The sequence below is a fragment of the Herbaspirillum sp. B65 genome (assembly GCF_000333555.1).
Taxonomy (GTDB): domain Bacteria; phylum Pseudomonadota; class Gammaproteobacteria; order Burkholderiales; family Burkholderiaceae_D; genus Herbaspirillum; species Herbaspirillum rubrisubalbicans.
On the sequence record NZ_BADI01000468.1, the window covers coordinates 1 to 40,638 of the forward strand.

Consider the following 40,638-nt stretch of genomic DNA (forward strand, 5'->3'; position numbering starts at 1 on the left):
ACCGATGTGATGACCGAGATCACCCACGCCAACCGCGAGCAGAGCAGTGGCATCGAACAGTTCAACGAAGCCATCATCCAGATCGACGACATGACGCAACAGAATGCCGCGCTGGTCGAACAGGCGGCCGCTGCCGCCCGTTCACTGCAGGAGCAGGCGGCGGGTCTGCAGCAGTTGGTGAGCGTGTTCCGCATCGATGCCAGCCAGGCGCGTGTGGCTGCTGCTGCCACTGCTGCTCCTGCACAGCCGGTGGCTGCGCGCGAGTTTGATGTCACGCCGGCCACGCCGGGACTACCGGCCAGTGGCAAGGTGCTGGCGGTGCAGGGCTGACGGCCTCGGGTTATCATCCGGCACTGTCATTGCGCGTCCTCATTGCGCCTGCCTTCCCCTCACACTCAATGCGGTCCAGTGCCGCCAGATGGAGAGCCCGATGAACGATCTTCGTAGCGATCTCGACAGCCTGCTCGGCCAGAGCACCTTGTCCGCCAACGCCGACCGCCGCACTTTCCTCAAGACGGCGCTGGGCACCGGCTTTGCCGCCGCCGTCATGCCGGTCTGCGCGCAGACCATGATCAAGACCGATACCCAGGGCCTGAGCGCAGGCGAAGTCGCCATCGACGTCAACGGCCAGCGCGTGCCGGCCTATCGCGCTCAGCCCGAGGGCAAGACCGGCTTGCCGGTGATCATCGTGGTCTCCGAGATCTTTGGCGTGCACGAACACATCGCCGATATCGCACGGCGTTTCGCCAAGCTGGGTTACCTCGCCATTGCGCCGGACTTCTTCGTGCGCCAGGGCAATCCCATGGCCTATACCTCCATTGCCGAGCTGCAGAAGGAAATCATTTCCAAGGTGCCAGACGCCCAGGTGATGGGCGACATCGATGCCTATGTCAAATGGGCCGGCGAGAACGGCGGCGATCTCCGTCGCCTGGGGATCAATGGTTTCTGCTGGGGTGGCCGCATCGTGTGGCTCTACTGTGCGCACAATCCCAAGGTCAAGGCCGGGGCGGCCTGGTATGGCCGCCTGGTGGGCGAGAACAGCGCCCTGTTCCCGCAGCAGCCCATCGATATCGCACCCACCCTGAAGCCTCCGGTCATCGGCCTGTATGGCGGCAAGGACCAGGGCATTCCGGTGGCTACCGTGGAACAGATGAAGGAGGCGTTGCAGAAGGCCGGCAACCATTCCGAATTCCATGTCTATATGAACTCTGGCCATGCCTTCAATGCCGATTACCGCCCCAGCTATGTCGAGGCCGATGCCAAGGATGCCTGGGCCAAGGTGGTGGCCTTCTTCAAACGGCATGGCGTGGCCTGAGGCAGGCTTCTTATTGGTGCGCCTCTGATGCAGATCAAGGCATGGCGCCCCGATCTGTGGGCGCTACTGGTGCAAGGGATGGAGATTTCCATCCCTTTTTCATTGGCACGCCGTTTGCTAACCAAGAGCTTGAGTAGAAGCGGCTAGCAGTCGGTAACACTTCACACTTACCGTCTTGCGGGGCATTGCTCGTGACACCATCGGAGCCTTCCGATGGTCCCCATCATTTTTTGATCGGACACGAGACCATGCACAATGCCCACGCGCCTTCGCCTGATTGGCTCCTTCCTTTGCTGCCGCAGTTGTCAGCTTCTTCCGTTTTGTCGATTGCGTTGCTCCTGCGAGCTGCTCGGGGGATGCCCGATTGTTGATATTCCGATTGATCTGTGCAAGTTCAACCCACCTGGAGAGGAAGGCGATGAAAAAGCAAACGATGCAACAGCGGACATTCCTGCGGCGCTTCACCGGCGCACTACTGGGCGCGGCAGCCCTGCAGATGGCAGCCCTGGCCCAGGCCGAGGACAAGGTCACGCTGCTGTCGAACTGGTATGCCCAGGCCGAGCATGGCGGCTTCTACCAGGCCGTGGCCAAGGGCATCTACAAGAAGTACGGCATGGAGGTGACCATCAAGATGGGCGGCCCGCAGGTCAACAACATGCAGATCCTGGTGGCCGGGCAGGCCGACTTCAGCATGGGCTATGACTTCACGGTCATGAAGGGGATCGAGCAGGGGCTGCCGTTGGTCACCGTGGGGACCTCCTTCCAGTCCGACCTGCAAGGGATGATGACGCACGATGACGTCACCAGCCTGGCCGGCCTGAAGGACAAGACCATCCTGGTGGCCGGCTCCGGGCAGTCGAGCTGGTGGCCCTGGCTCAAGGCCAAGTATGGCTACACCAATGCGCAATCCAAGGCCTATACCTTCAACCTGCAACCCTTCTTCGCCGACCCCAACATCGCGCAGCAGGCCTATCCCTCCTCTGAACTGTTCCAGGCCGACAAGGCCGGCGTGAAGAGCAAGTTCTTCCTCTTTGCCAGCGCAGGCTATCCGCCCTATGGCACCACCATCGTGACGTTGCAAAAGACGGTGGCGACCAAGCCCGACCTGGTACAGCGTTTCGTCAAGGCCACCGCCGAAGGCTGGAAGAGCTACCTGGAAGACCCGGCCCCGGCCAATGCCCTCATCAAGGCCGACAACAAGAACATGAGCGACGAACAACTGGCCTATGCCGTGGCCAAGCTCAAGGAACTGAAGGTGGTCACCGGGGGCGATGCCGCCAGGCTGGGCATCGGCGTGATGACCGACGAACGCTGGAAGCAGACCTATGACGTGATGGTGGCCACCGGCCTGCTCAAGGCCGGCACCGATTACCACAAGGCCTATACCACCCAGTTCGTCAAGGACATGAAGGTCATGCCCTGAGTCGGTTTTCTCCGGCGAAGGCGACCGTGTTGGCACGCCGGCCGGCGCACGGTGGCGCATACCCGCTACCGTGCAAGCAGAAGGAGCCACATCATGTTGGTCACTCAACAAAAAGTCTTGCGCAAGTTCTGGTACGCACTCATGCCCATCTCGCAACTGAAGGAGGGGCCCCAGCCGTTCACGCTGCTGGGCGAGAAGCTGGTGCTCTGGCTCAAGGAAGATGGCACGCCGGCCGCCTTGCAGGATCGCTGCTGCCATCGCACGGCCAGGCTGTCCAAGGGTTTCGTGGAAAACGGCCATATCGTGTGCGGGTATCACGGTTGGACCTTCAATGGTGAAGGAACTTGCGTGAGGGTGCCGCAGAACGCGGAGGGCGGCGTGCCGTCTGGCGCCTGTGTGAAGTCTTATTACTGCAAGGAGCGCTACGGTTACGTCTGGGTGGCGCTGGAAGAACCGCTGCGCGACATTCCCGATTTCCCGGAAGAGGGCGCGCCGGGTTATCGCCGCATATTCCAGTTCTATGAACGCTGGGAAACCAGCGCACTGCGCATGATGGAAAACTCCTTCGACAATTCCCACTTCAGCTACGTACACCGCGCCACCTTCGGCCTGTATGACCAGCCCAAGCCGGAGAAATACGAGATCGAGGAAACCGACTACGGTTTCGAGGCCGAGACCCGGGTGCCCATCAAGAATGTGCCGGCCAGCTATCGCGTCACCGGCAGCACCGCCGACACCACCGTGCGCCACATGTTCAACCGCTGGTATCTGCCCTTCGTGCGCCGCTTCGGCTGCACCTATCCAGAGAGCGGCCGGCACCACATCATCTACAACTGCGCCACGCCCATCGATGATGGCGCCATTATGCTGTCGCAATGGTTGTATCGCAACGATACCGAAGAGGACTGTACCGAAGCCGAGCTCATTGCCTGGGATGCTCCCATCCTGGTGGAAGATCGCGAGATCCTGGAAGCCACCGATCCCGATGCCTGCATCGACGTGCGCCGCCGCCAGGAATTCCACATGGCCTCGGATCGGCCTGGTCTCATCATGCGGCGCAGATTGCTGCAATTGCTGGAAGAGCACGGCGAATCCGAAGTATTCCGTCTCCATCCCGTTGCATGAACTCGCCAGGAGATCCCATGGACAGAGATGAGCACGCCATGTCGCAGGCAGCGCGATGGGAGCAGAGGGAGCAGGAGGGCGCAGCCGTGCCGGTGCTGTCGGCGCAGCGGGTGGAGAAGACCTATGGCAACGGCACACGGGCGCTCGATGAGGTCCGGCTCGATATCAGGCGTGGCGAATTCGTCTCGCTGCTGGGGCCTTCGGGTTGCGGCAAGAGTACCTTGCTGAAGATGTTCGCCGGGCTGGAAGAGCCGTCCCATGGGCATATCCGCTGGTGGGGCGGTAACCTGGCCACGCTCGGCACGCCCGCGCGCACGCTGGCCATGGTATTCCAGGAAGCCACCCTGATGCCCTGGGCCACGGTGCAGCAGAATGCACGGCTGCCGCTGGACTTGCGCCACGTGCCGCGCGCGCAGGCCGATGCGCGCGTGGCCGAGGCCTTGCAGCGGGTGGGCCTGGAAAAATTCCACCAGGTGCTGCCGCGTGAACTGTCCGGCGGGATGCAGATGCGCGCCTCGATTGCGCGGGCGCTGGCGACTTCACCCAATCTGTTGTTGATGGATGAGCCCTTCGGGGCGCTCGATGAATTCACCCGCAACAAGCTGGATGCCGACCTGCGCGACATCTGGAGCCGGCAAGACCTGACGGTGGTGTTCGTCACCCATAGTATCTACGAGGCGGTGTTTCTGTCTTCGCGCGTGATCGTCATGGCAGCCAGGCCCGGGCGCGTGATTGCGGACGTGGCCATCGATGCGCCGGGGCCGCGCGATGAGGCCTTCCGCATGTCGGCGCCTTTCATGCAGTACTGCAAGACCCTTTCCGATTACCTGACGCTGGCCAACCAGCAGGGAGGCGACCATGCCGCCCAACACTGATCCGCTCATCCGCCGTCCCGGTTTCTGGCGCGTGGTGGCGCCGCTGTCCATCGGCATGGCGCTGCTGTTGCTGTGGCAGCTGGTCTGCACCTGGCTGGATGTGCCGCCCTACCTGGTGCCCACGCCGGTCCTGATCGCCAAGACCCTGGTGGCAGACTGGGGGCTGCTGATGGATTCGCTGCTGGTGACCTTGAAGATCACCTTCCTGGCCTTTGCGCTGGCGGTGCTGCTGGGGGTGGCGATTGCCTTCGTGTTCGTGCAGAGCCGCTTCATCGAGGTCAGCCTGTTTCCCTATGCGATCATCCTGCAGGTCACGCCCATCGTGGCCATCGCGCCGTTGATCATCATCTGGGTCAAGGATACGACGGCTGCGCTGACGGTGTGCGCGACCATCATGGCGCTCTTTCCCATCATCTCCAACACCACGCTGGGCTTGCGTAGCGTCAATCCGGGCTTGCTCAACCTGTTCCGCCTCAACAAGGCCACGCGCTGGCAGACGCTGTGGCGCTTGCGCATTCCCAGTGCCTTGCCTTACTTTTTCGGCGGCTTGCGCATTTCCAGCGGGCTGGCCTTGATTGGTGCGGTGGTGGCCGAGTTCGTGGCCGGTACCGGCGGCACCGGTTCGGGGCTGGCCTACCAGATCCTGCAGGCCGGTTTCCAGTTGAACATCCCGCGGCTGTTTGCGGCCTTGCTGTTGATCACGCTGACCGGCATCCTGCTGTTCTGGCTCATGAGTGCAATCTCGCGTGCGATGCTGGCGGGCTGGCATGAAAGTGAGATGAATTGAGCGAGATGCATTGAACATGAACTTCCCTGGAGTCGATCTGCCATGCCTACCTTCCTGATCAGGAACCTGCAAGCCATCATGACCGGCCTGGCGGGCGCTGCGGCCCGTCATGCCGGCCCCGACCTCCGCGTGCAGGACGGCGTGATCGCCGCCATCGGCAAGCTCGATGCATTGCCCGGCGAAACCGTGCTCGATGCCAGCGATTGCGTGGCCTATCCAGCCTGGGTCAATACCCATCATCACCTGTTCCAGTCGCTATTGAAGGGCGATCCGCTGGGCATCAATGCCACGCTCACGCCCTGGCTGGCGGCCACGCCCTATCGCTATCGCGCCCGCTTCGATGGCGAGCTGTTCCGGCTGGCCGCGCGCATCGGCATGGTCGAGCTCATGCGTTCGGGCTGCGGCACCATTGCCGATCACAACTACCTGTATTACCCCGGGATGCCCTTCGATAGCTCGGCGATCCTGTTCGAGGAAGCCGAGCGCCTGGGCTTGCGCTTCGTGCTGTGCCGGGGCACGGCCACCCGCACGCGGCAACTGGAAGCCGAGTTGCCCAGCGCCTTGCGACCCGAGACGCTGGAAGCTTTCCTGGTCGATATGGGCCGCCTGGCCAAGCGCTTCCACGATCCTGCGGCGGCGTCGATGCGCCGGGTGGTGATGGCGCCCACCACGCCGCTGTATTCGGCCGCGCCCGAGGAATTGCGCGAGATCGCCAGCGCCGCCCGTGCGCTGGGGTTGCGGCTGCATAGCCATCTCTCGGAGACCGTGGGCTACCAGGACAGCGCGCACGCCATGCACGGCTGCCGCCCGGTGGAGTTCTGCGAGCGGGTCGGTTGGCTGGGGCCGGACGTGTGGTTTGCGCATCTGGTCAAGCTGGATGTGGAGGAAATCCGCCTGCTGGGCGCGACCGGCACCGGCATTGCGCATTGTCCGCAGAGCAATGGCCGGCTGGGCAGTGGCATTGCCCCGATACGCGCGCTGGAGGCGGCCGGCGTGCCGGTGTCCATCGGCGTGGACGGCGCGGCGTCCAACGAGGCGGCCGACATGATCTCGGAAACCCACGCCGCCTGGCTGATGCAGCGCGCCCGGCGCGGGCAGGAGGCCAGCCCTGCCTTCCGGGGCGGCAGTTTCGAGGGCGGCGCCGATGCGGCGAGCGTGGAAGACGTGGTGCGTTGGGGCAGCACGGGCGGCGCCCGCGTGCTGGGTCTGGGCGCGCTGGATGGCTTGCAGGTGGGGCAGCAGGCCGATATCGCGCTCTATCGTCTGGATGATCCGCGCTACTTCGGGCTGCATGACCCGGCCATTGGGCCGGTGGTGTCGGGCGGGCGACCTTTCTTGAAGGCAATGTGGGTGGCCGGCCGGGCAGTGGTGCAGGACGACGTCATCCCGGGCGTAGACCTGGCCGAACTGGGGGCGCAGGCGCGGCAGGCGGTCAGAAAGATGCTTGGCGGCAATTAAAATGGTCTCGGATTTGGCATTCCATGGCCGGACTTGAGGGCTATTCCCCATGAGCCACATGGGATGCCGGCCAAAACTGCTAAAATGCCGGGATGATCAAGAGACGTAATTCTCCCTTCAGTTTCTCAGCCGAGGATTTCGATGAATCCATGGAATCCTTTGGCGCTTTCGATCCATTCCACCCCGACTCCCGCGCCCGCAAGGCTGCTGCCACCGATTCCACCGAGTCCAATGAGCGCGCCGAGGACGGCGACGACGCCGGGCAAGCCGCGCCTGCCCCGCTGGAACTGGACCTGACCAATCATTTCCTGATCGCCATGCCGTCCATGCTGGACCCGATCTTTGGCGGCACCGTGGTCTATCTCTGCGAACACAACCATAACGGCGCGCTCGGCGTGGTGATCAACAAGCCCACCGACATGACCATGGATGTGCTGTTCGACCGCATCAACCTCAAGCTGGAGATCCGTCCCGACACGCCTGATGCCATGCCCGAGCTGTATCGGCGCCCGGTCATGTTCGGCGGCCCGGTGCAGGTGGAGCGCGGCTTCGTGCTGCATTCCACCTCGGAAAAATATTCCTCCACGCTGCAGGTCACCGAAGACGTGGCCCTGACCACCTCCAAGGATGTGCTCGAAGCGGTGGCGCATGGCAATGGCCCCGAGCGCGTGCTGGTGACGCTGGGTTGCTCGGGCTGGAGCCCGGGCCAACTGGAAGGCGAGATCGCCCGCAACGGCTGGCTGACGGTCAAGGCCGATCCCGCCATCATCTTCGAATTGCCGGTAGAGCAACGCTTCACGGCAGCACTGGCCTTGCTGGGGATCGACCCGGTGATGCTCTCCGGCGATGCCGGACGGGCTTGAGACGGGAACTGCACTTGGACACCATCCTGGCCTTCGACTTCGGCTTGAAGCGCATCGGCGTGGCCGTGGGCAATACCGGCCTGAAGCAGGCGCAGCCGCTGGCGGTCATCAGCGCACCCACCAACGATGGCAAGTTCGCCGCCATCGCCAGCCTGATCCAGGAGTGGCAGCCGGCGCGTTGCGTGGTCGGCCTGCCCTTGCATCCAGACGGCGCCGAACACGAGATGAGCGCGCGCTGCCGCCGCTTCGCCAACCAGTTGCATGGCCGTTATGGCGTGCAAGTCACGCTGGTGGATGAGCGCTACAGTTCGGCGGTGATCCACCACCAACGCGGCGAGCAGATTGACGACCAGGCCGCCGCCATCATTTTGCAGCAATACTTTGACGACGCACATTCATGAGCACAACACCTTCCCAGCTTGATGCAGAAGCGCTGTACCAGACCCTGGTGCAGCAGATCAAGGCAGGCCTGCAAGGCGCAACGGACGTTGCGCTGGTAGGCATCCATTCCGGCGGGGCCTGGCTGGCCGAGCGCCTGGCCAGCGAGCTGGGCCTGACCGAACGCCTGGGTTTCGTGGACGTTTCCTTCTATCGCGACGACTTTTCCGAGAAGGGCTTGCGCGCCGATGTGAAACCCAGCCAGATTCCCTTCGATGTCGAAGGTGCCACCATCCTGCTGGTCGACGACGTGCTCTATACCGGCCGCACCACGCGCGCGGCCATCAACGAACTGTTCGACTATGGCCGCCCGGCGCGCGTGCTGCTGGCCGCGCTGGTGGACCGTGGCGGGCGCGAGCTGCCCATTGCCGCCGACTTCGTGGCCACTGCGGTCAAGCTGAACAAACAAGAAAACCTGCAACTGCAACGCGCCGATGACGGCCGCTTCTCACTCACGGTGGTCCATGCTTAATCCACAACTGAACAAAAACGGCGAACTGCAACACCTGCTGACCATCGAGGGTTTGCCGCGCGCTATCCTGACGCACATCCTCGATACCGCTTCCTCCTTCGTCAGCATCGGCGACCGCGAAGTCAAGAAGGTACCGCTGATGCGCGGCAAGAGCGTCTTCAACCTGTTCTTCGAGAATTCCACGCGTACCCGCACCACCTTCGAGATCGCCTCCAAGCGCCTCTCGGCGGACGTGATCAATCTGAACATCCAGGCTTCCAGCACCAGCAAGGGCGAGTCGCTGCTGGACACCATCGACAACCTGGCGGCCATGCACGCCGACATGTTCGTGGTGCGCCACGCGCAATCGGGCGCGCCCTTCCTGATCGCCAAGCACCTGATCGATACCAAGCAGTCGCACGTCCACGTGGTCAACGCCGGCGACGGCCGCCACGCGCACCCGACCCAGGGTCTGCTGGACATGTACACCATCCGCCACTACAAGAAGGACTTCACCAACCTGCGCGTGGCCATCGTCGGTGACATCCTGCACAGCCGCGTGGCGCGCTCGGACATCCATGCGCTGACCACCCTGGGGGTGCCCGAAGTGCGCGCCATTGGTCCGCGCACCCTGTTGCCCAGCGGCCTGGAGCAGATGGGCGTGCGCGTCTTCCACAACATGGAAGAGGGCTTGAAGGACGTGGACGTGATCATCATGCTGCGCTTGCAGAACGAACGCATGAGCGGCGCCTTGCTGCCCTCGGCGCAGGAGTTCTTCAAGAGCTACGGCCTGACCCCGGAACGCCTGGCCCTGGCCAAGCCGGACGCCATCGTCATGCACCCTGGCCCGATGAACCGCGGCGTGGAAATCGACTCGGCCGTAGCCGATGGCGCCCAGGCCGTGATCCTGCCGCAGGTGACCTTCGGCATTGCGGTGCGCATGGCGGTCATGAGCATTGTGGCTGGCAACTGAATCCCAGCCTGACGACGACTATCCCCGCGACGTTTTGAACGATCCGTTAAGAAGACAAGAACTGATGAAACTGCATATCAAGAACGGCCGCCTGATCGACCCGGCCAACGGCATCGATGCCCAGCAGGATGTGTATGTGGCCGCCGGCAAGATCGTCGGTGTGGGCCAGGCCCCGGCCGACTTCGTGGCCAACAAGACCATCGACGCCACTGGCCTGATCGTGGCGCCCGGCTTGGTGGACCTGTCGGCCCGCCTGCGCGAGCCCGGCTACGAATACAAGGCCACACTGGAGTCCGAGATGCAGGCCGCCATCCAGGGCGGTGTGACCAGCCTGGTCTGCCCGCCCGATACCGATCCAGTACTGGACGAACCGGGCCTGGTGGAAATGCTCAAGCACCGCGCCCGTTCGCTCAATCAGGCCCACGTCTATCCGCTGGGTGCATTGACCGCTGGCTTGAAAGGTAAAGCACTGACCGAAATGGCCGAGCTGACCGAGGCTGGCTGCATCGGCTTCTCGCAGGCCGAAGAGCCGATCACCGACACCACCGTGCTGCTGTCGGCGCTGCAATATGCCAAGACCTTCAACTACACCGTCTGGCTGCGCCCGCAAGACCCGCACCTGGGCCGCTCAGGTATCGCCCACAGCGGCCCGGCCGCTTCGCGCCTGGGTTTGTCGGGGGTGCCGGTGATGTCGGAGACCATTGCGCTCTACACCCTGTTCGAACTGATGCGCGCCACCGGTGCCCGCGTACACCTGTGCCGCATGTCCTCGGCTGCCGGCCTGGAGCTGGTGCGCCAGGCCAAGAGCGAAGGCCTGCCGGTGACCTGCGACGTGGGTGTCCACCACATCCACCTGTGCGACCTGGATATCGGCTTCTTCGACTCCAACGCGCGCATGACGCCGCCGCTGCGTTCGCAGCGCGACCGCGAAGCGATTCGCACCGCCTTGCTGGATGGCACCATCGACGCCGTCTGCTCGGACCATACCCCGGTCGATGACGATGAAAAGCTGCTGCCCTTCGGCGAAGCCTCGCCGGGTGCTACCGGCCTGGAACTGCTGCTGTCGCTGTCGCTGAAGTGGGCGCTGGAAACCGAAGGCCAGGGCAAGGAAGTGCTGTCCAAGGCGATTTCCAAGGTGACCCATCGCGCCGCCAAGGTAGCCGGCCTGAAGGCCGGCAACCTGGCCGTGGGCAGTGCGGCCGACCTGTGCTTGTTCGATCCCAATGCATTGTGGAAGGTGCAGGGCGCCGCGCTGGCCAGCCAGGGCAAGCACACGCCTTTCCTGGGCTACGAGTTGCCGGGTGTGGTCAAGGCGACCATCGTCTCCGGGCACATTGCGTTCGAGCGTTGACTTTCGCTTGATCGATGATGGCCCTTGCGCAAACTATTCTTTGATTACCGGTCAAGGCATTCTTGACCGGCTACGACTGACCGAGCCATGTTCGTTTTTCGTTTGCTGCGCCTGATCGCGCACTTGTTCAAAGGCATGGCGGTGTGTGCCTTCCTGTTCCCGTTCGCTTCGGAGAAAGGCCGGGAAGCGCACATCCGGCGTTGGTCGCGCAAGCTCTTGCGCATCTGTGGCATCCAGGTCAAGATCGACAGCCCGCTGCCGCTGCAGCGTTCGTTGCTGGTATCGAACCACGTGAGCTGGCTGGATATCTTCGTATTCAATTCGCTGCAGCCCTGCCGTTTCGTGGCCAAGTCCGAGATCCGCAGCTGGCCGCTGATCGGCTGGCTGTGCGCCAAGACCGGCACCATCTTCATCTCGCGCGGCAAGGCCAGCGATGTGCGACGCATCTTCAAGGGACTGGTGGAAAGCATCGAGAAGGATGAGCACGTGGCCTTCTTCCCTGAAGGCACCACGGCAGCGCAGGGTACGCTTTTGCCTTTCCACGCTAATCTGTTCGAAGCCGCTATCGATGCTCGCGCACCGGTACAGCCCTATGCGCTGCGTTATCTGGACGGCGAAGGCAAGCTGCATGGTGCGGCCGATTTCATTGGTGATATGTCCATTGCCGAAAGCATCATCACCATTCTCAAGGCGCAGGGCATGACGGCTGAACTGAAGCAATTGCCGCTTATCAGCACTGAAGGCGCGCATCGCCGCGACCTGGCACGCACGGCGCGTGAAGTCATTGCGGGTGGATTAGGGTATTCGCTGGAGTCGCTCAGCCCGGCTGGCGCGCCTGCGGACACTGCACCTGGAACAGCGCCCGATCCTCAAGTCGCACCGCGCTGAGTTTGCCGCCCCAGACGCACCCGGTATCGAGGGCGATCAGGTTGGGGCGCATGACCAGGCCCAGCGTGGACCAGTGGCCGAACACCACGGTCACCTCCGCAGTACGGCGGCCCGGTACCTCGAACCAGGGCAGCAATCCTTCCGGCGCGGCGGCCGCTCCTTCCTTGACTGCAAAATCCATCGTTCCATCGGCCTGGCAGAAGCGCAGGCGGGTAAAGGCATTGATGATGCAGCGCAGGCGCTCGTAGCCGCTCAGGTCGTCGCTCCAGCGCGCAGGCTGGTTGCCATACATGTGACGCAAAAAATCGACCCACTGCTCGCTTTGCAGCATGGCCTCCACTTCTGCGGCTAGCGCCAGCGCCTGATGCAAATCCCATTGCGGCAGTACCCCGGCGTGGACGATCAGGTGGCCCTGTTCATGGATGGCCAGGGGGCGGTGGCGCAGCCAGTGGATCAGTTCTTCGCGGTCGGGGGCGTTGAGGATGTCGTCGAGCGTATCGTCCCGGTGGGCTGGGCGGATGCCGCAGGCTACTGCCAGCAGGTGCAGGTCGTGGTTGCCCAGCACGGCCTGGGCGCGTTCGCCCATTTGCATGACGGTGCGCAGGGTTTGCAGGGATTGGGGGCCGCGGTTGATGAGGTCGCCGGCGAAGAGGATGCGATCTGGAGAAGCCGGCGGCAGAACGACTAGCAAATTCTCCAGGGAGCCTGCGCATCCCTGTAGATCTCCGATAACGTAATTTCTCATGTGCAATGTCTGGTGGGCTGTGATGAGGGAGCGGCGATGCCGTGCATAAACCGCCTGCGAACTGATCCAATGAGGGTTGGCTCGGGTAAAATACTCGGTTTCCATTCTTTACGCATGGTAACCAGCGGTGGTGTCCCATGCCAAGACAGCAATGATTTTAGTGACTGGCGGTGCAGGATTCATTGGATCCAATTTTGTCGTTGAGTGGCTCAGCCATACCGGCGAGTCCGTGCTCAACCTGGATTTGCTGACGTATGCCGGCAATCTGCAGAATCTGGCTTCCTTGTCAGACAATGCTGATCATATCTTTGTACAGGGCGATATCGGTGATCGCCCAATGGTGGCAGATTTGCTCAGGCAGCATCGTCCGCGCGCCGTGCTTAATTTCGCCGCCGAGAGTCACGTTGACCGTTCCATTCATGGTCCCGATGCGTTTGTCCAAACCAATGTGGTGGGCACGTTCAATCTGTTGGAATCCGTGCGCGAGTACTGGAGCCAGCTTGACAAGGCAGAGCGTGCGCAATTCCGCTTCCTGCATGTCTCCACGGATGAGGTCTATGGTTCGCTGGCGCCGCAGGCCCCCGCTTTCAGGGAGACAAATCGCTACGCACCCAACAGCCCCTATTCGGCGACCAAGGCAGCCAGTGACCATTTGGTGCGCGCCTGTCACCATACCTACGGGCTGCCGGTGCTGACGACCAATTGCTCCAACAACTATGGTCCCTATCACTTCCCAGAAAAATTGATCCCGCTGATGATCGTCAACGCGCTCGATGGCAAGTCCTTGCCGGTGTACGGCGACGGTCAGCAGATCCGTGACTGGCTCTACGTGAAGGATCACTGCAGCGCCATTCGCCGCGTACTGGAGGCGGGCACGCCAGGCGAGGTCTACAACATTGGCGGTTGGAACGAGAAGGCCAATATCGACATCGTCAATACCGTCTGCACCCTGCTGGATGAGTTACGTCCGCGTGCCGACGGCCAGAGCTATGCCGGCCAGATTACCTATGTGACCGACCGTCCGGGCCACGACCGCCGCTACGCCATCGATGCCGGAAAGATCGAGCGCGAACTGGGCTGGAAGCCAGCCGAAACCTTCGAAACGGGTATTCGCAAGACCGTGGAGTGGTATCTGGCCAATCAGGAGTGGGTGGCCAACGTCCGCTCAGGCAGTTACCGCGAATGGCTGGAAACCAATTACGCCGGACGCCAGGCATGAAGATCATCTTATTCGGATGCAACGGTCAATTGGGCTGGGAGCTGCAACGCAGCCTTGCCCCCCTGGGTGAACTCATCAGCCTGCACTCCGCCAGCCAGCGGTACTGCGGCGATCTGGCCGATCTTGCGGGTATCACCCGGACCATCGCGAGCGTGCGCCCTGATGTGGTGGTCAATGCTGCCGCCTACACAGCAGTGGACAAGGCCGAGTCCGATAGTAAACGAGCCCGCCTGGTCAACGCGCAGGCGCCCCAGACGATGGCGTTGGCAGTTGCACAGTGTGGCGCGCTGCTGGTGCATTACTCGACTGATTACGTGTTTGACGGCAGCGGCGACAAGCCTCGCCGTGAAGTCGATCCGACCGGTCCGTTGAACGTCTATGGCCAGACCAAACTGGAAGGAGAGCAGGCGATCATTGCCAGTGGCTGTGCCCATCTCATCTTCCGGACCAGCTGGGTCTATGCAGCACGCGGCGGCAACTTCGCCAAGACCATGCTGCGGCTGGGCGCCGAGCGCAAAGAGCTCAATGTCATCGACGATCAGACCGGTGCCCCCACCGGGGCGGAGCTGCTGGCCGATGCCAGTGCGCACGCCATCGCGCGGACCGTTCAGGATCCCGCTCGTCAAGGCCTCTACCACCTGACCGCTAGCGGAGAAACAACCTGGTTTGCCTATGCCCGGCACGTCTTCGGGCTGGCCGAACAATGGGCCGGACAAACCAGCCTGGCACGGCTTTCGCCCATTCCTACCAGTGCCTATCCGACACCGGCAAGGCGACCGCTGAATTCGCGTCTGGATTGCAGCAAGTTCCAGGACGCCTTCGGGCTGGTACTGCCAGGGTGGCAAGGCGGTGTTGAGCGCATGATGAAAGAACTCCATGAACACTAAAACGAACATCCCGCGCAAGGGCATCATCCTTGCCGGTGGCTCCGGCACACGGTTGCATCCGGTAACCATGGCAGTGTCCAAGCAATTGCTGCCGGTCTACGACAAGCCGATGATCTACTATCCGCTGAGCACTCTGATGCTGGCCGGCATCAGGGACATCCTCATCATCACCACGCCGGATGAGGCCCCGCGCTTCCAGAGTCTGCTGGGCAATGGCTCCAACTGGGGATTGAACATCAGCTATGCGCAACAACCCAGTCCGGATGGCCTGGCACAAGCCTTCATCATCGGTCGCGATTTCATCGGAAACGCGCCCTCTGCGCTGGTGCTGGGTGACAACATCTTCTATGGACACGATCTGCAGTCCAAGCTGGATCAGGCCTGCAACCGCGCTGACGGGGCGACCGTGTTCGCCTACCATGTGCACGATCCTGAACGTTACGGCGTGGTCGCCTTCGACGTCGATGGCCGCGCCACCAGCCTGGAAGAGAAGCCGGCAAGGCCCAAGAGCAAGTATGCCGTGACCGGTCTGTATTTCTATGACAACCAGGTCTGCGACATCGCGGCCGATATCAAGCCATCGGCACGCGGCGAGCTCGAGATCACCGATGTCAATCGCTGCTATCTTGAGCGGGGCCAGCTCAACGTGGAAATGATGGGGCGCGGTTACGCGTGGCTGGATACCGGTACCCATGAGAGCCTGATCGAAGCCAGCAATTTCATCCAGACCATCGAACATCGCCAGGGGCTGAAGGTCGCTTGTCCGGAAGAGATCGCTTATCGCATGGGCTACATTGATGCCCAGCAGTTGCAAAAGCTGGCGGCACCGCTGGTCAAGAGTGGCTACGGTGTCTATCTGCAACGCTTGTACGAGCAGGGAGATGCATCTTGAATTCAATAGCAACACCCTTGGAAGGAGTCCTGTTGATCGAGCCGAAGGTGTTCGGTGATGATCGCGGATTTTTCTTCGAGAGTTTCATCAGCGGCGTTTCAACGAACTGGTGGATCGCGAGGTCGAATTCGTCCAGGATAACCACAGCAAGTCCGCGTGCAATGTGCTGCGTGGACTGCATTACCAGATCCGCCAGGCGCAGGGTAAGCTGGTGCGCGCAGTCGCTGGCGAGGTGCTGGATGTGGCGCTGGACCTGCGCAAGAGTTCGCCGACCTTCGGACAGCACTACAGCGTGCGCCTGAGTGCCGAGAACAAGCGCATGCTGTGGATTCCAGAAGGATTTGCGCATGGTTTCGTGGTGTTGTCCGAGAGTGCCGAGTTCCTCTACAAGACCACCGATTACTGGGCGCCCGAGCATGAGCGCAGCATTCTCTGGAATGACCCGGCCCTGGCCATCGACTGGGGGCTGACTCTTGATGCGCCCATGCTGTCGGCCAAGGATCTGGCGGGCAAGCTGTTCCATGAAGCGGAGCACTTCGATTGAAGTCATCCATGCTGGAAGTCGATCCGCACGCAGCCCCCAGTCTTTCTCCGCTGGCCCTGCTCAAGTCGCTTGTCCGCCATCGCAGCCTGCTGGTCCAGATGACCAAGCGTGAAGTCGTGGGCCGCTACAAAGGGTCGGCGCTGGGCGTAGCGTGGTCGTTCTTCAATCCGATTTTCATGCTGGTGGTCTATACCATCGTTTTTTCCCAGATCTTCAAGAGCCGTTGGGGCAGCGGCGATGATGAGAGCCAGACGCAGTTCGCGGTAGTGCTGTTCGTGGGTATGATCGTGCTGAACCTCTTCAGCGAGGTCATCAACCGCGCCCCGCACCTCATCGTTCAGAACGTCAATTTCGTCAAGAAGGTGGTCTTTCCTCTGGAGATACTGCCCTTGGTCTCGCTGGGCGCGGCCGTCTTCCATGGCCTGATCAGCCTGTCGGTGCTGTTGCTGGCGTTCGTCACCTTCAATGGCTACCTGCATTGGACCTTGATTTTCACCCCGTTGGTACTGCTGCCTTTCCTGCTGGTTATTGCGGGGTTGACCTGGATCCTGGCGGCGCTGGGTGTGTTCCTGCGTGATCTGGGCCAGACTGTGACCATCGCCACCACGGTGCTGACTTTCCTGTCGCCGGTCTTCTACCCGATCGACGCCGTCCCGGGCAAGCTGCGCACGCTCATCATGATGAATCCGCTGACCTTCATCATTGAGCAGGCGCGCAATGTGCTGATCTGGGGGCGTCTGCCGGATTGGAGCGGGCTGGCCATCTATCTGCTAGCTTCGTTAGTGCTGGCCTGGCTGGGTTACGCCTGCTTCCAGAAGAGCAGGAAAGGATTTGCCGATGTCCTCTGAAGCCTCCATCGTCGTCGAGGGCCTCAGCAAGTGCCACCACATCTACGACAAGCCGCGTGACCGCTTGATGCAGCTGCTTCACGGCGGCCGTCGCCAGTATTACCGCGAGTTCTGGGCCTTGCGCGATGTGTCCTTCGAGGTCGCGCGTGGTGAAACCATTGGCCTGATCGGCCGCAATGGCAGCGGCAAGTCCACGCTGCTGCAGATGATCTGCGGCACGTTGGCGCCAACTTCGGGCAGCGTCAAGACACGGGGGCGGGTGGCTGCCCTGCTGGAACTGGGTGCCGGGTTCAATCCCGAGTTCACCGGCCGCGAAAACATCATCATGAATGGCGCCATCCTTGGCCTGACCCGGGATGAGATCGAGGGCCGCATGCAGGATGTCATCGAATTCTCAGAACTGGGTGAGTTCATCGAGCGCCCCGTGAAGACCTATTCCAGCGGCATGTATTCTCGGCTTGCATTTTCGATTGCGATCAACGTTGATCCCGATATCCTGATCGTCGACGAGGCCTTGTCGGTGGGCGACGCCCGTTTCGTTGCCAAGTGCATGCGGCGGATCAAGGATATCCAGGGCAAGGGTGCCACCATTCTTTTCGTCAGCCATGATGTTGGATCAGTGCGCAGCCTCTGTTCGCGCGCCATCTGGATCAACAAGGGGAGCTTGGTGGAGGTCGGTGATGTGTTTCCTGTCACGGGCCGCTACATGGAATTCATGTTCCAGGATGACGATGTCCTTCCCACTGCCCAGACACTGGATGCGCCCGTGGAGACCGTGGCCATTGATGCGCGTCCATCGACCCATTGGGGCTCGGAGCAGGGACTGATCAAGTCGGCCAGCGTCTGCGATGCCCAGGGCAATCGCCGCGATGTGCTGGAGTGGGGCGAGCGGGTGCAGGTCCTGCTGGAGATCAGCCTGCCGGACCATATTCCGCTGGAGCATCTCTGCATTTCCTTCTCGATCAAAGATCTGAAGGGGACTGATCTGATCGTCTCCACCACCCATCAGGACATGGCGGTTTGCCTGGCCGAGGGACGGCATTTTACGATCAGCTTCACACTCGACAACTTGCTCGTCAGTGGTAAATATCTGTTGGTGGCCGCCGTGGAAAACCGGCAGGGCGCCGATATCCATTATTACGAGTATCTGGAAGGTGCGCACTATTTTTCATCTATTGCGCCCAATTTCTTCGGACTGGTTCAACCCAGGATAGAACAGCAACTAAAGGTCAAACAGTGACAGATCCGATCAATTCAGACAGCTATTGGAACCGGCGTTTTTCCAACGACTGGGATACGAACGAGGGGCCGGAACAATCCGTGTTCTTTGCCCACCTTCTGTTGCGCAACTTGCCGTCCTGGTTCATTGACTACACCAAGAAGCAGACTTCTACGGCCGCAGACTGGGGCTGTGCAGAAGGGCAGGGTACGGAGTACTGGGCCTCTCGCCTGACCGCCACCCGTTTTCTGGGCATCGATTTTTCGGACATTGCCATCACCAAGGCCAGTGCACAGGCCAAGCTGGCGAACTTTGCCTGCGAGAACTGGTTGGGCGAGGGGTTCTCGCGGCCGGATCGCTTCGACTTCGTGTTCTCCTCCAATACCCTGGAGCATTTCGAGGATCCACTGCCAGTCCTCAACAACATCGCTCGCCATGCCTCCAAGGCCGTCGTGCTGGCGCTTCCCTACAAGGAAATGGAACGCATCGATGAACACTTCCATACGTTCCTGCCTGATAATCTGCCAACCCGCCTGAGCAATGGATTCCGACTGGTCTGGTCTCGGGTGGCCAATTGTGATGAGATCAGTCACAGCTATTGGAACGGCAAGCAGATATTCCTCATCTATGCGGAGACGAGCTGGGTGGATGGCGTTGCTCCGCATCTGCAGGATTGCACCGTGCAGGAAGAAGTATTCGACCCCCAAAAGCTTGCCGAAATGCATGAGCGAGTCGCGGCATTGAGCGAGGATCGCGAGAAATGGCGCCAGCAGGCCCTGGAGATGTCCAACTGGGGCAGCAAGCTCAATGACTTCATCGCTGTCCAGTCGGATCAGCTTGCCCGCGTGAGCCAGCGCCTCCAGGCCATCGAAGGGGCACCCTTGCGTTACGTCAGCAGGCGTTACGCGCGCGGCGCGGCGCGGCGCATCTTCAATGCGTTGCCCTTGCCTGCAGGACCCAAGCAGTTTTTGCGCCGTTTGATCGGGCGCATATTGCGCCGGGTGCAGGTATCGGCACCCGCCGCCCCGTCTGGATATGAACCGGAGCGTGTACAGCGCTTCATCGCGGCCAATCCCAAAGCAGAGGCCAATCCTGTGCGTGATGTGCTGGTCTTTTCGGTGATTGACTGGCACTTCCGTATTCAGCGCCCGCAACAGATCGCGCGCGGTTTCGCCCAGAATGGTGCGCGCGTGTTCTTCCTCAGCAATCACTTCGTCGACGATCCCGAGCCGGGTTATGAGATTGAACGGCTCGACGTTGACCTGGAACTCTATCAGGTCAAGCTGCATGTCAGCGGCGCACCGGCGATCTACTTCTCCGCACCGGGCGAGGCTGAACTGGACCGGCTGCGTGCCAGTCTGGCCAAGCTGCTGCTGGATCAGGCAGCGCTTTCCACGGTATCGGTGGTCGAACATGCCTACTGGTACCCGCTGGCCCGTTCGGTCCCCAATTCCCTGCTGGTTTACGACTGTATGGATCATCACGAGGGATTCGGTAACGTGCCGCGCGAGCTGATCGATCTTGAACACAAGATGATGGCCTCCAGCGACCTAGTGGTGACCACCTCGTCCTGGCTGGAAGACATGGCCCGTGGCAAGGCCCGCAGCTTGGCGACGGTGCGCAATGCTTGCGAATACGAGCGATTCGCCAAGGCGCCGCAGCAGGTTTACCAGGACGCGCGCAAACGCAAGATCATTGGTTACTACGGGGCCATTGCCGAATGGTTTGACCTTGACCTGGTCCGCCGCCTGGCCAGCGAGAATCCCGATGCGCTGGTGCTGCTGGTGGGCAACGATACGGCGCAGGCCGGTGCCGCATTGAAGGGTTTGTTCAACGTGGTAATGACGGGCGAGGTGCCATACGACCAATTGACGCATTACCTCTATGCTTTCGACGTCTGTCTGCTGCCCTTCAAGGTCATTCCCCTGACCCTGGCCACCAATCCGGTCAAGGTCTATGAATATCTGGCCGCCGGCAAGCCGGTGGTCAGCACGGAATTGCCCGAGATTGCACAGTTCGGCGACCTGGTCGATTCGGCGAGTTCCCACGACCAGTTCGCCGAGATGGTAAAGAAGCGCATTGCCGTACCCAGTTCGCCCGCCGAAGTCGAGCAACGCCGCGCCTTTGCGCAGCGCCAGACCTGGCAGCATCGGGCCGAGGAATTCAGTACCGCGCTGGCTGGTTTGAGCATGCCCAGGATCAGTGTCATCGTGCTGACCTACAACAACCTCGAACTGACCAAGGCTTGCCTTGATAGCTTGATCACGCGCAGCCATTATCCTAATCTGGAAATCATCGTGGTCGATAATGCTTCCACCGATGGTTCCGTGGCCTACCTGACTGCGTTCGGCAAGACCTATCCTGAGGTGAAGATCATCCTCAACGAGACCAACGTCGGTTTCGCAGCGGGTAACAACATCGGCTTGGCGGCTGCGACGGGCCAATACCTGACTCTGTTCAACAACGATACGATTGCTACCCGTGGCTGGGCGCTGACGATGATGCGTCATCTACAGCAGGACACCAGCGTTGGCTTGGTCGGGCCGGTGACCAACAATATCGGCAACGAGGCAAAGATCCGGACCACCTATACCGATCCGGCCGAGATGCCGCAGGAAGCGGCCTTCTATACGTTGCGCCGCATGGGCAGGGCCTTCCCGCTCAAGACCGCCGCGTTCTTTTGTGTCATGATGCCGCGTTCCACTTACGAAAAATGCGGTCCGCTATGCGAAGAATACGGTCTCGGTTTCTTCGAAGACGACGACTATTGCCGTCGTGTCGAGCAACAGGGCCTGCGGGTCTTGTGCGTGCGTGACGTGTTTATCCACCATCACCTGTCGGCATCGTTCAACAAGATGCTGTCCAAGGACAGGCAGGCGCTGGTGGACCGCAATCGAGCCATCTACGAGTCCAAATGGGGGCCCTGGGAGCCGCACCAGTATGACATCAGCAATGACGACGCCTGACAGAGAGGGATGCTAGTTTCAGCGTTGAGCACATTCACTTAATCCGAAGACATACCTATGACAACCAAGAAAATCATCTGTGTCGTGGGCACGCGCCCCGAAGCCATCAAGATGGCGCCGATCATCCTGGCGCTGCGCGCCGATCCCGCTTTTGACGTCAAGGTGCTGGCTACCGCGCAGCACCGCCAGATGTTGGATCAGGTTCTCAACGTATTCGGCATTACACCGGACATCGACTTCAACATCATGCGGCCCAACCAGGCGCTGACCGCATTGACCGCTCGCCTCCTGCAGGCTTTTGACGAAGTGCTGCTGCAGGAGAAACCGGACGTGGTGCTGGCCCAGGGTGACACTACCACCGTGCTGACGGCCGCGTTGGCCTGCTTCTACCATCGTATCGATTTCGGCCACGTGGAGGCTGGCTTGCGCACTGGCGACATGCTGAATCCCTTCCCGGAAGAAATGAATCGCGTGGTTGCTGGCCGTCTGGCGCGCTGGCACTTTGCGCCGACCGAGAGCTCGCGCCAGAATCTGCTCAAGGAAGGCGTGCCGGATAGCCAGATCTTCGTCACCGGCAACAGTGTGATCGACGCGCTGCATTCGGTCTCGTCCCGTCAGCCGGAGATCGGGATTGAGCTCGATGCGTCCAAGCGTCTGGTGCTCGTCACAGCGCACCGCCGTGAGAATTTCGGCAAGCCTTTCGAAGCCATTTGCAAGGCGGTCAAGGAGCTGGTGAATCGCAATCCCGATATTCAGGTCCTGTTCCCGGTCCACCCCAACCCCAACGTGCAGACAGTGGTGCATGCCGAGTTGGCCGATGATCCGCGCATCATCCTCTCGCAACCACTGGACTACCTGCCGTTCGTGGGGGCTATGCAGCGTGCCTACCTGATCCTCACCGATTCGGGCGGCGTGCAGGAAGAGGCACCGGCGCTGGGCAAGCCGGTGCTGGTGTTGCGTCACGAAACCGAGCGTCCGGAAGCGGTGCATGCCGGTGTGGTCAAGCTCATTGGCCCCAATTACGATGCCATCCTGGAAAATGCACAGGCGTTGCTGGATGACAAGGTTTTGTATTCGTCGATGGCCAAGGGTGTCTCTCCCTATGGTGATGGGCAGGCCGCGCGCCGCACGGTTGACGTCCTCAAGAGCTGAAGCATGACCAATCTGGTGTACCTCTCGCCGGTGCCGCTGACCAGTTTTGCGCAGCGTCCGCACAAGTTCGTCGAGTGGTTTGGCAAGCGGCACGAGGGCACAATTCTTTGGGTTGATCCATACCCGACGCGTTTGCCGCAGTGGTCGGATCTGAAACGTAAGAAAGAAGCGGCGGTGACTCCCCCGCAATCATTGGCGCCGCAAATGCAGCTTATCTCGGTAAGGGCATTGCCGGTCGAGCCCCTTCCTTTGCTTTCGCGTCTGAATGCGGCCGCGTGGCAGCCAGTGATCGCCGCCGCCGATCGGTTGCGCCAGACCGGTGACACCTTGCTGGTGATCGGCAAACCTTCATTGCTGGCGTTGGAGCTGCTGCACCGTGGTGGTTTTGTACGCACCATTTATGATGCGATGGATGACTTCCCCGCATTTTATTCGGGGTGGTCGCAACGCTCGATGGCGTCCAAGGAGCGCGACATTGCGTCTCGAGTTGATCAGTTGTGGGCCTCATCGACTGAATTGTGTCGGAAGTGGGAGAGGTACGGTAGTGTTGCGTTCGTTGCCAATGCCTGTGATGTGGGCAAATTGCCGGAGCCCATGACGCAGCGATCAAGTACACCTATTCTTGGTTATGTTGGCACCATGGGGCCATGGTTTGATTGGCCGATGTTGGCTGCAGTGGCAGCGGCACGACCGGATCTTCCTGTCCATCTGGTTGGACCGGTCTTCAATCCGCCACCGATGACGTTACCCACCAACGTCAAGTTCTTCCCCCCATGCCGCCATGAGGAGGCGCTGGAGGTGATGAAATCATTTGCAGCAGGGCTCATCCCTTTTCAGTTGAACCGACTCACTGATGGAGTCGATCCGATCAAGTATTACGAATATCGGGCGTTGGGATTGCCGGTATTGTCATCTGCGTTTGGCGAGATGCGCGAGCACTGTCGTGACCGTGGTGTCTTTATCGTTCAGGCCGGTGCTACGGCCCTCTCGCTAAAAGAGACGATTGGATCAGCCTTGGCTTTTCGCTCTGATATGCAAGACCTTGCTGATTTTCGAGATGTTAATTCTTGGGACCATCGTTTTGACGCAACAATGCGGGAAATAGCCGACCACTGATATATGTAGATCGGATCTCACGCCCATTTATGAAATGTGTTCTAGTCTCAGTCGATCGGTCATGGAGACAGGTTGTTGATGAGCCTGTGGCCGTCGTGGAAATAAGCAAGCGAGACTTTGCTGTTTTCTCCCCCCTCTGAGCGGATTGTGAATTTGAGATATCTGCTGTCGGTGGCGACAGGTACTTCCACCAGTAATGCGCGATCAAATGCGGTCAGCTTTCGCTGAACGCGAGTTTCCACGTCGTCACGGTCGACGACGGTAATAACGATGTCGATAACAGGGAGGTTCTTTGTCTCCCACTTCGGAACCAATGGTTCGCGCAGAATGAAGAAGTTGAGCTTGCCATCAATGCCGTGTGGTACGGCAGTCAATTCGCGACATTCCCTGTCCTGGGTAGGTACATTTACCTGAGACATAGAGATATCAACGTTACCTTTGATACAGTCGGAATACGCGGCTGGCGGTTTCCATGCCAAAGTTGGACTTTTACTCACGTAATGGGTAGCCCATCGCTGCGCCAGCATCAGGCCGGCTAAACCGAGCAATACGATAGTCCCCATGCCAGCCAACGTACTTTTGATATTCTCAGTAGGGGCTTTGGATTGTGTTCCAATCGTCGCAATGGCGATGCACATCAGAGGAGCGAGCAGCAAACTATATCGGGGCTGTACTTCTCCTGGTCCGATGAAAAATAACAAGAATGCTGTGCCGACCGCCAATGCCACGGCTGCGAACGTGTTTCCCCGCATTCTTATGATCCCGATGGCACAGCCGATAAGATAAACCAATGCAATTCCATGTAGAACGGCAAACATGTCGGGATTTACGCCCAGCGTGGGGGCACCAGCGATTGACAGGTCATCTGGGGCAGCGGAAGTTGTCGTGCTGGAGAAAAAGTAGTAGCCCATTCCTTGGAAAAGGGTGGAAACCTTGCTTGCCCAATAGGAAGGAGTATGCCAAGCCGAGACGAGGTCTTGTGCGATCAATCCGACCGACAAATGCGTGCGTAGATCCGGAGCGACATCTGGCAGAACGTATTGATTCCAGTTGTACAGTTGCGTGAAGCTGCGTGGATGCGATATACCACCGCTAGCGAGTGCTGCTATGAATCCATTGGATTGAAGGTCAGTCATGCCGAAGTGCGCAGGGACGGCCACGCTGGCAAACAATGCGAAAGCCGCTGTGATGGCGGCAATAAAAACATATATCCGTGCTCTCGTGCTGTGAGCGATCGGTATAGCCAAGATGATCCCGATGATCAGAATAGGGCCAGCACTGCGAAGCAGATCAAGCACCATGACAAGTAGAGCTACGCAAACGACCCAAATTGCCTTGGGCTCTCGGCAGAGTCTCGCTATCGCACCAATTAGCAGGATCTCTATTACGATAAACGGATTGTCCGACGTGGCCAATGTCGAAGAAAACCAAAATTCCGGATAAAAGCAAAGTGCGATTGCTGCAACGATTCCTGCCCGCAGTCCGAGCTCCTTCCTCACATACCGATACAAGAGAACTACCGCTGCAATATGAAATCCCGCATTGGCCAGCTTCAATATCAGATAGGAACCGTTGCTAAGCCAGCCAATCGGTAGCGTATAAAGAAGGGAGCGACGCCAGTACATGGCAAAGCCGGGAATCCAAGGGCTTTCACATTGTTTGCTCCAGTCAAGGGCACTTGATGCGCCCTCTGCGAAGTCCGCGCCACAACGAAAATAAATGCCAAAATCGCTAATTTGATTGCTATCAATTAAGATCGTCCAAGCTAAGAGGCTCAACATCAGGAAACACAGGATAGGTCGACTATAGCGATCGCTATCAACAGGCATGAAGCGGATCATCAATAACGCCAGCCCTGACATTCCTATGCCTAACGCGGTCATACCGACGACATCTGCATTGGCTCCAATGAGCAAGGCGATGCAGACAAGGAAGGTTCCCGAGAGGAGATCGTAGTAGCTGACTTGAAATCTGGAGCGGAGCGTGGACATATATACGAAAACGGGAAGCTAGTTGAGAGGCGGAGAAAATCCGCTTGCGGAAATTCGCCAATGGAACTGGCATAAAGATCAGACTAGGTATCTACGAATTTTCTAAATTGAATCAAATTGATTAAGAAAAGACGCCTCTGGTTTCTTTGCAAGCATCGCGTGTGCTAGAGGTTTCCCGGGAAGAATCCCCCATGTCTTGTTGAAACTATATCTTTTGGTTATTAGGTCTCCGCGTGCCTGTTGCTGGAGGTTTGGAGTTCGACGGATAAATATACGGTCGCAGAACTCCCCTCGCGGTCATCCAAGCTGTTGCTGCCCTTGACCTGAACGGGTAAAGGCTTTCGCCCAGTATCCGGCGAAATTTTGAAGTATGGGAAACAGGCCTTTGTCGCGTTTTTAAACAGGTGAGTATTGTTCTTCAATGTTCAGATGATTTCTGATTGAACAGGCTCTACGAACCAGCGACTGCAAGCTTGAACTGCTGGTAATCGCGGATATAGTCAGCTTCGTCATATATGTCTGACGCAAGAACAAGACAGATGGATCCGGGATCAAAATTGATTTCCGCTGCCCAGATTAGCGGAGGTACATGAAGGCCCAGCCATGGTCTGTTCAGGTGGATTGTCGATTGTTGTTCTCCATCGTCCAACGCCACGTCGAAGCTCCCGGACAGGCATATCAAGAACTGGTGTAGTTGGCGATGAGCGTGCGCTCCTCGACTTTCTCCGGTGGGCACGTCATATAAATAAAAAACTCTCTTTATCTCGAAGGGCAGATGAACGCCACTTTCAAGGAAGCTAAGGTTGCCCCGTGGATCGGTTATTTTAGGCAGCGTGAAGACCTTGCAGTCTTCAATTGTTGGTTTCTTCATGATGAGCGTCTGAGGAAAATATCCACTTGGACAAGAAATACATGATTGGTACGGAGATGGTAGTCACTAATAGCGGTGCGATCTCTTTTGGTATTCTCAGCCATTCAATTGAAAACCACAGTAAGCCGATACCAAACAAATAGTTTCCTGCATAGATCAGGGGATATAGCATGGCGCTACGTACGCCAACCTTTTTCTTGAAGACCCAGTACGTATTAAGTGAATAACCGATACCAATGCCGACAAGATAGGTCAACGAATATGCCAAGGCATATGGCATGAATAGGATAAGGGTGAGATAGCACAGGTAAGTAAGTCCTGTATTGGCAGCGCCGGCCACAATAAAACGAGAAAGCGCCACTACCATATCTCCTCGATTACAGTCTCTGGCCTTTTGTTGCTTTCTTCAAAAATGCGCCATAGATATTCTCCGATGATGCCGAGCATGACGATAATCAGCCCCAGAAGAAACGTCACTAGCGCAACTACAGTAGCGAAACCCTCGACCGGAATACGATGCATCATCGCTCCCACGACTACGGTGATGCCGTAGATGAAACTTAGCATTGCGATTACTGCCCCGACACCTGAAATCATTCGTATAGGCTTGTTAGAAAAGCCCAGCATCACATCCAGGAATGCCGTCAATTTCTTAGTAAAGGTCCACCCTGATTTTCCATATTCGCGCTTGGGACGATGATAATGGATGATGTCGGGTCTGTACCCCAGCCAATAAGCTAACAGTGGTGTGAAGACACTCTTCGAGCTGTTCGTTAAGTGAGGGAGGAAAACCTTGTCCATCAAGGCCATATCGTAGCCGCCCTCGGGATAGTCGTGGATGACGAATGTACGTAGAAGTTTGTAATAAATCTTCGAATAGATTTTTGATACTACTGGATCTTCGCGTGTGATCCGTTCGCAGATAATGAACTTTGAGCCTGCCAGCCATTTATCGATCATGTCCAGTATCAGATGCGGCGGATCTTGCAGATCAGCGGCAACAATAATAAAGGCGTCACCGGACACGAATTTCAGGCCTGTCTTGGAGCAATGGACTGCGCCGAAATTGCGCGTCAGCTTGATTACTTTGGTTTGCTCGCGACGATTCTTGAATTCCAGCAAGCGCGCCAGCGAGTCATCTTTGGAGCCGTCATCGACGAAGATGAGTTCGAGGGCGAGCGCCCGTTTATGCAGCTCCAGCTCCAGCTTTTCCAGTTCGGCGAACAGATGTGGAAGACTCCCCGAATTGAAGTATACGGGTACTACGATGGAAATGGTCTTGGCGTTCATGTTGGGAGAGCTAATTCATAAAATTCATGGGCAGTACCGCCGCCACCGAACTCGGACTTGAAACGATACAGGCCATCATTGAGCACCGTACCAGCCTCTTCGTTGCTGGTGCCGAAATCAAAATAGCGGATGTGGCTGTTCTGTGCAGAGTCTACAAGTGACTCGAAAACGGCGTCGAGTGCCGATACCGCGTACCCTTTTTCGCTGGAGGCGATGTACTGGGCGTGCCAGACCATGGCGCTGCAGAAGAGGACGACACCGGCTTCGACTTGCCCATCTACCAGTCCGCACTGAATGCGAATCGCATCCGGAAATCGCGTTGCCAAGAGTTGCAGTTCAGCCAGTGTATGCACCGGTTTTGTGTCGTACTTTCTGTGCAGATTCTCGGCAAGCACGTGCCACACCGCGTCCATATGTTCGGGGGCGCTGGAGATGCTGACATTTTTCAGTGCCTTTTTGAGGCTGCGGCGGCGCCGTTCAGAGCTGGGACGGCGGTGGGCAAGATCGATGGTACTAGACAGATCACAGCGGATACGGATCGCGCCAGCCCTGAACAAGGCATATAGATCATCCTGAGCAGGAACCCGCGCATAGATGTGCGGTAGTGGCTTGTATTGCAGCCTGGTAAAGCCGGCATCAGCGTAGAACCGCTGAATTTCGGCGATTGCTTCGATCATCTTGTTGCCATTGAGCTGCCCATGATGAACCACCCCGCCATAGGTTGCGCCTGGATGACTGATCACGAGGGTGCTGTCTGATGGAGCGACTGCGGCCGGCATGACTCCGACCAACGTGTCGGCCTCATGAATGAGCAAGGAGGCGTCGTGGAAGCGTTCACCGTGATAGGACAGGAAGCGACGTGTGTGCAGCAAGGTGGCATTGCTGGCCTGCTCGCAGAATCCATCCCATGCCGCCGTGTCGGGCTCCCCGAAGTATCGGACCGTCAGCGTCACTTCACGAGCTCCGCCACACCGAAACCAGAGACTCCGAAGTCGTTCCCGTTGTAGAAGCAGAAAGTCCGATCGTCCACATCCATGACCGCAGCATATTCGATGGCTTCTGAATCCCATCCATCGGTGGAGACATCCAGCCCCATCTGCTCGTCCTTGCGCTCCCAGGTCAGGCCGTCGCCAGACTCTGCATACCCCATGCGATAGGCGCGCGGAAATTTCTTACGGATGCTGTAAAACAATTGATAGCGATCCTCCCGCTGAACTACGTAGGGACGTCCAAAACCATGTTCCTTTGAACGATCGACAGGAAGCAGTAGGCGTCCTTCTGCCGGCCAACTTAGGCCGTCTTGAGACTCCGCATAATAAAGATCGTAAACCGGCATTGATTTGCCTTCGATGTCCTCCCACTCACTGCCGCCGACGTACCACATCCGATAGGGACCATCTTCGGTTTTTAAGACGAAGGGGCCGCCACGGAAATACATTTCTTTTTCAGAACGTTCAAGGATGGGCGTGGTCTTCCAGCGTTGGAACGACAGACCGTTGTCGCTGCTGACAGCGAGACCGGTCAGAAGTCTATAGCGGACACGATGGCACAATTCGAATCCGACGTAGTACATGTACAGTTTTCCATTAGGTCCCTTGATCGCCGACGTCTGAAACACGCCGTTGTCATCGAAGGTGCCCGGGGCTCCGATGTCGAGCACTGGCTCTTCGGAGACGCGCAGAACTTTCAGGGGATTGTCGCGTGCTAAATCCACAAAACCAATGCGTCCCACGTTATGTTCGTCGCGGCACTGAAGGTAAACGCGTAGCGTTCCATCGTCCAGAAAAACTGGAGTGGGGCAGGACGCATATTTTCTTGCCCACCAGAGGGTGCCGTCCGGCTTCCATATCATTCCTAGTTTCTTCCACTGCATGCTCATGTCCCTACCTTGAAAAAACGCAGTGGAGTGACCCGCGCGGGTTCGGGCGACTCCACCTTGTACAGTTTGTTGGCTTGCGTGTCAGAGATTAGTGTGACCGAAGGCCCGATCCAGTTATCCTGGCCAACGCTCAGATTGTTTCCCAGTGCCGCATTGACGCCCATGAAGGTGTTGGCCCCCACCTTGCAGAAGCCGGAGACCACCACGTGCGAAGAAATGAAGCAGTTGTCTTCGATTTCACTGTGATGACCGATATGATTGCCACTCCATAACACGACGTTGTTGCCTATCTTGGAAAAAGCCTGGACCGTGTTGTCCTCGAAGATGAAGCAGTGCTCCCCCAGGCTGACATTAGGCCAGACGAATGCACGGCTGCTGATATAACTGGCAGGGCGATAGCCTTTATCCTTCATGGCCTGGTAGAGGCGGGTGCGCAGACGATTGAGCTTGGTGTAGACAAGTGCTGCATAGAATTCCACTTCCGACGGCGGAAAACGCTGTTCAATATCCTCCAACGCCACCACCGGCAAACCGAACAGCTCGCTCTTGCTCAGGTAGAGGGCCTCGACGGCAAACGCGACCACTTCATAGGTGGAGTCGTACGTGAAATACTCGTAGGCGACCTCAGCAAATGCACTGTCACCGACGATGACGAGCTTACGGGTTTTGGTCATCGGAAGTTCCTAAGGACGATGGATGAGGATGTCTTCGCGGCGATTGGCCATAGGCAATGACGGGTGTTGGGGCAAGACATAGGCGTCGAAGCCTTGGGCACGGGCGCGTTGCACAATGGCCATGACGACCGCGTCGTCAATCTGGTCATGCTCGACCTGGTTGAAATGGACTACTGGAAGGTCGTTGGTCTTCATGAATTCTTGGTGGAAGCGAATGCCTGTTTCGCTGGCGAAGAATCGCTTGCGTTTCGAGATGTTGGGTATATCGCCGATCAGCATCTGCCCACCTGGTGCCAGCAGCGACAGAGAGGTGTCCAGAAAGCGGAAAAAGGCCGTATCCACAAGCACATAGTGCAGTACGCTATAGCACAGGATGACATCGAAACTGCCCTTGTCGAGTTCAATGAGTTCAGGACAGTTGGGGTAGAGCGCTGCAACCTTGCGTGTGGTTGATGTGTTGGGCAGGAGGTCGAGCATCTCCTGATTGTCTACCAGCGTCAACGCGTGCCGTTGACGCTCACAGAGTTCGATCAGCATCAGTGGCAAGTCGCTGCAACCCGGACCGATGTCGAGGACCTTCTTGTCCTGAGCTGAAAGGTGCAGCACCTTGCTGCAGATGTCAGCAAAGATCGCCGGCTCATAGCCTTCGCGGTAGGAATTCGGAAAGCCTATGCGCTCGTATTTGGTCAGATTCTGATCGGCAGCCAAGCGGCGGAAGTCCTCAAAGCCGATGTTGGCGAAGGGGTTCTTGGATGACATTCGGCGCCTCAGGTTTGGGGGTGGGGCCAGGTGTTGACCGCGTCAATCACTTGCGCGACTTCTTCATCGGTCATTTCTGGATAACACGGCAAGGTCAGGATCTCTCCTGCCAACTGCTCAGTCTGGGGAAGGGGCACCAGATCGGTCTCGCCCTGAAGGATCGGTTGACGGTGGTCTGGGACAGGATAATGGATGTCGGAGCAAATGCCTTTCTGCTGCAGGTGGTTGCGCAGGGATTCTCGCTCCTTTGTCTTGATGACATAGAGGTGGGCGACATAATTCTTGGTGAAAGCACGCGGTAACTCTACAGAGGGATGCTTGATGCCTTCGCCATACGCTCGCGCAACATGGCGGCGTTTCTCGTTCCATGAATCCAGCAAGGGCAGGAAGTCTAGCAGAATGGCTGCCTGCAATTCATCCAGTCGACTGTTGCGGGCTCCAGGCAACTCGACGTTGTACTTGCTGCTCCAGCCATACTGTCGGAGTTTTGATGCTGCACTTGCGAGGTCGTCATCGTTGCTGACGATGGCGCCACCATCACCTAGCGCACCGAGATTTTTGGTCGGATAAAAGCTGAAGCAAGCCATGTCGCCAAACGCGCCAACTTTCCTGCCCTCGATCTCTGCGCCGTGTGCTTGTGCGCAGTCTTCGATGATCTTGATGCCAGCGGCGCGGCATGATTCCACCATGCTCTGGATCTGGGGGACCGCCAAGCCGTAAAGGTGAGTGATTACTACCGCCTTGACGCCGGCAGCAATGGCGCGCGTGACCTCCCGTTTATCTACCAGCATGCTCTCCGCAGAGACGTCCATGAAAAATGGACGTGCGCCGGCAGCGCGCATGGCTAGCGTGGTGTACATCCCAGCATTGGCCACCGTTGCGACCAAGTCGCCCTGTTTTACGTCAGCCGCGCGCAGGGCCAGTTCCAGCGCATCGGTGCCGTTGGCGACTGAAACGCAATGGGAAACTCCTACATAAGCTGCAAAGGCAGATTCGAATTCCTTGACCTCTGGTCCGAGCACGAGCCAGGCGCGATCCAGAACGCGGGCGATTGCAGTATCGATGATTGATCGCGACAGAGCGATATGCGCTTGAAGGTTATTGATAAGCATAATTGGTTGCAGCGATGAACAGTGACCGGTGAGATATGAACGTGCTTGTGAGATCCCTGGGGCAGAGGGTTCGCTTGTCCGATGGCGAAATACGCGCCCGGATTGATTCCCCCCTGATTTTAGGAAAGACACAATATCAGGGAAATTGCGTCGGCTAGAGTGAAAACAGTCCGTGATCTTTCTTCTGCCTGCTTATCGGTATCGGGAGCTGTGAAGCGACAGCTCCGCAATTTTGGAGTTCCTCGGCGGCAGTATATCGTCAGAGGCTTGAGCGTCCAAGTTTCGCATTCACAGCTTGTTGAGCATGGCTGATAAATACAACCCCCACTGACTCCATCGCGGTCGCCGGAATACGCCTGATCGATGCAGGGAATACAGGCGACTGAAAAAATTGCCCGACCGGGCTGCCACGAAATTCTCAAAGATTTCCCGATTGGAGGGGGGCATAAATGGCATGGCCAGACTCAGCGTTGCAACATGACTATCGTGCCAATCCTTGTAGTTGCCATGTAGCATTTTTTTGAGCCGTGCCAGATTTGCTCGGAAGGTAATGTTTTGTCCCGCGGCATTTTGGCCGTGCTGGCGATACTGTACGGTGGTAACGGGGTCGTAAACCACGTGGCCATCAAGGGCTGAAATAAGTAGATAAGTCCACCAGTCGTGTGAAACGATGGGCTTGACCGGACGGAACCGGCGTAGTAGCTTCAGCGCCGCTCGACTGAATAGCATGGTGTTTCCGCCGCCGATGCTTTGAACCAGAGCATTTCGCAGACACGGGCGATGAGTGAACAAACGCGACTGGCCGGTGGGAGTGCCAGCAGCATCGATATACGTGGTACGGCTAAAGTAGAGGGTGGGTCGCTCGGGTGCGATGCCGTTGAGGGCAGCAACAGCGCGTGCGATCTTGTCCTCTGCCCATATGTCATCCTGGTCCGCAAACGCATAGAAGTCGGCGTCTTCGGGGCATTGTTGCATCAAGGAAATGAAATTTTCTGCAAATCCACGACGCGGGCCGTTTTGAATATGCAGGGGTTGCTGACGTCCTTCCTCAAAATTGCGGAGTATCTTCAGAGTATTGTCGCTTGAACCGTCATCCGAGACGAACAAGCTCCAGTTCTGATGGGTTTGGCGTCCGATGGAGTCCAGTTGTTCATCAAGATAGCGGTCTCCATTGAATGTACACATCAAGATGGCGACAGAAGGAGTGTGACCCATTTGGTCATTAGGAATACCGGGGCGGTCAGGGACGACTGTCTGCATTGAACAACGGCTCCGGAAAGCTTATAAAGATGCTGCGGTTTGACAGCAGGAAAGGCGAAATTATAAAAGGATAAGGGTTAGATATAAAAGGACAACAGGAATAGGCAGATTTAGGGAGTACAATCCGGCGTGTTTTGATCGGTGCTAGCCCAAGGGGCTGCCACTAGCCTGATCCCCAGACTTTCATCTTCTTATGGCATCATTGCTCATTAGCTTCCTTTTGTCAGCTGTATTGACCCTTCTCGTCATTCGTCATGCTCACTTGCATGACCACGTTCTGGATTCGGATCTGTCTGGCGTACAAAAAGTGCATATGCATGCAGTGCCGCGCATTGGCGGCTTGTGCATTTTTCTGGCCGTGGTGGTGGCTTCGGGGGTATCGGCCTGGCGCTTGAGCAGTGTAGCCAGGGAAATTATGCTCTTGCTGGCCTGCGCCACCATTGCCTTCAGCGGGGGCATCTGGGAAGACTTTACCAAGCGGGTGAGTGCTACCCGGCGTTTGTTGTTGACCCTGGCTGCAGCCATCGCCGGGTACTTCCTGCTTCATGCCAAAATCGACCGTATTGACCTTTTCTATGAGGTGTGGCACCTGAAGTACTTTTGGTTGATGCTTCCTTTTACTGCACTTGCAGTGGCCGGTGTCGCTAACGCCATCAATATTATTGACGGCTTCAATGGCCTCGCCAGCGTGGTAAGCCTGCTCATTCTGCTGTCATTGGGCTATGTCGCCCTGCAGGTCAATGATTCCTTTGTGTTGATCATGGCGCTTGTGACGGCCGGTGCGGTAGCGGGATTCTTCATCTGGAATTTCCCGGCCGGCTTGATTTTCATGGGAGATGGCGGTGCCTATTTCCTCGGTTTCGTGGTCGGTGAGCTCGCGGTGCTTTTGGTGGCGCGCAATCCAGAGGTGTCGACCTGGTATCCCGCACTCCTGCTCATCTATCCCAGCTTCGAAACGCTGTTTTCAGCCTATCGCCGGTTTTTCCTGCGAGGCCAATCACCAGGGGTGCCTGACGGCATTCATTTGCACAGTCTGATCTTCCGCCGGCTTGTATGGTGGGCAGTGGGACGCCGTGATGCACGTGCGATTACCCGTCGCAACTCGTTGACTTCGCCTTATCTTTGGCTGTTGTCTCTCATGGCAGTCCTGCCAGCGACGCTGTTGTGGAGACAATCGTTAATACTCATGCTATGTTGCGTTATCTTCGTTGTCGTTTATGTGTGGCTTTATCTTCGTATCATCCGTTTCCGTGCGCCTCGCTGGTTAATCTTGCGCAACAAGGATTAAGTTAATTTTGAGCCCGTATTCCATGATCCATTCGAGTATCTTCAAAGCCTACGACATCCGCGGCATCATCGACAAAACCCTGGACGACCAAGTCGCCTTCCAGATCGGCCAGGCTTTCGGCGCTGCCGCCTTGGCCAAAGGCCAGAAGAAGGTCGTGATCGGCCGTGACGGCCGTCTTTCCGGTCCTTCGCTGTCGGCCGCGCTGGCCAAGGGCCTGCAGGCGGTGGGTGTGGACGTGATTGACCTGGGCATGGTCGCCACCCCCATGGTCTATTTCGGCACCCACGTGCTCGATACGCAGTCCGGCATCATGGTCACCGGCAGCCACAATCCGCCCGACTACAACGGTTTCAAGATGGTGCTGGCCGGCGAAGCGATCCACGGTGAGACCATCCAGGCTCTGTACCAGGCCATCGTCAAGGGCGAATTCCCGCAGGGCAACGGCAGCTACAGCACCCACGACATCAAGGATGCCTACATCTCGCGCATGATCTCCGACGTCAAGCTGGCCCGTCCGTTGAAGATCGCCGTCGATTGCGGCAATGGCGTGGCCGGTGCTTTCGCGGCCGACATCTACCGTGCGCTGGGCTGCGAAGTGACCGAGCTGTTCTGCGAAGTCGATGGCAACTTCCCCAACCACCATCCCGATCCGGCCCATCCTGAAAACCTGCAAGACCTGATCCGCTGCCTGCAGGAAACCGACAATGAGCTCGGCCTGGCCTTCGATGGCGATGGCGACCGCCTGGGTCTGGTGACCAAGGATGGCCAGATCATCTATCCGGACCGCCAACTGATGCTCTTCGCCGAAGATGTGCTCACCCGCAACCCAGGCAAGGAAATCCTTTACGACGTCAAGTGCACGCGCCACCTGGCACCCTGGATCACCGCGCGCGGCGGCCAGCCGCTGATGTGGAAGACCGGCCATTCGCTGGTCAAGGCCAAGCTGCGTGAAACCGGCGCCCCGCTGGGCGGCGAGATGAGCGGCCATATCTTCTTTAAGGACCGCTGGTTCGGCTTTGATGATGGCCTCTATGCCGGCGTGCGCATGTTGGAGCTGATGGCGCGCCAGAGCGACCCGTCGGCGGTGCTCAATGCCCTGCCGCAGTCGGTCAGCACCCCGGAACTGCAACTGAAGCTGCAGGAAGGCGAGAACTTCGCCTTGATCGGCAAGCTGCAAAGCGAGGCCAAGTTCGAGGGTGCGCAGGACATCATCACCATCGACGGCCTGCGCGTGGAATATGCCGACGGCTTCGGTCTGGCACGCTCCTCCAATACCACGCCGGTGGTGGTGCTGCGCTTCGAAGCCGAGACCCCGCAAGCGCTGGAGCGCATCCAGGGCGAGTTCCGCAAGGTGATCCTGGCGGCCCGTCCCGATGTCACACTGCCGTTCTGATCGTCCAATGAGGTAAGATGCTGGCCCACCATTAAGTCAAGCCAAAGTGGGCCAGCCTTGAAAATTCTCATCGTCCGCGTCTCTTCCCTGGGAGACGTCGTCCATAACATGCCGATGGTTGCGGACATCCATCGCCATTTCCCCGATGCGCAGATCGACTGGGTGGTGGAAGAGGCCTATACCAGCCTCATCCGCCTCAACCCGCAGGTGCGCAATGTCATCCCCATCGCCCTGCGCCGCTGGCGCAAGACCCTGTTCTCGGCCGCCACCCGCGCCGAGATGGGGGCATTCCGCCAGCAATTGTGTGCTCACGCCTACGACCTGGTGTTCGATACCCAGGGCCTGCTCAAGACCAGCGTGGTCATGCGCATGGCGCATCTGGCGCCGCACGGTCGCCGCGTGGGCCTGGCCAATGCCACCGAAGGCTCGGGCTATGAGCCGATCTCGCGCATCTTCCACGACCAGAGCATTGTCGTGGACCGGCGTGCCCATGCCGTGGCGCGGGCGCGCCTGGTGGCGGCCGGCGCGCTGGGTTATGAGGTCGAGGGTTTGCCCGATTTCGCCTTGCAGCCGCCGCCCACGATGCGTTTCGGGTGGATGCCGGAGCAGCCCTACGTGGTCTTTTTCCATGGCACCGCGCGTGCCGCCAAGCAATGGCCGCAGGCGCAGTGGATCAAGTTGGGACAGGCGCTGGGGGCGCGAGGGCTGCCGGTGCTGCTGCCCTGGGGCAGTGCCAAGGAAGAGCAAGCCGCACGACAACTGGCCGCCGGGATTCCCGGTGCCATCGTACTGCCGGCGCTGCCGCTGATGCAGGCCGTGGCACTGGTGCAGCAGGCGCAACTGGTGATCGGGCTCGATACGGGCCTCACCCACATCGCTGCTGCCTATGACAAGCCCACCATCGAGCTCTACTGTGACTCGCCGCGCTGGAAGACCGAGGGCAACTGGTCTCCCCGCATCGTCAACCTGGGCGATCTGGGGGCGCCGCCGTCGGAAGAGGATGTGCTGGCCGCTGCGCTGGGCTTGCTGGACTGAACCTTGCTGTTCGCTGTGAAGCGCGTGGGTGGCTGTTGAACATGTTTTGAAACAGATCAAAACCCCTGCTCAAACTGCCAAATCACGCTGCAAGCCGCTTGCGGCCTGAGGTTGCGGTGCTGGTGCAAGTGCGCTGCCACCACACGCCATGGGCGCTTGCGGGCATAATACGCGCCATGGAATCGCAAATTATCGAGATTGGCCTGACAGATTGGCAGGTCGACAATCCCAACCCGGAATGGATTACGGCGCTGGAAGCCGGCAAGGTGCTGTATTTCCCGCAGCTGGCTTTCCAGTTGCTGGAGTCCGAGCGCCTGCTCCTCAACCCGGCCGTGCGTGCCCCCAAGTCGCGTAACATCAGCCTGGATGCGCGTGGTCACATCAAGGGTGCCGCCGGCGGCACCGAGCAGCAACTGGCGTTGGCCGCCATGGTGGGCCGCTTCCGCGAACAGGCGCTGGCGCTGGTGCATTCCTTGCTGCCCAAGTATCGCGATGCCTTGCGGGTGGCGCCTACCAGCTATCGTCCGATGCAGGTCGAGACCCGTGCCCAATCCTGGCGTGCGGATGATCGGCGGATGCACGTGGATGCCTTCCCTTCGCGCCCCAACTATGGCGAGCGCATCCTGCGCGTCTTCACCAACGTCAATCCAGACGGTGTGCCGCGCGTCTGGCGCGTGGGCGAACCCTTCGAGACCGTGGCCCGGCGCTTCCTGCCGCGCGCCAAGCCTTACGTGCGTTGGCAGGCCAAGGTATTGAACGCGCTGCATGTGACCAAGTCCTTGCGCAGTGAATACGATCACCTGATGCTGCAATTGCATGATGGGATGAAGGGCGACATGCAATACCAGCAGGATGCCCAGCAGGTCACCATGCCCTTTGCCGCAGGTTCGGTCTGGATTTGTTTCTCCGACCAGGCCTCGCACGCGGTGATGTCGGGCCAATACATGATGGAGCAGACTCTGCACCTGGTGCCGCAACAGCAATACGATCCGCAATCCAGCCCCTTGGCCATCCTGACGCGCCTGGCCGGCCATCCGCTGGTCTGAGATGCGGTTGCTGTATTGTGCAATCTGGTGGTTGGCCCTGCCGCTGGTGCTGTTGCGTTTGTGGCGGCGCGGCCGCAAGGAGCCCGGCTACCGGGCGCACGTCGCCGAACGCCTGGGCTTCTATCCGCGCCTGCCTGATCCGCAGGTGCGTTTCATCTGGGTGCACGCCGTCTCGGTCGGCGAGACCCGTGCCGCCCAGCCCCTCATCGAGGCCTTGCTGCAGCACTATCCGCAGCACAGCATCCTGTTGACCTGCATGACGGCCACCGGCCGGGACACTGGCGCCCAGGTGTACGGCAAGCACGGCGAACGCGTCGTGCAGAGCTTCCTGCCATATGACATCGGCTGGATGTGCGCGCGCTTCCTGCGCCATTTCCGTCCGGTGGTCTGTGTATTGATGGAAACCGAGGTCTGGCCCGCCCTGATCGAGCAATGCCGCCGTCATCGTGTGCCGGTGATGCTGGCCAATGCCCGCCTGTCGGCACGTTCGCTGCGCCGCGGCTTGCGGTTTGCGACGTTGCTGCGGCCGGCCGCCGAAGCGATCGACGTGGTCGGTGCCCAGTCCGAGGCGGATGCCGAACGCCTGCGGGCCTTCGGTGCGCGCCATGTGGAAGTGACCGGTAGCCTCAAGTTCGATGTGCAGCCTCCGGTGGAGATGGTCGAGCGCGGCCTGGGCTGGAAGCGCGGGATCGGTGAGCGCAAGGTGCTGCTATGCGCCAGTACACGTGAAGGTGAGGAAGCCTTGATCCTCGATGCCCTGGCCAAGCTGGGGCGCAGCGATTGGCTGACCATCATCGTGCCGCGTCATCCACAGCGTTTCGATGAGGTGGCCGGGATGATTCGCTCCCATGGCTTGCGGCTGCGTCGGCGCTCCGAGCTTGCGCCGGGCGCTGCTCTGGATGAGGTCGATGTCCTCTTGGGCGATTCGATGGGGGAGATGTTTGCTTACTACGCAGCCTGCGATGCTGCCTTCATCGGTGGCAGTCTGCTGCCCCTGGGTGGGCAGAACCTGATCGAGGCGTTTGCCCTGGGCAAGCCGGTGTTGATCGGGGAGCACACTTTCAATTTCCTGCATATCTCCGAGGATGCCGTCGCCGATGGCGCCGCCGCCCGTGTGGAGGATGCGGTGGCGCTGATGCGCCAGTGGGCGCAGCTCATGGCCGATCCGGCGCGGATGGAGGCTATGGCGCAGGCCGCCACCGTGTTCGCCCAGCGCCACCAGGGAGCGACTGCTCGCAGTTTGGTATTGCTGCAACCGTTGATGGGGCGGGCTTAGCCGCGGCGGTAGGCGTCGACCGTTTTCTTGAAGGCTTGATCGACGCTGGTCGGTGGCGTCCATCCAAGCAATTCCCGATTCTTGCTGATATCGACTTGCAACGAACCGCACAGGCGTTGCGCGATACCGGCTTTGCCCAGCAGGCGCGCAGCCCATGCCAGGCAGCAGGCAGGGATCGGCAGCAAGGCTGGTGACTTGCCCAGTGCCTGGGCCAGGCGTCTGAGCATGGCGGTGGTGGACAGGTCTTCGCCATCCGATACCAGGAACACCTGGCCGGCAGCGGCCGGATGCGTCAGGCAGACGGTGATCAAATCCACCAGATTGTCCAGCGCCACCAGGCTGCGCCGATTGGTGGTAATGCCTCCCAGCGGCAGCGGTACACCCTTGTCCAGCCAGCGCATCATGCTCAGGAAATTGGCTTTGACGCCGGGGCCGTAGACCAACACCGGGCGTATCACTACCACTTCCATCTGGCTGGTTCGGCCCAGTTCCAGCAAGGCCTGTTCAGCTTCCATCTTCGAAATGCCATAAGGATCGATGGGCGCGGGGATGTCATCGGCATGAAAAGGGGTACCCGGCCCGGTCTGCTCGCCATTGACCTTGATTGAACTGATAAAGACGAAGCGTCGTACTCCCGCCTGTTGCGCCTGGCGCGCCAGCGCCAAGGTGCCTTCGACGTTGACGCGCCGGAATTCGGCCAAGGGATCGCTGGCCGTCTCGCTCATGACATGGACCCGGGCAGCGCAATGGACGACGGCCTGCGTCTGCTGCAGAGCGGCTGACCAATCGGTATCGGCAGCCAGGCCGCTGATGCTGACCTGCTCCACATTGTCGCCCTGAGGGATTGCACGCGCCGAGGGACGGACCGCTGCGCGAAGATGATGTTGACCTTCCGAGGCGAGGCGGGTGATCAGGGCCTGGCCGACAAAGCCGGAAGCGCCGGTTACGAGAATATGCATGGGGCTGGCCAATGGAGCAGACGAAAACAGGGGAGCCGATATTATCACTGCAGGCAGGGTAGGCCAGGTGAGGAGCCAGGGTGAAGGTTTGTGTCCGCCTTCTCCATGTATATAAATGATTTCGCGCCTCTCGGCCTGGTTTGCTCGGCTGCCTTGGGGTGGATGTGAAGTTTCTTGCAGAGAGGGGAGACGTGGCGTTCTAAATTATTTTCAATTATTTTTGAAAAAGGGCTTGCGCGGTGAGGAGTGGGTTGCTATATTCGCCCCCTG

Annotated in this window: 37 protein-coding genes and 2 pseudogenes; 27 read left to right on the forward strand and 12 right to left on the reverse strand. The window is 59.0% G+C overall.

The window, feature by feature from the left end:
• The 13 genes and pseudogenes from I5W_RS11255 to I5W_RS11315 all read left to right on the forward strand — a co-directional run.
• Positions 1–330: pseudogene (locus tag I5W_RS11255) on the forward strand (methyl-accepting chemotaxis protein); the annotation flags it as partial.
• Between the two features lie 100 nt (positions 331–430).
• Positions 431–1,315: a dienelactone hydrolase family protein gene (locus I5W_RS11260; protein WP_044529288.1), complete on the forward strand. Its 885-nt coding sequence runs from the start codon at positions 431–433 to the stop codon at positions 1,313–1,315.
• Positions 1,316–1,733: 418 nt separating this feature from the next.
• Positions 1,734–2,738: an ABC transporter substrate-binding protein gene (locus I5W_RS11265; protein ID WP_083893518.1), complete on the forward strand. Its 1,005-nt coding sequence runs from the start codon at positions 1,734–1,736 to the stop codon at positions 2,736–2,738.
• A 93-nt stretch (positions 2,739–2,831) separates the two neighbouring features.
• Positions 2,832–3,863 (forward strand): aromatic ring-hydroxylating dioxygenase subunit alpha, encoded by a 1,032-nt coding sequence (locus I5W_RS11270; RefSeq protein WP_044529289.1) that lies wholly within the window; start codon positions 2,832–2,834, stop codon positions 3,861–3,863.
• A gap of 17 nt (positions 3,864–3,880) precedes the next feature.
• Positions 3,881–4,738, forward strand: a complete 858-nt coding sequence (locus tag I5W_RS11275) for an ABC transporter ATP-binding protein (protein ID WP_044529290.1) — start codon at positions 3,881–3,883, stop codon at positions 4,736–4,738.
• Complete coding sequence (locus tag I5W_RS11280) at positions 4,722–5,525, forward strand: ABC transporter permease (RefSeq protein WP_044529291.1); 804 nt, start codon at positions 4,722–4,724, stop codon at positions 5,523–5,525. The genes I5W_RS11275 and I5W_RS11280 overlap by 17 nt, the downstream gene beginning before the upstream one ends.
• Before the next feature lie 42 nt (positions 5,526–5,567).
• Positions 5,568–6,983: an amidohydrolase family protein gene (locus tag I5W_RS11285; RefSeq protein ID WP_044529292.1), complete on the forward strand. Its 1,416-nt coding sequence runs from the start codon at positions 5,568–5,570 to the stop codon at positions 6,981–6,983.
• Positions 6,984–7,075: 92 nt separating this feature from the next.
• The gene (locus tag I5W_RS11290; protein WP_026052238.1) at positions 7,076–7,846 is read left to right on the forward strand and encodes a YqgE/AlgH family protein; all 771 of its coding nucleotides are present in this window, start codon (positions 7,076–7,078) and stop codon (positions 7,844–7,846) included.
• A 14-nt stretch (positions 7,847–7,860) separates the two neighbouring features.
• Positions 7,861–8,247 carry a Holliday junction resolvase RuvX gene (ruvX, locus tag I5W_RS11295; RefSeq protein WP_044529293.1) on the forward strand — a complete coding sequence of 129 codons (387 nt, stop codon included), beginning with the start codon at positions 7,861–7,863 and terminating at the stop codon, positions 8,245–8,247.
• Positions 8,244–8,756, forward strand: a complete 513-nt coding sequence (pyrR, locus tag I5W_RS11300) for a bifunctional pyr operon transcriptional regulator/uracil phosphoribosyltransferase PyrR (protein WP_017454301.1) — start codon at positions 8,244–8,246, stop codon at positions 8,754–8,756. Before ruvX ends, pyrR begins: the two co-directional genes overlap by 4 nt.
• Entirely contained in the window at positions 8,749–9,708 is a 960-nt protein-coding gene (locus I5W_RS11305) for an aspartate carbamoyltransferase catalytic subunit (RefSeq protein WP_017454302.1), read from the forward strand. Before pyrR ends, I5W_RS11305 begins: the two co-directional genes overlap by 8 nt.
• 64 nt (positions 9,709–9,772) lie before the next feature.
• Positions 9,773–11,059, forward strand: a complete 1,287-nt coding sequence (locus tag I5W_RS11310; protein ID WP_017454303.1) for a dihydroorotase — start codon at positions 9,773–9,775, stop codon at positions 11,057–11,059.
• An 87-nt stretch (positions 11,060–11,146) separates the two neighbouring features.
• On the forward strand, positions 11,147–11,947 hold the full coding sequence (locus I5W_RS11315) for a lysophospholipid acyltransferase family protein (RefSeq protein WP_017454304.1): 801 nt from the start codon (positions 11,147–11,149) through the stop codon (positions 11,945–11,947).
• Here I5W_RS11315 and I5W_RS11320 read toward each other — a convergent pair.
• A complete protein-coding gene (locus I5W_RS11320) occupies positions 11,877–12,692 on the reverse strand; it encodes a symmetrical bis(5'-nucleosyl)-tetraphosphatase (protein WP_044529294.1) in 816 nt (271 codons plus the stop codon). The two genes, I5W_RS11315 and I5W_RS11320, sit on opposite strands and share 71 nt — an antisense overlap.
• Before the next feature lie 151 nt (positions 12,693–12,843).
• On the opposite strand from I5W_RS11320, the gene rfbB reads away from it, so the two are divergent.
• The 9 genes and pseudogenes from rfbB (at position 12,844) to I5W_RS11365 (ending at position 23,535) form a co-directional block, all read left to right on the forward strand.
• Positions 12,844–13,911, forward strand: coding sequence for a dTDP-glucose 4,6-dehydratase (gene rfbB / locus I5W_RS11325; RefSeq protein ID WP_044529295.1), 1,068 nt, complete (start codon positions 12,844–12,846; stop codon positions 13,909–13,911).
• On the forward strand, positions 13,908–14,798 hold the full coding sequence (rfbD, locus tag I5W_RS11330) for a dTDP-4-dehydrorhamnose reductase (RefSeq protein WP_044529296.1): 891 nt from the start codon (positions 13,908–13,910) through the stop codon (positions 14,796–14,798). The genes rfbB and rfbD overlap by 4 nt, the downstream gene beginning before the upstream one ends.
• 7 nt (positions 14,799–14,805) lie before the next feature.
• Positions 14,806–15,690: a glucose-1-phosphate thymidylyltransferase RfbA gene (rfbA, locus tag I5W_RS11335; protein ID WP_044529316.1), complete on the forward strand. Its 885-nt coding sequence runs from the start codon at positions 14,806–14,808 to the stop codon at positions 15,688–15,690.
• Positions 15,687–16,234: pseudogene (gene rfbC / locus I5W_RS11340) on the forward strand (dTDP-4-dehydrorhamnose 3,5-epimerase). The gene rfbA and the pseudogene rfbC overlap by 4 nt, the downstream one beginning before the upstream one ends.
• Positions 16,235–16,242: 8 nt before the next feature.
• The gene (locus I5W_RS11345; RefSeq protein ID WP_044529297.1) at positions 16,243–17,082 is read left to right on the forward strand and encodes an ABC transporter permease; all 840 of its coding nucleotides are present in this window, start codon (positions 16,243–16,245) and stop codon (positions 17,080–17,082) included.
• Positions 17,083–17,209: 127 nt separating this feature from the next.
• Positions 17,210–18,322 carry an ABC transporter ATP-binding protein gene (locus I5W_RS11350; protein ID WP_252716995.1) on the forward strand — a complete coding sequence of 371 codons (1,113 nt, stop codon included), beginning with the start codon at positions 17,210–17,212 and terminating at the stop codon, positions 18,320–18,322.
• 80 nt (positions 18,323–18,402) lie between these two features.
• A complete protein-coding gene (locus tag I5W_RS11355; RefSeq protein WP_148289089.1) occupies positions 18,403–21,267 on the forward strand; it encodes a glycosyltransferase in 2,865 nt (954 codons plus the stop codon).
• 57 nt (positions 21,268–21,324) lie between these two features.
• Positions 21,325–22,419 (forward strand): non-hydrolyzing UDP-N-acetylglucosamine 2-epimerase, encoded by a 1,095-nt coding sequence (gene wecB, locus I5W_RS11360; protein WP_044529299.1) that lies wholly within the window; start codon positions 21,325–21,327, stop codon positions 22,417–22,419.
• Between the two features lie 3 nt (positions 22,420–22,422).
• Positions 22,423–23,535, forward strand: a complete 1,113-nt coding sequence (locus tag I5W_RS11365) for a hypothetical protein (RefSeq protein WP_044529300.1) — start codon at positions 22,423–22,425, stop codon at positions 23,533–23,535.
• 59 nt (positions 23,536–23,594) lie between these two features.
• On the opposite strand, the gene I5W_RS11370 is transcribed toward I5W_RS11365, so the two are convergent.
• The 10 genes from I5W_RS11370 to I5W_RS11415 form a co-directional block, all read right to left on the reverse strand.
• Positions 23,595–25,526 carry a glycosyltransferase family 39 protein gene (locus tag I5W_RS11370; RefSeq protein ID WP_044529301.1) on the reverse strand — a complete coding sequence of 644 codons (1,932 nt, stop codon included), beginning with the start codon at positions 25,524–25,526 and terminating at the stop codon, positions 23,595–23,597.
• Between the two features lie 451 nt (positions 25,527–25,977).
• A complete protein-coding gene (locus I5W_RS11375; protein WP_044529302.1) occupies positions 25,978–26,397 on the reverse strand; it encodes a sugar 3,4-ketoisomerase in 420 nt (139 codons plus the stop codon).
• Positions 26,378–26,758, reverse strand: coding sequence for a GtrA family protein (locus I5W_RS11380; RefSeq protein ID WP_374702133.1), 381 nt, complete (start codon positions 26,756–26,758; stop codon positions 26,378–26,380). The genes I5W_RS11375 and I5W_RS11380 overlap by 20 nt, the downstream gene beginning before the upstream one ends.
• Positions 26,758–27,687 carry a glycosyltransferase gene (locus I5W_RS11385; RefSeq protein ID WP_044529304.1) on the reverse strand — a complete coding sequence of 310 codons (930 nt, stop codon included), beginning with the start codon at positions 27,685–27,687 and terminating at the stop codon, positions 26,758–26,760. Before I5W_RS11385 ends, I5W_RS11380 begins: the two co-directional genes overlap by 1 nt.
• A complete protein-coding gene (locus I5W_RS11390) occupies positions 27,684–28,640 on the reverse strand; it encodes a GNAT family N-acetyltransferase (protein WP_044529305.1) in 957 nt (318 codons plus the stop codon). Before I5W_RS11390 ends, I5W_RS11385 begins: the two co-directional genes overlap by 4 nt.
• Positions 28,637–29,560, reverse strand: a complete 924-nt coding sequence (locus tag I5W_RS11395; RefSeq protein WP_044529318.1) for a hypothetical protein — start codon at positions 29,558–29,560, stop codon at positions 28,637–28,639. The genes I5W_RS11390 and I5W_RS11395 overlap by 4 nt, the downstream gene beginning before the upstream one ends.
• Before the next feature lie 2 nt (positions 29,561–29,562).
• Positions 29,563–30,240 carry an acetyltransferase gene (locus I5W_RS11400; RefSeq protein ID WP_044529306.1) on the reverse strand — a complete coding sequence of 226 codons (678 nt, stop codon included), beginning with the start codon at positions 30,238–30,240 and terminating at the stop codon, positions 29,563–29,565.
• Positions 30,241–30,249: 9 nt separating this feature from the next.
• Positions 30,250–30,999, reverse strand: a complete 750-nt coding sequence (locus tag I5W_RS11405) for a class I SAM-dependent methyltransferase (protein ID WP_044529307.1) — start codon at positions 30,997–30,999, stop codon at positions 30,250–30,252.
• An 8-nt stretch (positions 31,000–31,007) separates the two neighbouring features.
• The gene (locus tag I5W_RS11410) at positions 31,008–32,111 is read right to left on the reverse strand and encodes a DegT/DnrJ/EryC1/StrS family aminotransferase (protein ID WP_044529308.1); all 1,104 of its coding nucleotides are present in this window, start codon (positions 32,109–32,111) and stop codon (positions 31,008–31,010) included.
• Positions 32,112–32,399: 288 nt separating this feature from the next.
• Positions 32,400–33,371 (reverse strand): glycosyltransferase family 2 protein, encoded by a 972-nt coding sequence (locus tag I5W_RS11415; RefSeq protein WP_050010658.1) that lies wholly within the window; start codon positions 33,369–33,371, stop codon positions 32,400–32,402.
• A gap of 193 nt (positions 33,372–33,564) precedes the next feature.
• Between I5W_RS11415 and I5W_RS11420 the strand changes: the two genes are divergently transcribed.
• From I5W_RS11420 to waaA, 5 genes are all read left to right on the forward strand, one after another.
• Positions 33,565–34,659, forward strand: a complete 1,095-nt coding sequence (locus I5W_RS11420; protein ID WP_044529309.1) for an MraY family glycosyltransferase — start codon at positions 33,565–33,567, stop codon at positions 34,657–34,659.
• Positions 34,660–34,681: 22 nt separating this feature from the next.
• Entirely contained in the window at positions 34,682–36,052 is a 1,371-nt protein-coding gene (locus tag I5W_RS11425; RefSeq protein WP_044529310.1) for a phosphomannomutase/phosphoglucomutase, read from the forward strand.
• 57 nt (positions 36,053–36,109) lie between these two features.
• A complete protein-coding gene (gene waaC / locus I5W_RS11430; protein WP_044529311.1) occupies positions 36,110–37,087 on the forward strand; it encodes a lipopolysaccharide heptosyltransferase I in 978 nt (325 codons plus the stop codon).
• A gap of 176 nt (positions 37,088–37,263) precedes the next feature.
• Positions 37,264–38,133 (forward strand): Kdo hydroxylase family protein, encoded by an 870-nt coding sequence (locus tag I5W_RS11435; protein WP_044529312.1) that lies wholly within the window; start codon positions 37,264–37,266, stop codon positions 38,131–38,133.
• A gap of 1 nt (position 38,134) precedes the next feature.
• A complete protein-coding gene (waaA, locus tag I5W_RS11440) occupies positions 38,135–39,409 on the forward strand; it encodes a lipid IV(A) 3-deoxy-D-manno-octulosonic acid transferase (RefSeq protein ID WP_044529313.1) in 1,275 nt (424 codons plus the stop codon).
• Here waaA and I5W_RS11445 read toward each other — a convergent pair.
• A complete protein-coding gene (locus I5W_RS11445; protein WP_044529314.1) occupies positions 39,406–40,368 on the reverse strand; it encodes a UDP-glucose 4-epimerase family protein in 963 nt (320 codons plus the stop codon). The two genes, waaA and I5W_RS11445, sit on opposite strands and share 4 nt — an antisense overlap.
• Positions 40,369–40,638 lie beyond the last annotated feature (270 nt).

Excerpts from the sequence above, each read along its gene's own strand:
- I5W_RS11260 (WP_044529288.1), top strand. The coding sequence starts at position 431 with ATGAACGATCTTCGTAGCGATCTCGACAGCCTGCTCGGCCAGAGCACC.
- I5W_RS11265 (WP_083893518.1), top strand. The coding sequence starts at position 1,734 with ATGAAAAAGCAAACGATGCAACAGCGGACATTCCTGCGGCGCTTCACC.
- I5W_RS11270 (WP_044529289.1), top strand. The coding sequence starts at position 2,832 with ATGTTGGTCACTCAACAAAAAGTCTTGCGCAAGTTCTGGTACGCACTC.
- I5W_RS11275 (WP_044529290.1), top strand. The coding sequence starts at position 3,881 with ATGGACAGAGATGAGCACGCCATGTCGCAGGCAGCGCGATGGGAGCAG.
- I5W_RS11280 (WP_044529291.1), top strand. The coding sequence starts at position 4,722 with ATGCCGCCCAACACTGATCCGCTCATCCGCCGTCCCGGTTTCTGGCGC.
- I5W_RS11285 (WP_044529292.1), top strand. The coding sequence starts at position 5,568 with ATGCCTACCTTCCTGATCAGGAACCTGCAAGCCATCATGACCGGCCTG.
- I5W_RS11290 (WP_026052238.1), top strand. The coding sequence starts at position 7,076 with ATGATCAAGAGACGTAATTCTCCCTTCAGTTTCTCAGCCGAGGATTTC.
- pyrR (WP_017454301.1), top strand. The coding sequence starts at position 8,244 with ATGAGCACAACACCTTCCCAGCTTGATGCAGAAGCGCTGTACCAGACC.
- I5W_RS11305 (WP_017454302.1), top strand. The coding sequence starts at position 8,749 with ATGCTTAATCCACAACTGAACAAAAACGGCGAACTGCAACACCTGCTG.
- I5W_RS11310 (WP_017454303.1), top strand. The coding sequence starts at position 9,773 with ATGAAACTGCATATCAAGAACGGCCGCCTGATCGACCCGGCCAACGGC.
- I5W_RS11315 (WP_017454304.1), top strand. The coding sequence starts at position 11,147 with ATGTTCGTTTTTCGTTTGCTGCGCCTGATCGCGCACTTGTTCAAAGGC.
- I5W_RS11320 (WP_044529294.1), bottom strand. The coding sequence starts at position 12,692 with ATGAGAAATTACGTTATCGGAGATCTACAGGGATGCGCAGGCTCCCTG.
- rfbB (WP_044529295.1), top strand. The coding sequence starts at position 12,844 with ATGATTTTAGTGACTGGCGGTGCAGGATTCATTGGATCCAATTTTGTC.
- rfbD (WP_044529296.1), top strand. The coding sequence starts at position 13,908 with ATGAAGATCATCTTATTCGGATGCAACGGTCAATTGGGCTGGGAGCTG.
- I5W_RS11345 (WP_044529297.1), top strand. The coding sequence starts at position 16,243 with ATGCTGGAAGTCGATCCGCACGCAGCCCCCAGTCTTTCTCCGCTGGCC.
- wecB (WP_044529299.1), top strand. The coding sequence starts at position 21,325 with ATGACAACCAAGAAAATCATCTGTGTCGTGGGCACGCGCCCCGAAGCC.
- I5W_RS11365 (WP_044529300.1), top strand. The coding sequence starts at position 22,423 with ATGACCAATCTGGTGTACCTCTCGCCGGTGCCGCTGACCAGTTTTGCG.
- I5W_RS11370 (WP_044529301.1), bottom strand. The coding sequence starts at position 25,526 with ATGTCCACGCTCCGCTCCAGATTTCAAGTCAGCTACTACGATCTCCTC.
- I5W_RS11375 (WP_044529302.1), bottom strand. The coding sequence starts at position 26,397 with ATGAAGAAACCAACAATTGAAGACTGCAAGGTCTTCACGCTGCCTAAA.
- I5W_RS11385 (WP_044529304.1), bottom strand. The coding sequence starts at position 27,687 with ATGAACGCCAAGACCATTTCCATCGTAGTACCCGTATACTTCAATTCG.
- I5W_RS11395 (WP_044529318.1), bottom strand. The coding sequence starts at position 29,560 with ATGCAGTGGAAGAAACTAGGAATGATATGGAAGCCGGACGGCACCCTC.
- I5W_RS11400 (WP_044529306.1), bottom strand. The coding sequence starts at position 30,240 with ATGACCAAAACCCGTAAGCTCGTCATCGTCGGTGACAGTGCATTTGCT.
- I5W_RS11405 (WP_044529307.1), bottom strand. The coding sequence starts at position 30,999 with ATGTCATCCAAGAACCCCTTCGCCAACATCGGCTTTGAGGACTTCCGC.
- I5W_RS11410 (WP_044529308.1), bottom strand. The coding sequence starts at position 32,111 with ATGCTTATCAATAACCTTCAAGCGCATATCGCTCTGTCGCGATCAATC.
- I5W_RS11415 (WP_050010658.1), bottom strand. The coding sequence starts at position 33,371 with ATGCAGACAGTCGTCCCTGACCGCCCCGGTATTCCTAATGACCAAATG.
- I5W_RS11420 (WP_044529309.1), top strand. The coding sequence starts at position 33,565 with ATGGCATCATTGCTCATTAGCTTCCTTTTGTCAGCTGTATTGACCCTT.
- I5W_RS11425 (WP_044529310.1), top strand. The coding sequence starts at position 34,682 with ATGATCCATTCGAGTATCTTCAAAGCCTACGACATCCGCGGCATCATC.
- I5W_RS11435 (WP_044529312.1), top strand. The coding sequence starts at position 37,264 with ATGGAATCGCAAATTATCGAGATTGGCCTGACAGATTGGCAGGTCGAC.
- waaA (WP_044529313.1), top strand. The coding sequence starts at position 38,135 with ATGCGGTTGCTGTATTGTGCAATCTGGTGGTTGGCCCTGCCGCTGGTG.
- I5W_RS11445 (WP_044529314.1), bottom strand. The coding sequence starts at position 40,368 with ATGCATATTCTCGTAACCGGCGCTTCCGGCTTTGTCGGCCAGGCCCTG.